Raw genomic sequence first — 43744 nt, forward strand, 5'->3', positions numbered from 1 at the left:
TATAAAGAATCAAAGGTGCCTGACTATTACACAGAGTTCCAGACTATCGAGTATAAGCCAGCTGTCATGAATCATGCAGCGACGCTGAAGCAGCTTTTGCAGCAGCCGACGATTGCCAGCAAGGAATGGGTGTATGATCAATATGATAGCATGGTTGGAGCCAGTACAGTCGTCGCACCTGGAAGTGATGCGGCTATCGTGCGTGTACGTGGAACTGAGAAAGCAATTGCGATGACGACAGATTGCAACTCCCGCTATATTTACTTGGATCCAGAAACTGGCGGCAAGATTGCTGTCGCAGAAGCAGCGCGTAATATCATCAGCTCTGGTGCGAAGCCACTTGCGTTGACAGACGGCTTGAACTTCGGAAACCCAGATAAACCGGAGAACTTCTGGCAGATGGAAAAAAGCGTCGATGGTATGGCCGCCGCATGTCTAGCTTTGGAAACTCCAGTTATCAGTGGTAACGTATCGCTTTACAATGAATCCAACCAGCAAGCGATTTTCCCGACACCGATTGTCGGAATGGTCGGTTTGGTTGAGAACCTGGCACATGTAACGACAAGCCAATTCAAGCAAGCTGGTGATGCTATTTATCTATTAGGCGAAACGAAGGCTGAATTCGGTGGAAGCGAATTGCAAAATGTGCTGGAAGGTCGTTACTTTGGCAAAGCACCTGCAATTGATCTTGATGTGGAAGCAAGCAATCAGCAAGCAGTACTAGCTGGCATCCAGCAAGGATTCATAGCATCTGCACATGATCTTGCAGAAGGCGGTCTTGCTGTTGCTTTGGCAGAAAGCTTGTTCGGCACAGAGCTTGGCGCTAAGGTAACAATCGACGGCGACGTAACAGCGGCGCTTTTCAGTGAATCACAGTCCCGCTTTCTTTTAACAGTTGCTCCAGAAAACCAGGTAGCTTTCGAAAAGGCAGTCCCGGAGGCAAAGCAAATCGGATCAGTGACGCAAGACGCGGAGCTTGTAATAGAGCAAGACGGACAGTCTATCATCTCAGAAGCAGTACCAACACTCGAAGCACTTTGGAAAGGAGCTATCCCATGCTTGCTGAAATCAAAGGCTTGAATGAGGAATGCGGCGTCTTTGCGATTTGGGGACATGAGAAAGCAGCAGAAGTGACGTACTACGGCCTTCACGCCCTGCAGCACCGCGGGCAAGAGGGCGCTGGTATCGTCACGACTGACCGGGAAAGCCTCCATTTGCACAAAGGCATCGGGCTGATCAACGAAGTGTTTTCCGAAGGACAGTTCAACAAGCTAAACGGCAATGCGGCAATCGGCCATGTCAGATATGCAACGGCTGGGGGCGGTGGTTATGAGAATGTACAGCCTTTGCTGTTCCGTTCCCAAAAAGACAGCTTGGCCATCGCGCATAATGGAAACCTCGTCAACGCATACGGATTGAAACAGCAGCTGGAAGCACAAGGCAGCATTTTGCAGACTTCCTCTGATACAGAGGTGATCGCCCACTTGATCAAACGCAGCGGCCAAATAGAATTGGAAGATGCGATCAAATCGGCGCTCAGCATGGTCAAAGGTGCTTACAGCCTGACGATCCTTACTGAAACACAGCTATTCGTTGCTGTTGATCCAAAGGGGTTGCGTCCATTGTCGCTCGGACGCCTTGGTGATGCATGGGTCGTTTCCTCTGAAACATGCGCTTTCGATGTGACAGGTGCAGAATACGTTCGTGAAGTGGAGCCTGGTGAATTAATCACGATCAGCGATGCTGGACTTCATACACAACGTTTTTCTTCCACGCTTGAAAGATCGCTTTGTTCGATGGAATATGTGTACTTCTCCCGTCCGGATTCTAATTTGAACGGCCAGAACGTCCATGCTTCCCGTAAAAGAATGGGAAAAGTGCTCGCACAGGAAGCGCCAATTGAAGCGGATGTTGTAACAGGTGTACCGGATTCAAGTATTTCAGCCGCTATCGGATTTTCCGAAGCCTCTGGCATTCCATATGAGCTTGGTTTGATCAAGAACCGTTATGTCGGCCGTACATTTATCCAGCCTTCCCAGGAGCTTCGTGAACAAGGCGTGAAGATGAAGTTGTCGGCCGTACGCGGGATTGTCGAAGGCAAACGCGTTGTCATGGTCGATGACTCCATCGTACGCGGGACGACGAGCAAACGGATTGTCCGGATGCTGAAGGAAGCTGGTGCAACGGAAGTGCATGTGCGTATCGCTTCTCCACCGATCCAAAATCCATGCTTCTACGGTATTGATACGTCGACAACATCTGAGTTGATTGCTGCCAACCACAGCATTGAGGAAATGCGTGAGCTGATTGAAGCAGATTCCCTGTCTTTCTTGACTGTCGAAGGTTTGGAAGATTGCATCGTCGGAGACAACGACACGATGACACATGGTATTTGCAAAGCATGCTTTACAGGAAACTATCCAACTGAAATCTATCCGGATACAGTACTTCCGGCGTACAAATGTTAGGAGGGCAAGCATGAGTGAACTTTACAAACAAGCTGGCGTGGATGTCGAAGCAGGCTATCGCGCAGTAGATTTGATGAAAAAACATATCAACCGTACGAACCGACCAGAAGTGATCGGCGGTGTGGGCGCGTTTGCCGGACTTTTCGATCTATCGTCCTTTTCTTACAAAGAGCCAGTGCTTGTTTCTGGAACGGATGGAGTAGGTACGAAACTGAAGCTTGCTTTTGATATGGATCAGCATGACACGGTCGGAATCGATCTTGTTGCCATGTGTGTAAATGATATCATCGCCCAAGGGGCACAAGCACTATTTTTCCTTGATTATATTGCTTGCGGCAAAAACGGACCGGAAAAAATCGAGCAGATCGTCAAAGGTATCGCGGATGGCTGTGTCGAAGCAGGTGCTGCTTTGATCGGCGGCGAGACTGCTGAAATGCCGGGTATGTACGGAGCGGATGAATATGACTTGGCGGGCTTTGTCGTCGGTATCGGGGAAAAAGCGAAGCTGATCAGCGGAGCCGATGTCAAAGCAGGAGATGCGATTATCGGAATCGCTTCAAGCGGTCTGCATTCGAATGGTTTTTCCTTAGTTCGCAGGTTGATTGACCAGCACGACCTCAGCCTGAATGAAGTGTATGCACCATTTGATCGTCCTTTGGGGGAAATCCTGCTTGAGCCGACCAAAATTTATGCTAAAGCAGTGCGTGCTATCCAAGAGAAAATCTACATCCATGGTATCTCCCATATTACCGGCGGCGGCTTCCATGAGAACCTGCCACGCGCAGTGCCTGAGCATCTAGGCATGCGGATCCAGACTGACAGCTGGGAATTGCCGGCTGTGTACGAATTCCTGATGGAAAAAGCACAGCTTGTTTTCGAGGATATGCTTGGTGTATTCAATACTGGTATCGGCATGGCGCTGATCGTTTCCCGAGATGATGCGGAACAGACGATTTCCATTCTTCAGGAAGTCGGGGAAAGTGCTTGGATCATCGGTGAAGTGACTGATAAATCTGGCGTGGAGTTTTCGGCATGATTCCGGCTGCCGTATTTGCTTCGGGCAGTGGCAGCAACGCAGAAGCAATCGTGGAGGAATCACATCTACCTTGCACGATTGAATTGCTCGTTTGTGATAAACCGGCAGCACCTGTTATTTCAAGGGCAAAACATTGGAATATAGAAGTTTTTGTCTGTGATCCAAAGACCTTTCCGAATAAACAAGCCTATGAGCAAGCTATTCTCACAAAGCTCAGAGAAAAGCAGATCGAGTGGATCTTTCTGGCAGGGTATATGCGTTTGATCGGACCGACACTGCTGGAAGCTTATCCGGAAAGGATACTGAACATCCATCCTTCTTTATTACCGGCTTTTGCCGGCAAGGATGCCATCGGACAAGCTTTGACAGCAGGTGTGAAAGTAAGTGGCGTGACCATCCATTTTGTTGACGCGGGGATGGATACCGGCAGCATCATCGCCCAGGAAGCAGTTCGGGTATTGGAAACAGATACTAATCAGACATTACATCAACGAATTCAAGCCATTGAGCATCGGCTTTATCCAGAAACAATTCGATACATACTTACAGAACGAGAAAGGAATGACTCAAATGCCACGAGCGTTGATCAGCGTATCAGATAAAACAGGAATCATCCCATTCGCCAAAGGTTTGGCTGCATTGGATTATGAAATCATCTCTACCGGAGGCACCCTGAAACAACTGCAGGAAGCAGGTATTCCGGCTGTGGCCGTGTCTGAGGTCACAAAATTCGATGAAATCATGGACGGACGTGTCAAAACACTGCACCCTGCCATCCACGGCGGCCTATTGGCTCGACGCGATGATGAAAGCCACATGCAGCAGCTGAAAGAACGCGATATCACACCAATCGATTTGGTGGCGGTGAATCTATATCCTTTCAAAAATACAATCGAAAAAACAGGCGTAACAGAAGCTGATGCGATCGAAAATATCGACATCGGCGGCCCGACCATGCTGCGTTCGGCTGCAAAGAACTTCGCTGGCGTAACGGTCCTTGTCGACCCGGATGATTATGATACGACATTGTCCGCTTTACAGCAGGGTGAACTTTCCTATGAAGCGAAACGTCGTCTGGCAGGAAAAGTATTCCGTCATACAGCAAACTATGATGCGATGATTGCGGCTTATTTCGCTGAATTAAATGAAGAGCAGGATACGGAAACAATGACGCTCACATATGAAAAAGTTCAATCTTTACGTTATGGAGAGAATCCGCATCAGAAAGCGGCATTCTACAAGGATGCAATCGTCAAAGGCGCTTCCATCGCAAATGCGAAGCAGCTGCATGGCAAAGAGCTTTCTTATAATAATATCCAGGATGCTAATGCTGCATTGGAGATCGTCATGGAATTCCAGGAGCCTGCTGCGGTAGCGGTCAAGCATATGAACCCTTGCGGCGTTGGCATTGGCGAAACTATCTCAAGTGCTTTCCATAAGGCATTCGAAGCAGACCCTACATCCATTTTCGGCGGCATTGTAGCTCTGAACCGTGAAGTAGACAGAGATACGGCATTGCAGCTGAAAGAAATTTTCTTGGAAATCGTCATCGCACCGGGCTTCACAGAAGAAGCAATGGCATTATTGACGGAGAAGAAAAATATCCGCCTATTGGAACTTGCAGCAGACAAGATTCAGCAGCCGAAAAAAGTCGTCAGCGTAAGCGGCGGATTGCTTGTGCAGGATTATGACATAGGCACTGTAACAGAAGCGGATTTGACCGTTGCGACAGACCGCAAGCCGACGGAAGAAGAGTTGAAGAACTTGTTGTTTGCCTGGAAAGTAGTGAAGCATGTGAAATCCAATGCAATCGTAGTTGCAAAAGATGACCAGACCATCGGTGTCGGTGCTGGTCAGATGAACAGGGTCGGAGCAGCAAAAATTGCCTTGGAACAAGCTGGTGAGAACGCAGCGGGAGCAGTGCTCGCATCGGATGCTTTCTTCCCGATGCCGGATACAGTCGAAGCAGCAGTTAAAGCGGGTGTGACGGCTATCATCCAGCCAGGCGGATCTAAGCGGGACGAAGATTCTGTAGCTGTATGCAATGCGCACAACATCGCCATGGTATACACGGATATGCGCCATTTCAAGCACTAATTGTCAGGGGGAGACATTGTGAAAGTTCTTGTGATAGGAAGCGGCGGGCGAGAGCATAGTATCGTCGCAAAGCTAGCTTCGAGTACCGAGGTAACAGCATTGTACGCAGCGCCAGGTAATGGCGGTATAGCCGATCTGGCACTTTGTGTACCGATTGATGTAACAGCTGTGGAGGATCTTGTCCATTTTGCGAAGGAAGAACAGATCGACTGGACGTTTGTCGGACCTGAGATTCCTTTGCTGGCAGGTGTCGTCAATGCATTCCAGCAGGAAGGATTGAATGTTTTCGGTCCGACAAAGGAAGCAGCTTTGATCGAAGGAAGCAAGGATTATGCCAAGCAGTTCATGCGCACACATGGTATACCGACTGCTGCAAGTGAAACTTTTTCCGATGCAGCGAAAGCCAAAGCTTATATTGTGGAAAAAGGTGGGCCAATCGTTGTCAAAGCGGATGGGCTTGCTGCTGGTAAAGGCGTTGTCGTTGCTCAGACAGTTGCAGAAGCACATGAAGCGATAGAAAGTATGCTGGTCGATAACCAGTTCGGCCAAGCGGGCAGCCTTGTTATTATCGAGGATTTCCTGGAAGGAAAGGAATTCTCCCTAATGGCTTTCGTTGATGGGGGAAATGTCTATCCGCTAGTGCCTGCTCGTGATCATAAGCGCGTTTACGATAATGACCAAGGCCCTAATACAGGCGGTATGGGTGCATATGCACCCATACCAGATCTACAGCAGCCAGTGATTGATGAAGCGATCGAACGTATTCTAAAGCCTGCTGCAGCTGGACTTGTTAATGAAGGCCGTTCTTTTACTGGTGTTTTGTACGCCGGTCTTATCGAAACAACCGACGGTCCAAAAGTAATCGAATTCAACGCCCGCTTTGGTGATCCTGAAACACAAGTCATCCTGCCGCTGTTGGAGAATGATTTACTGCAAGTGATGCAGGATGTTACCGCAGGCAACGATCCAAAGCTGAAGTGGAAAGATGCTTTTGCGACCGGGACGGTCATTGCTGCAAGCGGCTATCCTGGAAGCTATGACAAGCAGCTTCCACTCCCAGACTTATCACAGCTGCCGCATGATGTTTACTGCATTCACGCCGGGACAGAAAAAAAAGCAGACGGATATGTTTCCAACGGTGGGCGTATTCTGTTCATTGGTTCTGTACATCATAATCGAGCGGACGCGGTGGAAAGTGTCAAAAAAGGACTCAAGTTATTCAAAAATAATCCGGACTTCCATTATCGGACTGATATCGGGTTCGGGAAATAAAAGCGGAAGAAGAACTGGAATAAGGCCAGTTCTTCTTTTTTATTCCTCTTGTGATCCTTGTTTCTGGCGAAATTGGTTAATCAATGTCATGCTCGGGCAATATCGGACAATACCCTCAGCAATCTTGATTGCACCTGCCAATAACGCCAAATGGGCAATGAACTGCTTTGGTTTTGTGACGAGTGTAGCTGTTGCATACCCGACCATGCTGATGCCGGCAGCAATCCGAATCATCGCTTGGATCAGCCCCATATTTGGTTTCATTTTTGGCACCCCTTTCCTTTTGTCAGCTTAGTTTTTCCTGTTATAACAGGGGTTTATGCTAGTATAAAAATTCCAATGCGCGTCGTATTACGCAAAAGCCCTAAGATGATGTATGATAAAAGATAAGGTAAGAAGCACATCCGTGCGTATGGGAGGGAAGCTGCATGCAGCTTGACAAGCTCCGTGGTGAGCATTTAGATGAATTATTCAAAGCAATCCTTTCGTTGAAGGATATCGAGGAATGCTATCGTTTCTTCGATGATATTGCGACAATCAGCGAAATACAATCGCTTACACAGCGTCTTCAAGTAGCGAAGATGCTCCGTGATGGGGCTACATATCATAGCATCGTCCAGGAAACGAGTGCGTCCACCACAACGATTTCCCGGGTGAAACGCTGCCTCAATTATGGAAACGATGGCTATAACACGGTACTTGAACGTTTGGAAGAAAAAACAGAAGAATAAGGGAGCTGACATTGGATGGTGCGCTTTGGTGTGATCGGTACGAATTGGATAACGGAATCCTTTTTGAAAGCTGGAAAGAAAGTAAAGGACTTTGAACTGACAACCGTTTATTCTCGGAAAGCTGAGACGGCGGAGGAATTCGCCAAGAAGCACGGAGCGGTACATACGTTCACCGATATTGAACAAATGGCAGCAAGCGGTGATATTGATGCAGTTTATATCGCGAGTCCGAATGCCTTGCACGCGGGACAAGCGAAGATTTTCATGCAGCATGGCGTACATGTGTTATGTGAAAAGCCGCTGGCGTCCAATACAGCGGAAGTAAAAGATTTGATTGAAACAGCAAAGCATCATGATGTATTGCTGATGGAAGCCTTGAGATCGACATTGTTGCCGAATTTCCATGCGGTAAAAGAGCATTTGGACGAAATCGGAACGGTCCGGCGTTACGTGGCTCAGCTTTGCCAATATTCATCGCGTTATGATGCTTACCGGCAAGGCAACATCCTGAATGCCTTCAATCCGGAGCTCAGCAATGGGGCAACGATGGATATCGGTATTTATTGCATATATCCGCTAGTTGCTTTGTTTGGCAAACCAAAAGAGATAAAAGCAAGCGGAACTTTGCTGGAGTCAGGCGTCGACGGACAAGCTACTATCATACTGACATATGAAGAAATGGAAGCAATCGTCTACTATTCCAAAATCACCAGCTCGACGCTGCCTTCTGAAATACAAGGAGAAGATGCGACGATTCGCATCGACCATATCGGGCATTTTGAAGATGTCAAAATCCAGTACCATGACAGTACAGAGAAAACGATCAGCGGCCCGCAGGATAATGAGCATCCCATGTTCTATGAAGTAGAGGAATTTGTGAGCTTGATCCAATCGGGTAAACGGGAATCGGCTATCAATACGCATGAATTGGCGCTCAGTGTAGCGGAAATCATGGAAAAAGCAAGAATTCAGTTCGGCTTGATTTTCCCAGCTGACCGTATTCAATGATATGTAAAGCCTGGCATTCGATTGCCGGGCTTTCTTCGTTCGTAAAGTCTTCGTATTTTCCTCCCTGTTACCACTGAATTATCCAGTCGATTTTTGCTATAATGAACGTTATGGAAGCAAGTAATGGAGGATACGTACGTGTATAACATGAAAGAGTGGCAACATATATTCAAGCTCGACCCAGCAAAGGAAATCGGCGATGAAGAGCTGGAAAAGATTTGCGAATCCGGTACGGATGCCATCATCGTCGGCGGTACAGACGGTGTGACATTGGATGGTGTCCTTGATCTGCTGGCGCGAATACGCCGTCACACAGTTCCAGTCATTTTGGAAATCAGCACGATGGATTCGATCACTCCTGGTTTCGATTTTTATTATGTACCGATGGTGATGAACAGCAAGGACAAGCAATGGATCATGGGACTGCATCATGAAGCTGTCAAGGCCTATCGGGATATGATGCATTGGGACGAAATCATGATGGAGGGCTATTGCGTCATCAATCCTGAAGCGAAGGTTTTCACCCATACCCAATGTGAACTGCCGTCTGAAGACGATATTATCGCTTATGCCTATATGGCGGAGCATATGTACAAGCTCCCGATATTTTATTTGGAAAACAGCGGGGCATATGCAGATCCGGAACTTGTCGGCAAGGTGAAAAAGCAACTATCAAACACATTGCTATTTTATGGAGGCGGCATTGCTTCACCAGAGCAAGCATCCCAGATGAAGCAGTATGCTGACGTGATTATTGTCGGAAACAGCGTATATGATAATATAAAGGCTGCCCTGAAGACAGTGGAAGCAGTAAAAGGAAAGAAATGAAGGCGGTGCAAACATGAGCCGATTGGCGAATGATTTAATAAAGGCTTTGAATAAAGAACAGGCAGAAGCGGTGCAGCACACGGAAGGACCGCTCCTCATCATGGCAGGTGCAGGAAGCGGTAAGACGCGCGTGCTGACAAACAGGATTGCCTATTTACTAGGGGAGAAGGAAGTTTCGCCACGCAGCATCCTGGCGATCACATTCACGAATAAAGCTGCTCGTGAAATGCGGGAGCGTGTGCACAAACTAGTCGGGGAAGAAGGGTCCCAAATCTGGGTTTCCACTTTCCACTCCATGTGTGTGCGCATTTTACGGCGTGATATAGACAGAATAGGATATAATAGCAATTTTTCCATACTCGATACGAGCGATCAGCTATCTGTTATCAAACAAGCATTGAAACGGCTTAATCTGGATCCGAAACAGTATGATCCGCGCGCGATGCTCGGTGCTATCAGCTCGGCGAAAAACGAGCTGATCACACCAGAACAGTACAGCAAGGAAGCTGGCAGTGTGTATGAACGGAAAGTGGCCGAGGTATTCGATTTGTATCAGAAAACATTACGCCGCAATCAATCACTGGATTTCGATGACTTGATCATGCAGACGATCCAGCTGTTCGACCGTGTGCCGGAAGTGCTGCAATATTACCAGCGCCGATTTCAGTACATCCACGTGGATGAGTATCAGGATACGAACCACGCCCAATATCGTTTGGTGAACCAACTGGCATCCCGTTACAAAAACCTTTGTGTTGTTGGAGACTCCGATCAGTCCATCTACCGCTGGCGCGGAGCGGACATCACAAATATCCTGTCTTTTGAAAAGGACTATCCAAATGCGAAGGTCGTCATGCTTGAGCAGAACTATCGCTCGACAAAGACAATTCTGGATGCAGCTAACAAAGTAATTGGCAACAATACAGGACGTAAACCGAAGAATCTTTGGACAGATAATATCGATGGCTCGAAGCTTCGATATTACGAAGCAGCTACTGAGCGGGATGAGGCGCTATATGTAACAGAGAAAATCGAAGAAATGGTCATGATGGAGAAAAAACGGCATTATCGTGATATTGCGATCCTTTACCGGACAAATGCACAGTCCCGTTCCATCGAGGAAACGTTTGTAAAAGCAGGCGTGCCTTATCAGATGATCGGCGGCACGAAGTTCTATGATCGCAAGGAAATCAAGGACATGCTCGCATACTTGCGTCTGATAGCGAATCCGGATGATGACATCAGCTTCGAGCGGGTCGTCAACGAACCGAAGCGAGGCATCGGGAAGACGTCCATCGAAAAACTGCAAGCTTATGCAAATGAGCACGAGATTTCCTTGTTTGATACGCTTAAGGAAGTTGATTTCACTGGCGTAAGTGCGAAAGCTGCCAACGCTTTGAGTGAATTCGGAAAAATGATCAGCAACTGGAGCAAGCAGGTGGAATTCCTGACTGCAACGGACATGGTCGAGCAGGTACTGGAAGGTTCGGGCTATGAAGAAATGCTAAAAGCAGAACGAAGCATTGAATCACAAAGCCGTCTGGAGAACTTGGAAGAGTTCAAGACAGTAACGAAGAATTTTGAGCAGACGAGTGAAGACAAGTCCCTGCTTGCATTCTTGACGGATCTTGCACTGATTGCGGATATCGACTCCATGGACGATGACCCGTCCAGTGACGACAAAGTCATCCTTATGACACTGCATGGTGCCAAAGGACTCGAGTTTCCGGTTGTATTCCTGATCGGGATGGAAGAGAATGTGTTCCCGCACAGCCGTTCCCAGATGGATGAAACGGAGATGGAGGAAGAACGCCGTCTTGCGTATGTCGGCATCACCCGTGCAGAAGAGGAGCTATTCCTTACCAATGCCAAGATGCGGACATTGTTCGGCCGGACGAATATGAACCCGGTCAGCCGCTTTATTGGTGAAATCCCGAATGAGCTGCTGGAAGGCATGCAGGAAACCAAACAGAATCCATTCGGACTCCAAAGCCGTCGCCAATCGCCAAAACCACAGGAGCAAAAACGTGTGGTCCGCAAGCCGAAGCCTAAATCAGGAGCTGACGCGCTTGGATGGGGCCCTGGAGACAAGGCTGTCCATAAAAAATGGGGCGAAGGAACAGTAGTGAAGGTCAATGGAGAAGGAGAAGCGATGGAGCTTGATATCGCCTTCCCTGCACCAGTGGGCATCAAAAGGCTGCTTGCTTCATTCGCACCGATCACAAAAGCTTAACCGAGGTGGCAAGCATGAACAAAGAAGAAGCAATCCAAGAGCTTGCGGATTTACGCAAAAAGCTCAATCAATATAATTATGATTATCACGTACTCGATAATCCGCAGGTGTCCGATTATGAATACGATCAAACACTGAAGCGCCTGCTGGACATCGAAGCGGAATTCCCAGACCTGATCACAAGTGATTCACCGTCCCAGCGTGTCGGCGGCACGCCACTTGAAGCATTCAACAAGGTAGAGCATCGCGTACCGATGCTTTCCCTTGGCAATGCCTTCAACGAAGAGGATTTGCGAAGCTTTGACAAGCGGGTCCAAAATGGATTGGAAACAGATGATTACTCATATATTTGTGAACTGAAGATTGATGGCCTGGCGGTTTCACTACGTTATGAAAATGGAGCGTTCGTCCAAGGAGCGACACGTGGTGATGGTACAACAGGGGAAGACATTACCCAAAATCTACGGACAATCCGCAGCATCCCGCTTCGAATTGATTTAGCAGAAGCGATCGAGGTGCGCGGGGAGGCATATATGCCGCAGAAATCTTTTGCAGCACTTAACGCGCAAAAGGAAGAAAACGGCGAAGCCCCTTTTGCCAATCCTCGTAATGCAGCAGCAGGGTCATTGCGTCAGCTTGATCCGAAGATTGCTGCCAGTCGCAATCTGGACATCTTCTTATATGGTTCTGGCCAATGGGAAACGAGTAATTTGGATTCCCATAGCGGATTGCTCGATTACTTGGAGCAGTTGGGTTTCAAGACGAATAAGGAACGCCGCCGCTGCCGGACAATCGAGGAAGTGCTGGCATATGTCGAGGAATGGAGTGCCAAACGCCGGGAACTGAATTATGAAATCGACGGCATCGTCATCAAGGTGGACAAGCGGGAGCAGCAGGATGAACTTGGCTTTACTGCCCGTACACCGCGTTGGGCGATTGCGTACAAATTCCCGGCTGAGGAAGTGACGACGAAGCTTTATGATATCGAGCTGAATGTCGGACGTACTGGTGTCATCACGCCGACAGCACTGCTGGAGCCAGTCCGGGTGGCCGGCACAACAGTACAGCGGGCTACTTTGCATAATGAAGACCTGATCCGTGAAAAGGATATTCGGATCGGGGATACAGTTGTCATCAAAAAGGCTGGTGACATTATCCCGGAAGTCGTCCGTGTTGTGACGGATGCACGTACCGGAGGAGAGCAGGAATTCCATATGCCGGAGCACTGTCCGGAATGCGGCAGTGAAACGGTCCGCCTGGAAGAAGAAGTAGCGCTTCGCTGTATTAATCCGAATTGCCCGGCACAGCTTGTCGAAGGATTGATTCACTTTGTTTCCCGGAATGCCATGAACATTGATGGACTCGGGGAGAAGGTCATCATCCAGCTGTACCGCGCTGAACTGGTGCATACGATTGATGATCTGTATAAACTGGATCGTGATGCTTTACTGAATCTTGAACGAATGGGCGAGAAATCGGTAGATAACTTGCTGAAATCAATCGAAGCGTCCAAGGAAAATTCACTGGAGCGTTTGCTGTTCGGTTTGGGCATCCGTTTTGTCGGTGCCAAGGCGGCGAAAACATTGGCGCAAGCCTTTGAAACGATAGATAAATTGCAGCAGGCATCCGTGGAGGAGCTGGTCGCGATTGATGAAATCGGGGAAAAAATGGCCGACTCCATTTATCAGCATTTCCAAGAAGATAAAGTAACTCAGCTAATTGAAGAGCTGAAAGCTGTGGGCGTCAATATGACGTATAAAGGCATCAAGCCGCAGGAAGTAACAAGTGACAGCATTTTCAGCGGCAAAACCATCGTTTTGACCGGGAAAATGGAGGCTCTCACACGGCCGCAGGCAAAAGAGAAAATCGAAGCACTCGGCGGTATGGTCACAGGAAGTGTCAGCAAAAAAACAGATTTATTGATTGCCGGTGAGGATGCTGGTTCGAAATATGAAAAAGCAGAAAAGCTTGGCATTGAAATATGGGATGAAGCCCGTTTGATCGAAGCGTTACAGGAATAGAGAGGAGAAACACATGAAGAAATTAGCAGGTGTTCTGTCTATAGGAGCACTCGTATTGCTGGCAAGCTGCGGACCGTCTGGCGGTGGGGAAGAAGAAGTGAAGCAGGAAACGGCAGATGGCGGGGAAAAAACATCCGTCGTTTCCAGCTACAATTTCTCTGACGAAGAATACAAAGTATTGCTGCCTTATGAGAGCGGTAAATCAAAAGGTGTCGTCAACTATGAGACTAGTGCAGCTCGCGGCGTAATCATCAACCAGATTGCCAACCGTTTGGATATTGACGAAGTCGAAGAAGGGCTTCGCAACCATTCAAAGGATGTATTCAGTCCGGAAGATTATTACTTCCGTGAAGGACAAATGCTCGATAGTGATACGCTTTACAGCTGGATCGGACGATATGCCAAAGCCCAGGACTTGGGTAAGGCTGCAACAGCGGAAGCGAAAAAAGCGGAAAAAGCCAAAGAGCTTGGACTGAATCCGGAATTGAATGAGGAAAAAGCATCGGAAAAAGATTTCCGAGATAATCCGAAGTATCTATCCCATATCCTGGAGCAGGATTATATGGTCGAGGATGATAACGGGGACATCAAGCTGGGCGGAGTCTCCATTGCTCTTGCGATGAAATCGGAGTACCAGTTCACGACAGGCGGAAAAGGCCCATATCGCGAGGAAATTCCAGAGGATGAGATGCTTGCGCAGGCGAATGAAATGGCCAAGAAGATTGTCGAAAGAATGCGGGGAATGGACGGTTTGACTGAAGTTCCGATTCATATCGCCGTTTACCAGGAAGCTAAGAAAGAATCTGTCGTACCAGGTAACTTCGTTTCGGAGACAACAGTGGAAAAAGGCAGCAGTTCAGTCGGGGACTGGGATAAGATCGATGAAAAGAACGTTTTATTCCCTTCCGATACAGCAGCAGAAGATCACCCGGATGAAAGCCAATATATTTCCGCTTTCGAAACGAAGGTGTCAAGCTTCTTCCCGAATTACACAGGTATGATCGGAAGAGGATTCTATGAGAATGACGAGCTGAAAAAACTGACAATTGAAATCCCGATCCAGTTTGAAGGGAACGCTGAAGTGGTTGCGTTCACGCAATATGCTTACAGTCAAATCATGGACATCTTCCCGAACTACTACGACCTGGAAATCAACATCACCTCCAATGACAAGACAGAAGCAATCATTACGAGGGAGCAAGACGCAAAAGAACCCGAAGTCTACATCCTTAATTAAAGCAGCCATACAAAAAAAGACAGAAATTCACATTTCAAGACAAGACTAGGAAAGTATCGGCGGGAAATAGGTACAGAAGCATACTCTTTAATCCCTACTTTCCCAATATACTTAATGCCGGGATGTGTTAGAATAAAAGCAGGAACACATCCTGGCAATGGTCTTGGGCACAAGCTCTTACGCAGAAAGAAATAAACATGTTTCGAGGTGTAGCCCAAATGGAAATCGGCCCTTTAATTAAACTACATAGAATCAAGCAGAATATGACGCAAGAAGACCTGGCAGCGGGCATTGTTTCAGAATCCTATCTATCCAAAATCGAAAACCAGAAAACTGACGCCAGTCCGGAAGTCATCGCATTATTATGCGAAAGGCTCGATATTCAGCTCAATGCAGAAAACGAGGATATGATCAAGGAGAAGGCAGAAGAATGGTACGGCATGTTGTATGAAGTGCACAATGCCGACGAAAGAAGACAACGATTCGAGGAACTCCAAACACTGTTCAAAGCGAATAATTCTGATCATGAGATGTTGTTCGAAATTCAGAAGATAAGGTTTTTTTTGGTAGAAGGCAGAGTAAAGGAAGCGAGAGAACAGATTGAGCGTTTAGAACAAGTTCAGAACTCCTTTGATGGTTTACAATCATTTTATTGGAACAAGTTTGTTGGTAATTATTATCACATGGAACTCTCTGAATTTACTAAAGCGCTTAGATTTTACAAAGAAGCTGAGTCTACCATGGATAAATTAGATCTTCTAGATGATGAGAAGGCAGATCTCTTATATGTAATAAGTATTTTACACAGTAAGTTGGTTAATGATCTGAGTGCTTTAGAATACGCGAACAAGGCATTATCTATTTTTAGGAATAGTTATAAGTTTGTCCGTTGTGCTCAATGTCATATCATCTTAGGTATAGCGTACAGAAGATTGCACATGCTTGAGGAGGCAATCAAGCAATATAACCTTGCAAAACATCTAGGTGAAATTACTGACAATAACGATGTAATTCAACTAACAAATCATAACTTGGGTTACTTGCATTCCCGGGCAGGTAATTCTATTGAAGCAATTGCATTCTATAAGTCTGCTTTTAATCTTAGGAATGTGCCATTAAACTACAAATTAACCACCGTAACTTCTCTAATACGTGAGTATATCCTTTTAAAGGAGTACGCTGAAGCGCAAAACTATATAGTTCAAGCTGAACAGATCATGAATGAGAACTTAATAGGAAGTAAATTGGTTAAATTGGAGATAAAAGTTTTTAAAACGATTTTAAACCAAGATTACGTTCAATACGAAGATTTAGTTACAAATCACTTGATTCCTTTTTTGCTGGAGCAAGAAGATAAAGTGTATACAATAATTTATTCTAATATGATTGCAGCACATTATGAGGATATAAAGAAGTACAAAAATGCTGCTTATTACTATAAATTAGCAAGTAAGTCTTATGAAGACTTACTCAAAATATAAGGAGGATAAAAATGAAAAAAGTTATAATTGCTATTGCTGCTGTTGTTACACTTGGTGCGGGGCTTCTGTTGTCCTCTTCTAATGAGATTAATACAGCTGATAACCAACCAAGTGCATATACAATCATAAACCTACCTTTCTAAAATGTAGCTGCTGCTACATTTTTTCTTTTTCCAAGAAGGAGATTCCATTCTTTCGCCGAATATATACACCATGTACTATTTCCCTTAAGTAAGACCCTCAATCGCCGGCTTTATCTTCAGATAAGGCGGGCTTTTTCTTTTTATCGTGCTTGGCTTTGTTTGGCGGTCAAAAGGTGCTAAAATAGTTATATGTTATAGTCTGGTTGCTTTACGGCAGCTCCTTTTGCTATGATCATTTTTATATACATGTAAGGTGAATTCCGGAGGTGACAGTATGTCAGAGATTACGAAAGAACAGGTGTTGCATGTAGCGCATTTGGCGCGTCTTGCGATCACTGATGAAGAAGCGGAAAAGATGACGAAGGAACTTGATGCGATTATTGGGTATGCCGAGCTTTTGAATGAGCTTGATACGGATAATGTTGAGCCTACGACACACGTGCTTGATTTGAAGAATGTAATGCGTGAGGATGAACCGCGTAAGTGGATCGACCGGGAGGATGCATTGAAAAATGCACCGGATCAGAAAAATGGCCAGTTCCGTGTGCCGTCGATTTTGGACTGAGGAGGAAGATTATGTCTTTGTTTGATTATACATTGAAAGAACTGCAGGAAAAGCTACATAACAAAGAGATCACGGTAACGGATCTTGTGGATGCTTCCTATGCACGTATCAAGGAAGTGGACGATGAAGTGAAAGCTTTCTTGACGCTTGATGAAGAAAATGCACGTGCAGCTGCAAAAGAATTGGACGAGCAGGGCGGCGACAACCCGCTATTCGGTATTCCTATCGGTATCAAGGATAATATCGTAACAAAAGGTCTTCGTACAACTTGTGCGAGTAAGTTCCTAGATAACTTCACAGACCCGCTTTACGATGCAACAGTTGTATCCAAGCTGAAGGATAAGAAAACTGTCACAATCGGTAAATTGAATATGGATGAATTTGCGATGGGTTCTTCTAATGAGAACTCCGCTTACTTCACGACACGCAACCCTTGGAACACAGATTATGTTCCAGGCGGATCCAGTGGTGCGTCTGCAGCTGCTGTAGCTGCAGGGGAAGTCTTTTTCTCCTTGGGTTCCGATACAGGTGGTTCCATTCGTGAACCAGCAGCATTCTGCGGCGTTGTCGGATTGAAGCCTACATACGGTCTTGTTTCCCGTTTTGGTCTTGTTGCATTTGCATCTTCCCTTGACCAAATTGGTCCGATGACTCGTACGGTGGAAGATAACGCGCACTTGCTGCAAGCAATTGTAGGTCATGATGAAATGGATTCTACAAGTGCAGACGTGGAAATCCCGAACTACACAGAAGCTTTGAAACAAGATGTCAAAGGTTTGCGCATTGCCGTACCTTCCGAGTATCTTGGCGAAGGTGTTTCTGATGAAGTGCGTGAATCCATCAAAGCTGCATTGAAAGTATATGAAGATCTTGGCGCAACTTGGGAAGAAGTTTCCCTGCCGCATTCCCGTTATGCAGTAGCAGCTTACTACTTGCTATCTTCTTCGGAAGCATCTGCTAACTTAGCGCGTTTTGACGGCGTCCGTTATGGTGTTCGCTCTACGCAAGCGGAAAACATGATCGATGTATTCAAATATTCCCGCCGCGATGGTTTCGGCGAAGAAGTAAAACGCCGCATCATGCTTGGTACATTCGCGCTTAGCTCCGGCTATTATGATGCTTACTACAAAAAAGCTCAAAAAGCACGTACACTTATCAAAAACGACTTTGACAAAGTATTCGAAGACTATGATGTCATCGTTGGACCGACAACTCCGACTCCAGCTTTCAAAGTTGGCGAAAAAGTTGAGGATCCATTGACAATGTACGCAACTGATATCCTGACGATCCCTGTAAACCTTGCAGGCGTACCAGGAATCTCCCTGCCTTGCGGATTCTCAAGTGAAGGTCTTCCGATCGGTTTGCAGATCATCGGAAAGCACTTTGATGAGGCGACGATCTACCGCGCTGCTCATGCATTCGAGCAAGCGACAGATCACCACAAACAGAAACCGGCATTGGGAGGCGTAAAAGGATGAATTTTGAAACTATCATCGGACTCGAAGTACACGTGGAGCTGAAAACGAAATCCAAGATTTTTAGCCCGAGCCCAAATGCATTCGGTGCCGCACCAAATGAAAACACCAACCCAATCGACCTTGGGTACCCAGGTGTGCTTCCTGTTCTGAATAAAGAAGCAGTGAACTTTGCAATGAAAGCTGCGATGGCGCTTAACTGTGAAATCGCAACGCATACAAAATTCGACCGGAAGAACTACTTCTATCCGGATAACCCGAAAGCTTACCAGATCTCCCAATTCGATCAGCCGATCGGTGAGAATGGCTGGATTGAAATTGAAGTGGACGGTTATACAAAGAAAATCGGTATCACACGTATCCATATGGAAGAGGATGCTGGTAAATTGTCTCACACAGGCGACGGCTACTCCCTTGTCGACTACAACCGTCAAGGAACACCATTGATCGAAATCGTGTCTGAGCCAGATCTTCGTACACCGGCAGAAGCTTATGCTTACCTGGAGAAGCTACGTAACATCATCCAGTACACCGGTGTATCTGATGTGAAGATGGAAGAAGGCTCCCTGCGCTGTGACGCCAACATTTCCCTTCGTCCAATCGGACAAGAGAAATTTGGTACAAAAGCTGAGCTGAAGAACTTGAACAGCTTTGCCTTCGTTCAAAAAGGCTTGGAATTCGAAGAAAAACGCCAGCAGAAGGTCTTGCTTGCCGGAGGAGAGATTCTGCAAGAAACACGTCGTTATGATGAGTCTACCAAAGAGACAATCCTAATGCGTGTCAAAGAGGGATCTGACGATTACCGTTACTTCCCAGAGCCGGATCTTGTACCACTATACATCGACGATGCTTGGAAAGAACGCATCCGCGCATCAATCCCTGAGCTTCCGGATGCTCGTAAAGCACGCTACGTGAACGAGCTTGGCTTGCCGGCATACGACGCAATGGTGTTGACACTAAGCGTGGAAATGTCCGATTTCTTCGAGGCAACTTTGAAAGCTGGTGCGGATGCCAAAGCAGCTTCCAACTGGCTGATGGGTGAGGTTTCTGCTTACTTGAACAAGCAGCAGAAAGATCTTGCTGATATCGCTTTGACACCTGAGGGACTGGCGAAAATGATCACATTGATCGAAGACGGCACACTTTCCTCCAAGATGGCGAAGAAAGTATTCGCTGAGCTTGTCGAGAACGGTGGCGATCCGGAGCAAATCGTCAAAGATAAAGGCCTTGTCCAAATCTCCGATGAAGGCCAGCTGACTGAAATTATCTCGAGCATCCTTGATCAGAATGAACAATCTGTCGTGGACTTTAAGAACGGGAAAGACCGTGCACTCGGCTTCCTGGTCGGCCAAGTCATGAAACAGACGAAAGGTCAAGCCAACCCGCCGATGGTCAACAAAATCCTGATTGCGGAAATGAATAAACGGTAACTGCAAAAGTTCCTGCCTGATGGCAGGTTCTTTTTTATACATTGAAGTTTTTGATACCGCCTCCTAATTGATGATATGTTTGGTAGACTATTAAAAAAGGGGGACGGGCAAATGGAAATTCAGGCATTCCAGGAATGGGTGAAGGACTATTATGAAAAGAGAGGCTGGTCACAGCTGGATAGTTTTATTCGGATTGGCTTTCTTGCTGAAGAGACAGGAGAGGTAGCACGTGCCATACGAGCGATGGAAATTGGCAGGAATCGGCCGGATGAGACAGAGGTTTCTTACGCGGAGAAGAAGCAGGAATTGACAGAGGAACTTGGCGATGTACTCGGTAATATCATTGTTTTGGCTAACACCTATGATATTGCATTGGAGGATGTATTCCATGCACATCAACAGAAATTAGAGAAGAGATATGAAGCATAACGATAATCTGCCTAATCGTCATTTAAGGAAAGACGGCTTACTTAGAAATAAGGGATATGAGAATGAAGAATAAACTATTGCAGTGGTGGATTAGCATTCCGAGATATATTCGTGTTGGCTCCTTAGGTTTGCTTACTATATTCCTTCTTACCGCTGCTTTTATAAAAGGGTTGCAGGTTTTATTACATACAAGTGAGCTAGATTACAAACAAGTAATCATCGGTTTGATTTTTGCAATTGCTCTCACAGCTGGTTTCCGATTGAAAAAGAAGTAAGGGTATAAAACCAATTCAGTCAAATTAGCAGATGATTGCTAGTTACTGCGGAGAAGAAAGACAGTCCAAATATTGGCGGCGTTCAGAAAAGAGGTGAAATTATGCCATACTGCAGAATTGGAGACACAGAAATCTATTATGAAGAAGCGGGAGAAGGAACACCTATCATCATGATCCACGGCTATTCACCTGATCATCGCTTGATGAGCGGCTGTATGGAACCTATTTTCAAAAATAAAAAAGGGTGGCGCCGGATTTATCTGGATTTGCCGGGAATGGGAAAGACGAAACACTATCAACAGATAAGCAGTTCGGATGAGATGTTGGAAATGGTAGCTAACTTCATCCATACCATCATACCGCATCAAGTATATGCCGTTGCAGGCGAATCATATGGGGGCTATTTGACAAGAGGGCTGCTGGAACGGGAGCCTGAGAAAATACTCGGAGCTGCGTTAATTTGTCCGGTCATTAAACCAAACTTTAGCGAGAGGGACGTGGAGGAGCACATTGTGCGGCAGGAAGATAATGAACTCAAAGCCCGTCTTACTGCCGAGGAATGGGATGACTTCCGCTCAAATAACGTGATCCTCAACTCTTATACATGGGAACGATATAACAAGGAAATAGTGGGCGGCTGTGCAGTTAGTGATGCGGAGTTTCTGGATAAAGTAAAGCAGCGATACGCATTTTCATTCGATATAGACAAGTCTATTTTCCGTTCCCCTGCTGTTTTCCTGATGGGTAGACAAGATGATGTGGTTGGATATAAAGATGCATTGGACATCATGGAGTTATTCCCTGAAGGCTCCTTTGCTGTTCTTGATACAGCCGGACATAATTTACAGATTGAACAGCCGGCAATCTTTCAAGCTTCCATTACTGATTGGTTGAATCGAATGGAACACCAAGGGAAGTAAAGCATGAGCAGCAGTCTTTTGGGGCTTGGCAAAAAGAACAGGGAATTTCCTGAATCCGGATTAAAACAGGCTTGATTTTCCTATACTGATAGGAGATAAGCTTCCTGGAGCGGGCAAAGACCTTTTCAAAATAGGAAAAAAAAGCTATGATAAGACTTGGACAATGTGAACGTAAGGTTTGGTAGGAGGCAATACAGATGAAACGCGCACGGATCATTTATAATCCCACTTCAGGTAAAGAAGCGTTCAGGCGGGAACTCCCGGATGTATTAGAAATCTTTGAAAAGGCAGGCTATGAAACTTCGGCGCATGCGACCACATGTGAAGGAGATGCAACGGCAGCGGCACGCTTGGCGGTAGAGCGGGGCTATGATCTAGTCGTTGCATGCGGCGGGGATGGTACTGTCAACGAAGTCGTCTCAGGATTGGCTGAACAGCCAAACCGGCCGAAGCTCGGCATCATTCCGGTCGGTACGACGAATGATTTGGCTCGTGCACTATTCATTCCGCGCAATATCAAGCGTGCAGCGGAGATTATCGTAGAAGGCAGGACGCGCAAGCTCGATATCGGGAAGGTCAATGACCATTACTTCATGAATATCGCTGGCGGCGGGAAGCTGACGGAGCTTACATATGATGTACCAAGCAAAACGAAGACGATGCTCGGTCAGATGGCTTATTATTTGAAAGGCATCGAAATGCTGCCATCGCTTCGTCCTATCAAGGTCGAGATCGAGTATGACGGCAAATGGTTCGAGGATGAGATCATGTTATTCCTCGTATCCAACACGAACTCTGTCGGCGGTTTCGAAAAGCTGGCACCAGATGCACTTGTTAATGACGGCTTGTTTGATTTAGTCATCTTAAGAAAAACCAATATAGCGGAATTCATCCGCATCGCATCCTTGGCAATTCGAGGAGCACACTTGGACCATGATCTTATCTTCTATACAAGAGCGAATCGGATCAAGGTAAAGCCTGCTGATAAAATGCAGCTGAACATAGACGGTGAATACGGCGGACTGCTACCAGGCGAATTCGTCAATCTGCATCAGCATATTGAATACTATGTCACAGAGGAATTCATCCAGAAACAAGATAGCTTAGTTGACTAAGCTGTCTTGTTTCTTTTTTCGACATATTTCCCGGGCAATAGACCCGGATTTCTGATTTCCGCCACAATGTGTTACAATCTTGAAAGCAAAAACAAAAAGGACGATGAAAATGGCAAAATTAGCGCCACCAGTTGAAAAGAATCAAACAATCGAGCTGACTTTCGAAGACCTGACTCATGATGGGGATGGTGTCGGAAAAGTCGACGGCTATCCATTGTTTGTACCATATGCACTGCCAGGTGAGACAGCGCAAGTAAAAGTAATCAAGACGAAGAAGAACTTCGGCTTCGGAAAGCTTCTTGAAGTTACCAAACCGAGCCCAGCCCGTGTGGAACCGCCATGTGATGTTTATATCCAGTGCGGCGGCTGCCAGCTTCAGCATATGAGCTATCAGCTGCAGCTGGAGATGAAGCAGAAGCAAGTCCAGAATGCCATGAAGAAAATCGGCCATCTGGAGCATGTACCAGTCCATCCAGCACTGGGAATGGACGACCCTTGGCGTTACCGGAACAAAATCCAGATTCCGACTGCAGAACGGAACGGTGAGATGATCACTGGCTTCTATCGCAAACGCAGCCATGATATTATCGAAAACATGGAAACATGCGTCATCCAGGACGAAGTGAACGACCGGATGGTAGAGGCCGTTCGCCGAATCGCCAGCCGTCTTGGCATCCCAGCTTATAATGAAGAAACCCATCGCGGTGTCCTTCGCCACATCATGGTCCGAACTGGTCAGCAGACCAACGAAACCATGATTGTACTCGTCACTCGTACGAATGAACTGCCTTACGCGAAGGAGCTCGTTGCTGAGCTGCATGAGACATACCCGCAAATCAAATCGATTGTGCAGAACATCAACAAAGAACGCACAAACGTGATCCTTGGCCGCAAGACAAAGCTTCTATGGGGCGAAGAATACATTTACGATACAATCGGAGATATCAAATTTGCTATCTCGGCCCAATCCTTCTACCAAGTCAATCCGGCTCAAACGAAGGTATTGTATGATCAGGCATTGAAATATGCGAACTTAAGCGGCAATGAAACTGTCATCGACGCTTACTCTGGAATTGGAACAATCTCGCTATTCCTTGCGCAAAAAGCGAAGAAAGTCTACGGTGTCGAAATCGTACCGCAAGCAGTTTCCGATGCTAAAATGAATGCCAAGCTAAACTACATGGACAACGCCGAATTCTACGTTGGCAAAGCCGAAGAAGTCATGCCATGGTGGAAAGCCCAAGGCCTTAACCCAGACGTCATCGTCGTCGACCCACCACGCAAAGGCTGTGACGAAAATCTGCTTCAAGCCATGATCGACATGAAGCCAAAACGCATTGTGTACGTCAGCTGTAACCCAAGCACGCTTGCTCGCGATCTTCGCTTCCTGGAAGATGGCGGATTTGAGACAAAGCAAGTGCAGCCAGTTGATATGTTCCCTCAGACGGGTCATATTGAGTGTGTGGCGGAGATTGAGTTGAAGGTGTCTAACTAAAATAAACATTTCCCAGTAAAAATAAACTTTTCCTAATAAGACCCCGATTTCGGTAAAATAAACAATTCCGATTTCCGGGTCTTTTTTCTATTATCCCTTGCCCTTACTGACTTTTCTCGATATTCTCTTCCTTCTATTATTGGAGATCTTTATTTTAACTGAGGAAAAAAGGTGAAAAACAGGGTGGAAAACGTCCAATTTTGAACAGAAAAAGTGTGAAAATGGGGGTTCGGTAGGAAATCTTTATTTTAACTCTAATGGTGAAATGCGGGGTGGAGGGGTATTGTTCATTTGCTGATTAAGAGCATATATTAATTAAATTTATGGTATCATGGATACGAATATCCATGATATTTCCTTTTTTAGGGAGAATAAGTCTACTTAAATGGGTTGAAGCCCAGCTTTCAATTGAAAGTTGATTTTCTTATTTCACTCAAGGATGTGAAAATTTTGAAAACATTAAATCCATTCCTTTCAGTATTGTCTCCTTTTCTGACCTTAATAGGTGCTATAGTATTAAATTATTTTGCTACTTATGTGCCACAGGGTACTGACAATGTACCTTTAATTATGAATGCAATAATAGTATTCTGTCTTATAAATCCAGTAATCGGATTGGCATTTTCTTTTTTTATTAGTAAGAAAAAAGTTAAACGTTCTCTTATAGTAATTAACTCGGTTGTTACTGTATTGGTTGTCCCATATATGATATTTATAGCTGTATTTAGATTTGGGTTTGTATCATTTGTATAAATGATACAATCTCAAAATTACTTTTATTATAAGTTTTAAAATAAGCAGTTGGAGACAATGAAAACTCATTATTCAGCAAATGACGAGTAAAAGGTAATCATTAATACCCATGTTGTTGAAAAGGACCATGTACTGGACCCAAATCCTGAAGAAGAAAATCCTTTAAATTATGACGGAAATTATACGGAAAGGTAGCTTCTTTCCAGGTACATTCTTCAGGTATCTTTGAACAGTGAAGAGTGATCGAAAGGATAGGATTATGTATACCATAGGAAGGTTTTCTAAAATATGCAATATACCTGTTAAAACATTGCGGTATTATGATGATATTGACTTACTAAAACCCTCATATATAGACTATGAAACTAATTACCGCTATTATGATTATGACAAAATTGAAGCGATTAAAATAATAATCTTATTAAAGAATTTTCATATTCCATTAGCGGATATTAAGGAAATTATTGAGAGTGCGGACCATATACAGTGGAATAGTATAATTGGACAAAAAATTACTGAACTTGAAAAGCAAAAACAAAAAATCACTAAAGAAATAGAAGAAATGGAACAATTGAAAATAAAAATGGCAACTGGAGTTCCAATCACTCGAGGTCCGACTTTGTCTGATTGTTATTTTGAAAATAGAGAGGGTATATTGGTATATGCTCTTCGTAAAAAAGTTCAGGTCAAATTTATAGATACACTCGTGAAAGATTTATTCGACCAAGTTTATGCTTATAATCTCGTAGTTAATGGAAAACTTATGGCTATTTTCCATGATAGGGATTTGAAGGCGGATGTTGAATTGCTTATACTAGTAAAAAAATCGAATGATATAGTTGGCTGCAAAATATTAGCCAAAGGGAAATACGCTTGCATTACTGTTAAAGGTCCTTACACAGACTTAAAATCTGGATATGAAGTGCTGGAAAAGTGGGTAGCTGAAAATGGTCTAATTCAAAGAGGTAAAATGATGGAAGTATATGAAAATGGTCTTGTACCTATCAATTTGGATTTACGAAAATTACGGCCAAATTTAACCACGCATCCATCAGATTTTGTCACCAAAGTATGTGTGCCGATTTATTAATAAAGCTCTAATAGTTATAAAAACCGGGTAAACTCTCCATCTGCTGGAGGGTTTATTATTTTATTATAGATTTTGTTTAACGAGGAGGAAATGGATATGTATCATCCGAGATTAAAAGGGGATTCGTATGAGGCAGGTAAGCACTACGCGGAAATTCTTTATAAGAATGGATTCCGTTTTCCACATGTATCAAAAGAAAAATTAAACTATGGTAAATCTTGTATTCCGATATTAACAGAGTTTGATGCAGGTATTGTAAGGGAGATTCAAGGTTTTGCTGATGGATGTCATAGTTCTTTTGAAGAAGTAAGTTCGTTTCTATTAAGTATAGGGGTATTTGAGCAATCCGGACAATGCAGTATTTTTGCAGCATTTAATGGCAGTGAAGTCATTATTGGACGGAATTACGATATGCTCTATAGTCTGAAAAATATTACAGAGTCGTCCTTAGTTTGTTTTGAAGGTAAAAATAAATATCTAGGTCACTCCGATTGTTTTATTGGAAAAGTGGATGGCATTAACGAGCACGGTCTATTTGTAGGTATTACAGCAGTACCTCATGAAGGATTGAAACCAGGTTTAAACTTTTATTTTGCATGTAAACATATTTTAGAAAATTGTAGGAATGTTGGAGAAGGACTTGAAGTATTGAAAAGATTTCCGAGTTCGGTTGCGAATAATTATTTATTAGCTGATCCATCAGGAAGTATGGCGGTGGTAGAAGTGACACCAAATACCTATAAAGTTCGTCTGCCCGATAACAATTATATTCATTGTACGAATCATCATCTGGGGGCATCTGTTGTGGAAAACTGGAATTGGAGCAAATCCAAAGATCGTTTTGAAACGTTGGATAGAGTTATTGCTGAAAATGTTAATAAAATGAACCAATCAATTGGTCAATCTATCATGTCGGAAACGAAGGGACATGTCTGTTTAAAATTAAGAGAACATCAATTTGGAACACTTTTTTCGGTAGTAGCAAACTTAAATACATTAGAAATAACAAGAGCTGAAGGACAGCCGAATAAAGCAAAATATATATCAGATAGGAGATTGATAGATGCAATTATAAAAGAAAGGAAACAAGGTATTGATCAATAGAGTGACAGGGAGGATTTTGAAAATGAAATCAGTGCCTATTAAGCTAAGGCAATCAGTATATCCGTAATGGGTATATTGATTGCTTTTGTAAATGATTAAACAGTTAATAACCAAATTATGGGCTGTACGCTAATATTATGAAAAGTGGAGCGGAATGCATAAATATTTGGAGATTATTTCCGTCGCTTTGTTTTTATTAAGCATTTTTATAGTGTTTGTAAATACAGGTAACACACCAGCCTATATCCCACTATTTTTCTTTCTGTTATGCGTATCACTTACCATAATAACAGCAATATTTAGCCCTAAAAAATGGAGAATAGCCTTGCTTAGTGTGTACGGAATGATAAGTTGGGTATTTATAGTGATGGTATTTCTTATCTTTTGATTTTCGCTTAAGAAAGTATTAAATATGGGCAACATTAAAAACTTGGAAAGCTCTTTAAAATGGGGTTCCCAAGTTTTTAATATATTCAGATCAGTATTGTATATATTTCGATACAAGGCCTTGTTCCCCGTACTTCGTTCAATTTTCCGACTGGAGGCGTATGTACCTCATTGTGTAATTTGTGTTTTATTTTCCTTGTACGTAATTTTGTCGACTCTCAAGATAGCCACAATCAAGCTCGTTACCTCATCATCTCTCGCTGTGTCTTTCTTTTCGCTTCATCATAAAATGTACTTTTCCGGCTAATAGCATTTTCATTGAACTATCCTCATACCTATAAAGGCATATTTGCTCAAGACTAAAGGATTGTTTTTATGAAATCATTATACAGCTACTGGGAATGATTGGATGAATTTTGTATAATTTTTTATGGGCTACAGCAATAATCCAAACCTTATGGAGGTAACGCTGCGTGAAATTTAAATTTGCGATCTTTCTGATACTAACAACATTGATTATAGGAGGATGCAGTATGAGTAATGGAAAAGAGTCTCTCTCACCTTCTGAGATGGATCCAAAAGACTTGCCGGATGTACCGGCATTTCAAGATGAATATACAAGAGCATATATGCAATCTACTGAACAAGTTAAAGACGGTTACTACCCTTTGATTTCAAAGACAAATGGATTCACTCTTCATTTCCCTGAAGATATGGTTATTGATGATACGAGTAACGCACAACCAGATAATCATTATGAATCTCTTATATTCCATTATGAAAATAATGATATAGCAGTAATGGATGAATACATTATTCATTACCTTAGCCCTGTATCTGACATTGAATGGAGTAAAGACTATATGAATAGAAGAGCTGGAGAGGAACTGAATTTCAAAAAATTAGAAGCGGTTTATGAGAATCAATACATTGAAATAGCGGAAATAAAACCAAATGACTCCACATTGACACTAGCAGCGCTTATTTGGAATGATAATGAGCAGCAAACGCAAATATTTACAGATATTATTTGCAGAAAAGATATCGACAAAGATAAATGTACTTCTTTGCAAGATGAAGAACAGGAAAAAGTAATAGAAGTATTTAAATCAATAAAATTAATAAATAATTAAGTCATGTGAATCGGTGAATCTTAGCGCATATCAGCGCAATACCATAATTTGTAGAAATCTACTACACAAATAGTAGGTTTATTTTACTTCAAAACAATCCAAACCATTAGTCACCTTCGTAAGTTACAATATTGCTCCTGAAAATAGAAGTGAGACCATTGTAATTCAATATCTTGGTGAATCGATTAAAGATAGAACAGCATTTATTAATATGCGAATTAATTATTACAGTTCTTATTTAAGCATAGCAAGGAACAGATGGTGAAGAGTTCAGATAGGGTGATGGAATTTAGCGAAATTGAATCTTTTCACGAGAACCAGCTTTTGGAGATAGCGGAGTATGGTGACGAAGCGCTTCTAGTTTTAGCGCCGATCATTTGGTCAGATGATGGAAATCCATACAACGGTTAACTGTAAAGAAAACGTAGAAGAGGATATATGCATACAATCAAAAGAAGAGCAAAAACAAAAAACAATCGTAATGCAGAAATCAATTCTGTTAACGTGATACTTCTCGATAAATCCGGTGTTGCTGAAAAAAAGTATGTAGGAGGGAGATTTGTATGATTTTTAAAATAGTATCGGCTTATTTGTAGTAAAAGGATGGATGGAATTCTACGCCTAAAGAAGTGTTTTTGGAAAATTAATCTAAACAACTGGGATTTAATAACTCACTTTTGTATACTTTTAGGGACTATAGCTATCCATTATTGGAGGTAAAGCTAGATGAGACTGAAAATGGTAATCGTACTAATCTTAATGACATTAATTGTAGGAGGGTGCGGAATGAATAACGAAAGTAATCCGGTGTCTCCATCTGAAATGAATGCAAATGAACTGCCAGATGTGCCGGCGTTTAAGGATGAATTTACTCGTGACTTTTTGCAGTCCGCAGAACCGGTCAAAGATGAATTTTATCCATTTGTATCAGGTTCAGGCAGTTTTACTATGAATTTTCCTCAAGACATGAAGGTAAATAAAAGGAGTTATGAAATAGGCTCTGAGAATGAAAGTGAGTTTATTAACATTTCGCACACTGATGAACAGAAAGATGGCTTTATCAATCAGAAAATCAGCTATATAAGTTTTATGTCCAATCCTGAAAATGGAAGAGAGCGTATGAGAAGCAGTTCTAAAAGAGAATTGGACTTCAAAGAGATAGAAACCGAGCATACGGGCCAAAAGTTGGAGATATCTGAATATGAAAGCGATCCTTTTAGTGTAGTAGCTGCATTTATATGGAACGACAATAATCAAGGTATAACCATATTCAGCCATATTGATTGTAAAGAGGACTTAACTAAGGAACAATGCTCAACAGCAAAGTCTTCTGAAAAAGAAACAATCATGGAAATGCTGAAATCAATAGAATTCACAGGGAAAGAAAGTGAGTGATTGTATTGAGTATGGAACTTTTAGAGTCTCCAGAAATTAAAGCGCGATTGATTGATATTGAATACGGAGATTTGAAGCCACAGGAATTAGAAAATAGACTAAAACAATTGTATTTAGAGGAAACTGGAGAGCTGTTTGAAGGTGAAATAGATATTTTTCATTCCTCAGAAACAAAAAATGAGACTATAACTAGTTCCAATTATGATGGGACAGCTATTCATATTAGTAATGACGGTCATGAGGAAATGTATGTTATCTCTCAGGGTACTCAAGGTGGAGATGATTGGCTGTATAACCTCAAATCAATGCTGGCAGGTCAAACAGCTCAGCAGGCTGAAGCAACAAATGAATTTGTAATGGAGGCAAAACAGCATTTAGAAGTAGATGAAGATACAAAAACATACGGATTATCACATTCGTTGGGTCATAACAACAATACGGTATCTTACCTTGCTTTCGGAACATTTGATGAAGTGTTTAGTATTAATGGAGCACAGCCTAATTATTACGAGCTATTTAAAGTAGATATCCCTTTTTATGAGGCTGTTAGAAAAGAATTTGCTATAAGAGAAGATATGGATGTTTATGATATTGAACCGCAGAAGTTAAATGACTTCGCAATGCAATACTATCAAGATAAATCAGATAACATCCACCAAATCATCTCAAAAGACGATCCGCTTTACGCAGCAAGCGCGGTTCGCGGCTTCTTTACATTAGGCAATGTGACGATGATGGATACCAATCCTGATACACCAGGTCTTCGTGAATTGATGGAAGATATCCCCGATGATGTAGTAAAGAATTTTCAGGATCTGGCAATTGATTTTGCTATAGGGTCTGAGAAGGGTGGTACAAACGGTGGGGTTGAAGCATTAATAGGAGTGGATTTAAAGGAATTCGAGGGTATCGACGGTTTCTGGAGCGGGGCAGGCTTTTATTTCACTCATTCATCAGAAATAGATACTATGATTAGATCCTTAGAAGAAAAGGTCCCTACCCTTTTGGATAAGTTAACGCCCATAACAGAAAATTCGGAGGAAATCTTCGACAGCTTATATGAAGCAGAATATATCACGAAAGAACAGAAAGATGTCATGATAGAGGAGATAGCCATAATCGAACAAGAACTGCATGAAATAAACGAGACTATCGGAAGAAATGTAAATATCCGTGATTCAGGAAACCCCAACGCTATATTCGGCGGAGACATAGGGGCTGGATTAAGAATTTATTTTGATCATGTGAAAGCTATCATGGAGAGTGTTGATCGAATAAAAGAAAGCGGTATTCTGGACAATCTGAGTGCCATTACAGACAGCCACAGCATCTCTGAATTGCTTTCTGTCATGTCAGAAGGCAAGAAAGGCTACTTAGGCACCGATATGGTGTACACTGCAACAAAAGGCGATGGCGACCCTATCAAAGTTAATATCTCCGCGGCACTCCGCATGTACCGAGAAACTCTCCCCATCCTAGAAGAAAAGGAAACAAAGATCCGAAATTTTGAACAGTCAATAAAAGAAGAATTAGATGACTCTTACAAGGATGAAAAACGAAAAGTTCAGGACGAGATCGATCGTATGGAATCCAGCCCTGGTAGTTACCGAGATTTACTAGCCAAGCATGGACACTTACCCGCATTCAATAAAGAGATGAAATCCATCAAAGTACATGAAGTCTTCTACCCATTGGAGAATAATGATTTTGATGAAGAAATCCATGAACTGAAGAAATCTGTTGAAAGCGGCAAGCTATATATTGAAAAGTACCGTAAGGCCATCGAGGATTTATTTGATGAAGAAGATAACGTATCCAAACTGTTTGATTTCTCAAGGAGGTTCTAAATGGGACAGCAAAGGACTTTCCAAGCTACGGAACAGCTAATACATAATAGGGACCATTCCGATAAGAAGAAGGTTTTGAAGACTCCTATTGATGGGATTAGGGAAAATGACAAGGATTTCTATTCTTATGTAAATAAAATAATCATTAGTGAAGATCAAAAAGGAAAAATCATTGATGCAATGAAGAAAGAAACGAAAGACCGAATGAAACATGATGAGGTAATCTGTGAGAATATTACAAAGAAAGTAAATAAAGCAGTGAATACATTCAATGAGCAAGTGACAGAAATGAAGGAGCAGCGAATATCGGTTACCTATGAAGATCACAATATGGAATGAAGAAGGGACTAGCCATGTATACTAGTTCCTTCTTGTTGTTTTGATATTTACAAATCAAACACATCTCCATCACCGTTGAGACCACGATACACAAATTCTTCTCACTTAATGTGATCTGCTTTGTTAGTAATGAATTTATGCTAAGGGATCTGCAAAATGTTATTGATTTTTTAAACTCATTGACAGTGGATATAATCGAGATAAATTTCTAGGAGGAATACCAAAATGCTAAACGACGTCAAAAATAATTTGATTGTATCTTGTCAAGCTTTACCGGAAGAACCATTGCACAGCTCATTTATCATGTCCAAGATGGCATTGGCTGCAAAGCAAGGAGGAGCAAAAGGTATACGTGCAAATTCTAAAGAAGACATTATTGAAATAAAAAAAGAAGTGAACTTGCCAGTCGTTGGAATAATTAAGCGTGATTATGAAGGTTCATCGGTATATATCACACCAACTTATCAAGAAATAGATGAGCTGCTGGAAAGCGGTTGTGAGATGATTGCCATGGATGCCACAGAAAGAAGAAGGCCTGAAAATATCGAGCTAATTAAATTAGTCAAGTACGTTCGAGAAAAAGACCCAACCATACAATTGATGGCCGATATTGCTACCCTTGAGGACGCTATACAAGCTAATCAGCTTGGTTTTGATTGTGTTTCGACGACATTGTATGGCTATACAGAGGACACAAGTAACAAAAAGCTTTACGATAATGATTTCGAATTTTTAAAAAGAATTATCGAAAATGTCAGTATTCCTGTAATAGCTGAAGGGAATATACTGACCCCAGAAATGGCCAAACGGTGCTTATATATTGGTGCATATGCTGTGGTGGTTGGCGGTGCGATAACAAGACCGCAGCAGATAACCGAACGATTCAGTGAAGAGATACAACTAGGTTAGTAGATTTGTAAGTAGATGTTCTATATTTTTGAATGGATAAATGCAGGGTAGATTCACCAGGATTCTGCCCTGTTTTTTACTTCATCATCCGTAGTCAGGAATAATGCAATATAAATGAATTTGATTTATATGGTAAAATATTCAAAGAGTATTAGATATAAAAAATAATACAGTTATTTAAGAGAGAAAAATAAGGAAGAAAGGGAGTATTGTATTGATGAATAGTAAGAGAAAACTGTTAATAGGAATGTGTACAACTGGATTACTTCTATTGGCTGCTTGCGGAAACGCCTCTGACGAATCGACTGCTGCTTCTGATAACGATGTTCAAGATAAGAATATAACCCAAAATAAAAATGCTGATTCTACAAATGCGGATTCATCAGAAAATGATTTACGTGCTGACACCGATGAAAAAGGTGATAGCAACACAAACACCGACACGGAAGATAAAGGAAATAACGACACATATACCGATGCAAATAATACAAGTAGTAACGATGCAAATGAGAAAGTAAATAATGACTCTAATAGCGATAAGAAAGAAGACGATGCTTCAACTGGTAGTACAGCAAGTCTGAAGGAAGAATATCTCGATAAATTAAATGCAGCTAGTACGGAAACGGAAGAATCAAGGAACAACCCAGCTGATTCCTCTACATATGCTATGAAGAATGTTGAAGGAAATAATTATACCGTTTGGGATGGATTGTTGAATGAAATTTATCAAGTCTTAGAGAATCAGCTTACTGCAGAGGATATGGAGCACTTAAGACAAGAACAGCAAAAATGGATAGATTATCGTGATAATAGTGCAAAAGAGGCGTCACTAAAGTATGAAGGCGGTACAATGGAAAACTTGGAATATACGAGTGTGCTGGTGAATCTCACCGAAGATAGGTGCTTTGAATTAGTTGAAAACTATATGAAATAATGTTTTTTTAAGGTGAGGGAGTAATCGTGGAAATTAAATGAAAGGATGATTCGTTGAAGTACCTTTCTAAGGGAAACTGGTCATACTATATTGCCGTTTTGACAGTGGTTTTAACGGTTTTGATAAGGTATATATTTGAAATATATATCGATGATCTTCATCCTGTAGTTATTGTCATGATTGCTTTAGTTCTTATAACGCTTCCAATCTTCGGGATAATCTATGCGTTTTATATAAAGCGTATGTGGTTAAGGATAGTAATGTTAGCTATGCATCTCTTGATTGGATGTTTTGCAATACGGTTGAGTTTTTTGGGTATTTACTTTCTACTTTTAGTTTATTTATGGATAATGTTTTGAGTATATCTTACATCTTTTAATATGGACCTAATAAACAGTGTGATGGAATACTTTTCAATGCACTGTTTATTTGATGATAATAAAAATGGAATGTTCATAATTTACTGTCGTTTGATAAAGCGTGTTCAAGCATGCTATAAGTGTAAAAGAGAGTTATATGATAAGATTTTAAATTGGTATAGATAATGAAAGGAATTTTTTATATGATAGATAATTTCTGGCGTGATTTACCACGACCGTTTTTTGTGCTGGCGCCAATGGAAGATGTGACGGATGTTGTGTTTCGTCATGTGGTAAGTGAAGCGGGCAGACCTGATGTGTTTTTTACCGAGTTTACAAACTCGGAGAGCTATTGCCATCCAGATGGGAAGGATAGCGTTCGCGGCCGTTTGACGTTCACAGAAGATGAACAGCCAATGGTGGCCCATATATGGGGAGACAAGCCTGAAAACTTCCGTCAAATGAGTATTGGGATGGCGGAACAAGGATTTAAGGGTGTGGATATCAATATGGGCTGTCCTGTACCGAATGTAGCTGGCAATGGAAAGGGAAGCGGTCTTATCTGCCGTCCCGAGGTTGCTGCAGAATTGATCCAAGCTGCAAAAGCAGGGGGATTGCCTGTTAGCGTGAAGACAAGACTTGGTTACACGGACATAGATGAATGGCGCGATTGGCTGACACATGTATTGAAGCAGGATATTGCCAATCTTTCCATCCACCTGCGTACCAGAGCGGAAATGAGCAAGGTGGATGCGCATTGGGAACTGATTCCGGAAATCAAGAAACTTCGTGATGAGATAGCACCGGATACGCTTCTAACGATAAATGGGGATATCCCCGATCGTGAAACTGGCTTGAAGCTTGCTGAACAATATGGTGTGGATGGGATTATGATCGGGCGCGGTATTTTTACCAATCCATTTGCTTTTGAAAAGGAACCGACAGAGCATACTAGTAAGGAACTGCTTGATCTTTTAAGGCTGCATTTGGATCTGCATGATCAATATTCCAAAACAGAAGCCCGTGCGTACAAACCTCTTCCACGCTTCTTTAAAATTTATCTCCGTGGATTCCGAGGGGCAAGTGATTTAAGAAATCAATGCATGAACACAAAATCAACAGATGAAGTGCGTGCACTACTCGATGACTTTGAGAAGAAGTATCTTGCTGGAGCAGCGGAATAGAGGTTTTCCAATTCACTTAAGACGGATTGCAAAATTGAACCGATAAAAGAAAGAAGCCTGGAACACTTACGTTTCAGGCCTTTTCGTATTAGATGATATCCAATACGAAAGTGATGGTTGAAGAACGGAATGGAGGTAGCGTAAAGTGATTTCTGCCGGAGTAAACTACAAATAAGCAAGATAGTTGCTCCTTGTGTCCTATGTTAACATTTCCTTCCTTCATTCATATACTACATCCAGGTTACAATACGTAAAGGATGGGATAATCATGCTCTTTGTGGGGCTGATCCTCTTGGTCATTGCTGTAAGCTTGGACAGTTTTGGTGTAGGGGTTACTTATGGTATGAGGCGGATTCGCATTCCTTTTTTACCGCTATTAATCATCATGTTATGTTCTGGACTTATGGTTTTGATTTCCATGACCATTGGGAGTTTATTAAGTTCTTTTATTTCGATCGATTTTGCAGAAATAATCGGAAGCCTCATTTTAGTTTCAATCGGGTTATTCAGTCTGTTTCATGTTCTCCGATCTAATAATAATGGTTCCGTTGAAGAAAACGTAATAACACATAATAAACAAGAAGAAAAAGAATGGAAGATTGAAATAAAGAAATTAGGTTTGTTCATAACGATACTTAAGAAACCACAACGGGCGGACTTGGACCGCTCAGGTACAATTTCGGCAAAAGAAGCCCTGTTACTAGGTTTTGCCCTTGCTTTGGATGCATTTGGCGCTGGAATAGGAGCAGCTATGCTCGGTGGGTATTCACCATTTGTAACTGCAACGTTGGTCGCAATAATGAGCGGACTTTTTATTTTTTTGGGTATTAAATCGGGTTATATCTTAGCAAAAATAAAATGGATGCATCGATTGGCATTTTTACCACCATGCCTATTGATAGCCCTTGGGCTATTCAAGATTCTATAAGGAATGAAATACATGGATTCATTGCTCAAGAATCCCATGTGTGACTGAGCGTAAAATGTTAAATGATGATCAAGAGAAAGTTCTCGCGAATAGGGTGCCTTTTTCCCCATCAGCTTTTAAGTATCGCCACCTCCATCAAAGAAGGCACCCTGCAGAGAATTACGCTATTATGAGGTTCAAATCCATCTATTATGATCTGTCCCTTGCTTCAAATTCAACACTCCTTAAGGCATTCCATTTTGCTGGTTCTGCTTGAAAAACTGTGTGTCATAATCCGTGTTATCAAAATATCATTTAACTACGTACCTCAATTTTTGTTATTAACTAGTCTCTCCTAATGGCAAATTATGGTGTTATAATGGTAAACGAGCGACGTATAGGGAAGTACGATTAGTTGCTTAAATAAACGAGGGAAACATTGTCATATTATAGTACAGCATCAATGGTAATTATTTATGTAATGGGGATGTCCTTACTCCTCATGGATGCATTGCCCTTCCAGCCCCTGGGTGGATGATTGTATTTCCGCTTATAGGGTTAATATATGCATTTTCATAAAAGGATTGTGGCTGAGAGTAGCTATGATGATCCTAAATGTTGTAATAGGGTTCATCACTGTTCCTTTGGGTACAATGGCAATCCTATTTAACTTCTTTACAGGTTTTGATTAACTGAGATTATTTATTGTATGTTGTATCTTGTTCGCGAAGGTACAGTAAATATTGTAACGTGATCAGTTATCCGATCTCTTATCCTTAATCCTTTCAATCAGCAACACGGATGCAATGATTATAACCAAAATGTCCACCAAACCGAACGAATTGAAAAATGCGTCACCAAATGTTTGACCATTACTTAGTCTATAAATAAACGAACCTAATGAGAATAGTGCAAAATAAACAAACATGTAAGACAATCGTCCAGATGCCAACCAGACTATGACCCCTAGAATGATTACACCCAAGATAAGCCATCCACTGGCAGTCATGAAATCACCTCTCTTTTATTTACCCATATATATTTTCCACTAAAAACATCGGAGTAGTCAAAAAACGATGCTTTTACGTCGTTGTTGTGACAGCCATTGTAATAGATTTATTGAATTATTGGAAGATAATGAGGATAGAGATGAACTTAAAATCTTGCAGACGTGGATCAGCGTATTTCCAATAAGCATCCTCTGAAAATAAGAAATGGAAAAAATCGCGGCACTTGTTTCCCTTCCTTTATTTACTCACTTTAATTGTGTCACCTTATATAACATCCAAACAATACAGCAAGAATATGCCCGATGCTAAACTTGTACTTAAGATGGTAGGTGTTTTATAAATGCTGATTCTCATATGTGGTATTGGTCACTTAATGGGTAGTCTCATGCTTAAGTTGTCTGATCCAGGGAGCATCAACAGGATGGCAGGCTACAGAACGAAACGATCCATGAAAAATGAAGCTTTATGGAATTTCGGGCAATCATACGCTGCGAAGTTGCTTGTGTTGGTGGGGGTAGTGAACATTATCATTGGAGGGATGGTGTTAGTATTTTTCCCCTACGACAATGAGTTATATATATTTGTTGAATTGGTATGGGTCATTTTTTCATTGATATTCGTGTATTGTTTGACTGAATGGAAATTAAAGCGGTTAGATGAAAAATGACAAACCCAAGTGATTCGTTCTTTGAAGCTCTCTACGCTATCTTTAAGCAATGGACGTAGAGTGGCCCTTGCTCCAGGGATGTATATAGTTCTTTACATAATGAACAAATAGTTGAATCGAAAAAGTTTGCCCGACGTAGGAATAATATACCTTAACCGATGGCCTGGAGGTGTACAATTGATAAAAAGTAAAAAAATGTTATGGACGTCACTTGTTCTTTTCATTGTTACTACAGCAATGACCATTCCTTTTCCGCATAAAAATCCTTTGGGTGAGACGGTTGTAGCGATGTTTCAATTCCCGATTCGAACTGTTCATGGATTGCATTATATGGGAATCACTGCATTAATCTTATTTATTGCAAGTTTATTTTTCTTGACAAGATCATTGGAAAAGTATCATGTGCGAGCAGTTTTGCTTGCGATAGTTATCGCAGTTTTCCTCCCTTCCATGATTGTGGAATTTTATCAAAAGACGCTGGCAACGGGAGTTGACGCTGTTTATTATGATGAAGAATGGAGTAATTGTGATTTCGAAATGGTTGACGGTTCAACATTGAGCGGAGAATGTGAACTTCCTTTTGAAAATTATAGTAGTGATGATGTGGAATTTTCCGTTGAGTTTTATGAGAAATACGATTTCGAAGATGATACACCGATGGTTTCGCTCCTAAATGATAAAGCGCCTCATAAGGTCAGCTTGATGGGGAAAGAGAGAAAACTGGTAAAAATAAAAACTAGAATCGATGTTTCCGAGATGGAGAACCACATAGAAGGTGGAAGTGCATCAGGTGTAAATATCATTATTAAGTCGGGTGAGAAGATGAGGAAGTTATGAAATGACTCGAGTATTATATGGAGGTTTAATGGATGTTAAAAGCACTTCATATTAGTTTAGCGCTTATTGTGGTCTGTCTTTCTGTTTATGGTTTCATGACGGGCAATCAAGAGATTTCTTATTATATGTTGTTATTTATGGGATTGATGTGTCTAGTGATGGGGATTTCTCAATATAAAGAGAAACGTAAATCTATGGCTGTCATTCTGTTTGTTACTTCGTTTTTTGTCCTATTCGTTTCTATATATACTGCTTAAATTTTCCGAAGAAATGATGCTTTTAATCGATGAAAAAGCAGTACTGCAGGAGTATAAGCAGTTAAAACAATAAAATTTGCGTGTGATGCCCTGCATAGAAAGACTTCTGACTTTCTAAATAGTGAATTGGAGGTATTCAAGTTGAGGACTCTAAAGAAAGGCGATAAGATTGGTGTCTTTTCTCCTTCTTCACCAGCTTCCGTTTCGGCGGAGCAACGATATAAGCGAGGGAAATCATTTCTTGAACAAAAAGGGTTTCAGATTGTGGAAGGGTGTCTGACGGGGAAAAGTGAGATTTATCGGTCGGGCAGTCCCAAGGAAAGAGCGCAAGAATTGAATCAATTACTCCGGGATCCCTCCATAACGATGATCATGGCAATGATTGGCGGTACGAATTCAAATAGTATGCTTCCTTACATTGATTATGAAGCATTTAAGAATGACCCAAAATTAGTAGTGGGATACTCGGATGCAACAGCAGTTTTGATGGCCTTATATACCAAAACGAATATACCTACTTACTATGGACCAGCCCTAGTTGCTTCTTTTGGGGAATTTGAGCCTTTAGTGAATGATACATATGCTTATTTTGAGAAGTATTTTTGTGAACAACCTGTAACACCATATGTAATCCCAATGCCAAGCTATTGGTCGGATGAAGTGGTAAATTGGCTGGAGTACAGTAAAGAAAAGACTTTATATGATAATAAGTGGATCGGTGTAAATGAAGGGATGGCTGAAGGACGTTTGGTCGGTGGAAATAATAATGCGATGTATGGATTCATTGGCACACCGTATTTTCCACAGTTTGAACAGGGAGACATTTTATTGATTGAAGATACTGCAAAAAATGCTGCGGTAGTGGAGAAGAATATAGCAATGCTTAAGCTTCATGGCGTTTTTGACAAGGTCTCCGGAATCATTCTAGGAAAGCATGAGCAGTATGATGATCTGGGAACGGGCAAACAATCTTTAGATATATTGCTGGAACAATTGGATGGTAAGCAAATCCCGATTTTAGCCGAATTCGACTGTTGTCATACGCATCCGATGATTCCTTTGGCGATTGGGAAAAAAGTACGCATTGATACAAAGAGAAAGGAAGTTACTTGTTTGGAAAAATGGCTGTAAGGTAAAAGGCTGCTTTTAGTTTCTTTTAAAATTTATTCTGTTGTCTTACAAAGCGATTCTCTGCTTGCAGCTTCTCCAAGCAGGATTTATCATCCCTCACTAGCACTATATTTGTTCCAGCTGTGACAGGAATTTTTTATTGATGAAGGAATAAGCATACAAAATGGATTTTAAATTAGTCATAGAGAACAGGTTAACGGAATTTTTGTGTAAAACTTAGTTTGCTGCTTATTTTATTATATATTTATCCCATTTCGTATCTATATTTTGTTGTTATGTTTAGTGAAGAAACATAACAACAAAATATGCGGAGGTACAGATATGGACAATTGGATGACGATAAGATTTTATGTTTTGGCTTCAAGTTTTCTGTTTTTAACAGGATGTGCTACTGATTTAACCACAGATGCCGAAGCCGATATATCCAATGCTTCTGAAACTGCTGAAGTCTCAGAAATAGGGAATGGGCAAGGAGGACCTGAAGGGGAAGGTATGCAAATGCAATCCGAACCAAAGGATTCTATTATAGATATCGTAGAAGAATCGGCAGAAAATAATGCCACGGAGAGTAAGAGTAAGGCGGAGCTTGCTGCTGCCTTTTTAGATACGCTGTCAGATGACGAGAAGGAACAAGTGAGCTATGATTTCACGGAAGAAAATGCAGCACACTGGACTAATTTGCCTGCTAACTCACAAAATCGCAATGGGGTTGCTTTAGGTGATTTGTCGGAGGAGAGTGTGGGAGCTGCTTTAGCGCTTGCCAAAGCTTCCTTAAGTGAGCAGGGCTACGAGACGATGATCAACATCATACGTGCAGATGAGTTTTTGACAACGGATACAGGACGGACGGAATGGGGTTCAGGATTATACTATATCGCAATTTTAGGCGAGCCATCCGATAAAGATACCTGGATGTTACAAATCAGCGGACACCACTTGGCTGAAAATATTGTGTTCCATGGGGAAGAGGTCAGTGCAACACCGCAATTCACAGGGACAGAGCCACGAACCTTTGAGTTGAATGGAACATTGTACGCTCCAATCGAAACCCGAAGAAAAGGGATGTATTCCATCATTGAATCACTTGATGAAGAACAACTTGCTGAAGCAGAAATTGATCAAACATTCAGTGATGTTGTTGTAGGAGCGGACAGCGATGGCGAGTTCCCGGAAGAAAGCGAAGGAATTCTTTATACAGACCTTAACGAAGAGCAGCAGGAACTGGTGAAGACAGCTATTAAAGCTTGGGTAGGAGATGCGGATGAGGATACAGCCCAGGAATTATTGGAAGTATACTTATCTGACGATGCGCTTGCCACAACATATATTGGCTGGTCCGGATCAACTGATTATAATGACATTGGTTCTTATGTAAGGATCGATGGACCTCGCCTATGGCTTGAAATTGCTTCTCAACAAGGGGTAGGCTACAATAGTGATGATAATGCTGAAGCACATTTCCATACGGTGTGGCGTGACAAATTAGCTGATTATGGCGGAGCGTTTTCGGAATAACAGTTTGAATAAGCATTTTAAAAGCGTTAGTCCTGATTTTCAGGTCTAACGCTTTTCTGAATTAATTTCTTTCATCTTCAAACAACTTTTTCTTATCCCATTTCCCCCACTTATAATAGGAAAAAGAAAAGGCGCTGCTGAGGATAAAACTGATGCCCATGCCTAAAGCAATGCCATTTTGTCCGATAAGAGAAGAACAAATATATGTCAGTGGATATCGCAGCAGCCAAAAAGATAGGATGTTTAGAATCAGTACTTGATACATGGCGCCTGAGCTTCGGACAATCCCATTTAAAATAAAGTTAAGCCCGATGAATGGATAGAAGAAGGCAATAATCATCAAATAGTCAGTACCGAATGAAACAGCTTCTTTTTCCTCGATAAACAAGCTGGTCAGGGGTTTTGCAAGAATAAAGACAAGGACGGCAATCACAAGCATTATTGCAAAGTTGTACAAAGCTCCGTACTTGGCGATTTCTTTTACCCGGTCCCAGCGGCCGATACCGATATTTTGTCCTGCCATACTATTGACGGCAGTACCCAGTGCCATGGCAGGCAAGGTGATCAGGCTGTCGATTCTCTGGGAAGCACCGAATCCTGCGACGGCCGCTCCGCCGAAGGAATTGACGACGCTCATGATTGCTGTCACGCCAGCGTATATGACCATCATTTGCAACCCGGACGGAATGCCAAGCTTCAAAATAAGCCATACTTGCTCTTTCGTAGGCAAGAAGGGCACTGACAATGGAGCAAGCTTATGACGGAGTGTGTACCAAATACCCAAAAGGAAAGCGACAGCTTGCGATAAAACAGTGGCATACGCTGCTCCTTGGATGCCCCACCCAAAGCCTGAAATGAATAATGGATCCAGGATCGTATTCAACATAACGGCGATAAAAACAAACCTCAACGGTGTTTTACTATCTCCCAAAGCCCTTAATACTGTGCCGATAAAGTTGTATCCCATCAAAAATAAAATTCCAAGGAAGTTGACCTGCAAATAAACCTTTGCCTCATCGATCATAGCGGCAGGCGTATTGAGCATGACGACAATTTGACGGGAGAAGAGCAGACCGATGATACCGACAACTATAGATAAAGAACCAAGTACGACAACAAAGGCGTTTAAGTAGTCCCTTAACCCTTTTTCGTCACCTCTTCCTCTTTGCTGGGACAAAACGGTCAAGGTGGTATTATTGATTCCGATGATGAATGCCAATATCGTTAATAAAACGGTGGAGGAGACGGTTACCGCGCCAAGTGCATTCGAGCCGAGAAGATTCCCGACCCATAAACTGTCGATGAATTGATAAGAAACTTGCAGCAAGTTCGTAAGCATGATAGGACCGGCAAATGTGATGAGCTGCTGCATGATCCGGCCCTTTGTGAAATCCTGTTGCACCAAGGTGATTGACACTCCCTATCTATATATGATGCTCAAGTGAGCATCATACTGTTCCTTATGCATCCTTATGGAATACATATCATCCAATCAGAAGATGAACACTATGTTAGGTTATAACATAGAAAAGAAAACCGCACAAATAGGAGCTTAACGCTATTATTGCGGTTTCTTAATGAGATTTATTTATTTGTTTTGAAGAGGATGCTGTTGTGGTAATTTTTTTATGTTCTCAATTGTCAATATAAGCTAGACAAAACAGCATCATCCAGGTGACTCAAAAATACTTCCAATGGTGTTTGATAGTTCAACGACTTTCTCGGAA

The 43744-nt window shown here is 42.4% G+C and carries 41 protein-coding genes (1 of these 41 running past the window's edge); 39 read left to right on the forward strand and 2 right to left on the reverse strand.

The genetic code is table 11. The features are described 5' to 3' along the window. The 6 genes in view from purL to purD are tightly spaced (at most 18 nt apart) and all read left to right on the forward strand, a layout consistent with a single transcriptional unit that may run on beyond the window. A protein-coding gene (gene purL, locus BLQ53_RS10870; RefSeq protein WP_093727336.1) for a phosphoribosylformylglycinamidine synthase subunit PurL crosses the window boundary here: on the forward strand, positions 1-1080 show its final stretch. The gene continues 1143 nt to the left of window position 1, outside the view; only the last 1080 of its 2223 coding nucleotides appear in the window; its start codon lies beyond the left edge, outside the window; it ends in the stop codon at positions 1078-1080. Beyond that, positions 1056-2468, forward strand: a complete 1413-nt coding sequence (gene purF, locus BLQ53_RS10875; protein WP_093727337.1) for an amidophosphoribosyltransferase — start codon at positions 1056-1058, stop codon at positions 2466-2468. Before purL ends, purF begins: the two co-directional genes overlap by 25 nt. A 10-nt stretch (positions 2469-2478) precedes the next feature. Further along, a complete protein-coding gene (gene purM / locus BLQ53_RS10880) occupies positions 2479-3504 on the forward strand; it encodes a phosphoribosylformylglycinamidine cyclo-ligase (RefSeq protein WP_093727338.1) in 1026 nt (341 codons plus the stop codon). Beyond that, the gene (purN, locus tag BLQ53_RS10885) at positions 3501-4106 is read left to right on the forward strand and encodes a phosphoribosylglycinamide formyltransferase (RefSeq protein ID WP_093727339.1); all 606 of its coding nucleotides are present in this window, start codon (positions 3501-3503) and stop codon (positions 4104-4106) included. The genes purM and purN overlap by 4 nt, the downstream gene beginning before the upstream one ends. After that, entirely contained in the window at positions 4075-5601 is a 1527-nt protein-coding gene (gene purH / locus BLQ53_RS10890; protein WP_244499329.1) for a bifunctional phosphoribosylaminoimidazolecarboxamide formyltransferase/IMP cyclohydrolase, read from the forward strand. Before purN ends, purH begins: the two co-directional genes overlap by 32 nt. Before the next feature lie 18 nt (positions 5602-5619). After that, complete coding sequence (purD, locus tag BLQ53_RS10895; RefSeq protein WP_093727341.1) at positions 5620-6873, forward strand: phosphoribosylamine--glycine ligase; 1254 nt, start codon at positions 5620-5622, stop codon at positions 6871-6873. A gap of 39 nt (positions 6874-6912) precedes the next feature. Here the strand turns inward: purD and BLQ53_RS10900 are convergent, their stop codons facing one another. Continuing rightward, on the reverse strand, positions 6913-7137 hold the full coding sequence (locus BLQ53_RS10900; RefSeq protein WP_093727342.1) for a YgaP family membrane protein: 225 nt from the start codon (positions 7135-7137) through the stop codon (positions 6913-6915). Between the two features lie 164 nt (positions 7138-7301). On the opposite strand from BLQ53_RS10900, the gene BLQ53_RS10905 reads away from it, so the two are divergent. The 33 genes from BLQ53_RS10905 to BLQ53_RS11070 all read left to right on the forward strand — a co-directional run bounded on the left by BLQ53_RS10905 (position 7302) and on the right by BLQ53_RS11070 (position 42017). Further along, on the forward strand, positions 7302-7604 hold the full coding sequence (locus BLQ53_RS10905) for a YerC/YecD family TrpR-related protein (protein ID WP_093727343.1): 303 nt from the start codon (positions 7302-7304) through the stop codon (positions 7602-7604). Positions 7605-7619: 15 nt separating this feature from the next. Continuing rightward, positions 7620-8612: a Gfo/Idh/MocA family protein gene (locus BLQ53_RS10910; RefSeq protein ID WP_093727344.1), complete on the forward strand. Its 993-nt coding sequence runs from the start codon at positions 7620-7622 to the stop codon at positions 8610-8612. 147 nt (positions 8613-8759) lie between these two features. Continuing rightward, positions 8760-9440, forward strand: a complete 681-nt coding sequence (gene pcrB / locus BLQ53_RS10915; RefSeq protein ID WP_425288301.1) for a heptaprenylglyceryl phosphate synthase — start codon at positions 8760-8762, stop codon at positions 9438-9440. Between the two features lie 13 nt (positions 9441-9453). Then, complete coding sequence (pcrA, locus tag BLQ53_RS10920) at positions 9454-11673, forward strand: DNA helicase PcrA (protein WP_093727346.1); 2220 nt, start codon at positions 9454-9456, stop codon at positions 11671-11673. Between the two features lie 14 nt (positions 11674-11687). Beyond that, a complete protein-coding gene (gene ligA / locus BLQ53_RS10925) occupies positions 11688-13694 on the forward strand; it encodes an NAD-dependent DNA ligase LigA (protein WP_093727347.1) in 2007 nt (668 codons plus the stop codon). A gap of 13 nt (positions 13695-13707) precedes the next feature. Further along, positions 13708-14931 (forward strand): CamS family sex pheromone protein, encoded by a 1224-nt coding sequence (locus BLQ53_RS10930; protein ID WP_093727348.1) that lies wholly within the window; start codon positions 13708-13710, stop codon positions 14929-14931. Positions 14932-15149: 218 nt separating this feature from the next. Beyond that, positions 15150-16412, forward strand: a complete 1263-nt coding sequence (locus BLQ53_RS10935) for a helix-turn-helix domain-containing protein (protein WP_170829663.1) — start codon at positions 15150-15152, stop codon at positions 16410-16412. An 11-nt stretch (positions 16413-16423) separates the two neighbouring features. Next, positions 16424-16555, forward strand: coding sequence for a hypothetical protein (locus BLQ53_RS19310; RefSeq protein WP_280137067.1), 132 nt, complete (start codon positions 16424-16426; stop codon positions 16553-16555). A 274-nt stretch (positions 16556-16829) separates the two neighbouring features. After that, complete coding sequence (gene gatC, locus BLQ53_RS10940; RefSeq protein WP_093727350.1) at positions 16830-17120, forward strand: Asp-tRNA(Asn)/Glu-tRNA(Gln) amidotransferase subunit GatC; 291 nt, start codon at positions 16830-16832, stop codon at positions 17118-17120. An 11-nt stretch (positions 17121-17131) separates the two neighbouring features. Beyond that, complete coding sequence (gene gatA, locus BLQ53_RS10945; RefSeq protein ID WP_038558547.1) at positions 17132-18598, forward strand: Asp-tRNA(Asn)/Glu-tRNA(Gln) amidotransferase subunit GatA; 1467 nt, start codon at positions 17132-17134, stop codon at positions 18596-18598. Beyond that, positions 18595-20025 (forward strand): Asp-tRNA(Asn)/Glu-tRNA(Gln) amidotransferase subunit GatB, encoded by a 1431-nt coding sequence (gene gatB / locus BLQ53_RS10950; RefSeq protein WP_093727351.1) that lies wholly within the window; start codon positions 18595-18597, stop codon positions 20023-20025. The genes gatA and gatB overlap by 4 nt, the downstream gene beginning before the upstream one ends. Positions 20026-20136: 111 nt before the next feature. Continuing rightward, on the forward strand, positions 20137-20454 hold the full coding sequence (locus BLQ53_RS10955) for a MazG nucleotide pyrophosphohydrolase domain-containing protein (RefSeq protein WP_093727352.1): 318 nt from the start codon (positions 20137-20139) through the stop codon (positions 20452-20454). Positions 20455-20516: 62 nt separating this feature from the next. After that, on the forward strand, positions 20517-20729 hold the full coding sequence (locus BLQ53_RS10960) for a hypothetical protein (RefSeq protein ID WP_093727353.1): 213 nt from the start codon (positions 20517-20519) through the stop codon (positions 20727-20729). A gap of 101 nt (positions 20730-20830) precedes the next feature. Then, positions 20831-21649, forward strand: coding sequence for an alpha/beta fold hydrolase (locus BLQ53_RS10965; RefSeq protein ID WP_093727354.1), 819 nt, complete (start codon positions 20831-20833; stop codon positions 21647-21649). A 197-nt stretch (positions 21650-21846) separates the two neighbouring features. Then, positions 21847-22764, forward strand: coding sequence for a diacylglycerol kinase (locus tag BLQ53_RS10970; protein WP_093727355.1), 918 nt, complete (start codon positions 21847-21849; stop codon positions 22762-22764). Positions 22765-22873: 109 nt separating this feature from the next. Continuing rightward, positions 22874-24259, forward strand: a complete 1386-nt coding sequence (gene rlmD / locus BLQ53_RS10975; RefSeq protein ID WP_093727356.1) for a 23S rRNA (uracil(1939)-C(5))-methyltransferase RlmD — start codon at positions 22874-22876, stop codon at positions 24257-24259. A gap of 450 nt (positions 24260-24709) precedes the next feature. Continuing rightward, positions 24710-25012 carry a hypothetical protein gene (locus BLQ53_RS10980; protein ID WP_093727357.1) on the forward strand — a complete coding sequence of 101 codons (303 nt, stop codon included), beginning with the start codon at positions 24710-24712 and terminating at the stop codon, positions 25010-25012. Between the two features lie 259 nt (positions 25013-25271). Then, positions 25272-26102: a MerR family transcriptional regulator gene (locus BLQ53_RS10985; RefSeq protein WP_093727358.1), complete on the forward strand. Its 831-nt coding sequence runs from the start codon at positions 25272-25274 to the stop codon at positions 26100-26102. Positions 26103-26198: 96 nt separating this feature from the next. Beyond that, positions 26199-27206: a C45 family autoproteolytic acyltransferase/hydrolase gene (locus BLQ53_RS10990; protein WP_093727359.1), complete on the forward strand. Its 1008-nt coding sequence runs from the start codon at positions 26199-26201 to the stop codon at positions 27204-27206. Between the two features lie 920 nt (positions 27207-28126). Next, positions 28127-28726, forward strand: coding sequence for a hypothetical protein (locus BLQ53_RS11000; protein WP_093727361.1), 600 nt, complete (start codon positions 28127-28129; stop codon positions 28724-28726). A gap of 279 nt (positions 28727-29005) precedes the next feature. Further along, positions 29006-29137, forward strand: coding sequence for a hypothetical protein (locus BLQ53_RS19315; protein WP_280137068.1), 132 nt, complete (start codon positions 29006-29008; stop codon positions 29135-29137). 375 nt (positions 29138-29512) lie between these two features. After that, positions 29513-30121: a hypothetical protein gene (locus BLQ53_RS11005; RefSeq protein WP_093727362.1), complete on the forward strand. Its 609-nt coding sequence runs from the start codon at positions 29513-29515 to the stop codon at positions 30119-30121. Beyond that, positions 30118-31968, forward strand: coding sequence for a DUF6792 domain-containing protein (locus BLQ53_RS11010; protein WP_244499330.1), 1851 nt, complete (start codon positions 30118-30120; stop codon positions 31966-31968). The genes BLQ53_RS11005 and BLQ53_RS11010 overlap by 4 nt, the downstream gene beginning before the upstream one ends. Further along, positions 31969-32307 carry a hypothetical protein gene (locus BLQ53_RS11015; RefSeq protein WP_093727363.1) on the forward strand — a complete coding sequence of 113 codons (339 nt, stop codon included), beginning with the start codon at positions 31969-31971 and terminating at the stop codon, positions 32305-32307. 225 nt (positions 32308-32532) lie between these two features. Then, positions 32533-33216 (forward strand): N-acetylmannosamine-6-phosphate 2-epimerase, encoded by a 684-nt coding sequence (locus BLQ53_RS11020; RefSeq protein ID WP_093727364.1) that lies wholly within the window; start codon positions 32533-32535, stop codon positions 33214-33216. Between the two features lie 217 nt (positions 33217-33433). Next, on the forward strand, positions 33434-34150 hold the full coding sequence (locus BLQ53_RS11025) for a lysozyme inhibitor LprI family protein (RefSeq protein WP_093727365.1): 717 nt from the start codon (positions 33434-33436) through the stop codon (positions 34148-34150). A gap of 562 nt (positions 34151-34712) precedes the next feature. Continuing rightward, complete coding sequence (locus tag BLQ53_RS11035; RefSeq protein WP_093727367.1) at positions 34713-35693, forward strand: tRNA dihydrouridine synthase; 981 nt, start codon at positions 34713-34715, stop codon at positions 35691-35693. 268 nt (positions 35694-35961) lie between these two features. Further along, positions 35962-36621: a sporulation membrane protein YtaF gene (ytaF, locus tag BLQ53_RS11040; protein WP_425288297.1), complete on the forward strand. Its 660-nt coding sequence runs from the start codon at positions 35962-35964 to the stop codon at positions 36619-36621. Positions 36622-38031: 1410 nt separating this feature from the next. Continuing rightward, a complete protein-coding gene (locus BLQ53_RS19450; RefSeq protein ID WP_170829664.1) occupies positions 38032-38277 on the forward strand; it encodes an SdpI family protein in 246 nt (81 codons plus the stop codon). Between the two features lie 177 nt (positions 38278-38454). Then, a complete protein-coding gene (locus BLQ53_RS11055; RefSeq protein WP_093727370.1) occupies positions 38455-39114 on the forward strand; it encodes a hypothetical protein in 660 nt (219 codons plus the stop codon). Between the two features lie 32 nt (positions 39115-39146). Beyond that, positions 39147-39371: a YczI family protein gene (locus BLQ53_RS11060; RefSeq protein ID WP_093727371.1), complete on the forward strand. Its 225-nt coding sequence runs from the start codon at positions 39147-39149 to the stop codon at positions 39369-39371. Between the two features lie 141 nt (positions 39372-39512). After that, on the forward strand, positions 39513-40502 hold the full coding sequence (locus BLQ53_RS11065; protein ID WP_093727372.1) for a S66 family peptidase: 990 nt from the start codon (positions 39513-39515) through the stop codon (positions 40500-40502). Positions 40503-40823: 321 nt separating this feature from the next. Continuing rightward, positions 40824-42017 (forward strand): DUF3500 domain-containing protein, encoded by a 1194-nt coding sequence (locus BLQ53_RS11070; protein ID WP_093727373.1) that lies wholly within the window; start codon positions 40824-40826, stop codon positions 42015-42017. Between the two features lie 61 nt (positions 42018-42078). Here BLQ53_RS11070 and BLQ53_RS11075 read toward each other — a convergent pair whose 3' ends face one another. Beyond that, entirely contained in the window at positions 42079-43422 is a 1344-nt protein-coding gene (locus BLQ53_RS11075; protein ID WP_244499331.1) for an MATE family efflux transporter, read from the reverse strand. Between the last annotated feature and the right edge of the window lie 322 nt (positions 43423-43744).

Origin of the sequence: Terribacillus halophilus (genome assembly GCF_900101385.1) — a bacterium.
Taxonomy (GTDB): Bacteria; Bacillota; Bacilli; order Bacillales; family Amphibacillaceae; genus Terribacillus; species Terribacillus halophilus.

Bases quoted from the DNA above. Each gene is read 5' to 3' on its own strand.
- BLQ53_RS10905 (WP_093727343.1), top strand. From the start codon at position 7,302: ATGCAGCTTGACAAGCTCCGTGGTGAGCATTTAGATGAATTATTCAAA.
- gatA (WP_038558547.1), top strand. From the start codon at position 17,132: ATGTCTTTGTTTGATTATACATTGAAAGAACTGCAGGAAAAGCTACAT.
- BLQ53_RS11060 (WP_093727371.1), top strand. From the start codon at position 39,147: ATGTTAAAAGCACTTCATATTAGTTTAGCGCTTATTGTGGTCTGTCTT.
- BLQ53_RS10990 (WP_093727359.1), top strand. From the start codon at position 26,199: ATGTATCATCCGAGATTAAAAGGGGATTCGTATGAGGCAGGTAAGCAC.
- BLQ53_RS11015 (WP_093727363.1), top strand. From the start codon at position 31,969: ATGGGACAGCAAAGGACTTTCCAAGCTACGGAACAGCTAATACATAAT.
- BLQ53_RS11000 (WP_093727361.1), top strand. From the start codon at position 28,127: ATGAGTAATGGAAAAGAGTCTCTCTCACCTTCTGAGATGGATCCAAAA.
- BLQ53_RS11025 (WP_093727365.1), top strand. From the start codon at position 33,434: ATGAATAGTAAGAGAAAACTGTTAATAGGAATGTGTACAACTGGATTA.
- gatB (WP_093727351.1), top strand. From the start codon at position 18,595: ATGAATTTTGAAACTATCATCGGACTCGAAGTACACGTGGAGCTGAAA.
- pcrB (WP_425288301.1), top strand. From the start codon at position 8,760: ATGAAAGAGTGGCAACATATATTCAAGCTCGACCCAGCAAAGGAAATC.
- BLQ53_RS11035 (WP_093727367.1), top strand. From the start codon at position 34,713: ATGATAGATAATTTCTGGCGTGATTTACCACGACCGTTTTTTGTGCTG.
- BLQ53_RS10930 (WP_093727348.1), top strand. From the start codon at position 13,708: ATGAAGAAATTAGCAGGTGTTCTGTCTATAGGAGCACTCGTATTGCTG.
- gatC (WP_093727350.1), top strand. From the start codon at position 16,830: ATGTCAGAGATTACGAAAGAACAGGTGTTGCATGTAGCGCATTTGGCG.
- BLQ53_RS10970 (WP_093727355.1), top strand. From the start codon at position 21,847: ATGAAACGCGCACGGATCATTTATAATCCCACTTCAGGTAAAGAAGCG.
- BLQ53_RS11020 (WP_093727364.1), top strand. From the start codon at position 32,533: ATGCTAAACGACGTCAAAAATAATTTGATTGTATCTTGTCAAGCTTTA.
- purM (WP_093727338.1), top strand. From the start codon at position 2,479: ATGAGTGAACTTTACAAACAAGCTGGCGTGGATGTCGAAGCAGGCTAT.
- BLQ53_RS10935 (WP_170829663.1), top strand. From the start codon at position 15,150: ATGGAAATCGGCCCTTTAATTAAACTACATAGAATCAAGCAGAATATG.
- BLQ53_RS10965 (WP_093727354.1), top strand. From the start codon at position 20,831: ATGCCATACTGCAGAATTGGAGACACAGAAATCTATTATGAAGAAGCG.
- BLQ53_RS10985 (WP_093727358.1), top strand. From the start codon at position 25,272: ATGTATACCATAGGAAGGTTTTCTAAAATATGCAATATACCTGTTAAA.
- BLQ53_RS11070 (WP_093727373.1), top strand. From the start codon at position 40,824: ATGGACAATTGGATGACGATAAGATTTTATGTTTTGGCTTCAAGTTTT.
- pcrA (WP_093727346.1), top strand. From the start codon at position 9,454: ATGAGCCGATTGGCGAATGATTTAATAAAGGCTTTGAATAAAGAACAG.
- purF (WP_093727337.1), top strand. From the start codon at position 1,056: ATGCTTGCTGAAATCAAAGGCTTGAATGAGGAATGCGGCGTCTTTGCG.
- ligA (WP_093727347.1), top strand. From the start codon at position 11,688: ATGAACAAAGAAGAAGCAATCCAAGAGCTTGCGGATTTACGCAAAAAG.
- ytaF (WP_425288297.1), top strand. From the start codon at position 35,962: ATGCTCTTTGTGGGGCTGATCCTCTTGGTCATTGCTGTAAGCTTGGAC.
- BLQ53_RS19310 (WP_280137067.1), top strand. From the start codon at position 16,424: ATGAAAAAAGTTATAATTGCTATTGCTGCTGTTGTTACACTTGGTGCG.
- BLQ53_RS11005 (WP_093727362.1), top strand. From the start codon at position 29,513: ATGAATAACGAAAGTAATCCGGTGTCTCCATCTGAAATGAATGCAAAT.
- BLQ53_RS10955 (WP_093727352.1), top strand. From the start codon at position 20,137: ATGGAAATTCAGGCATTCCAGGAATGGGTGAAGGACTATTATGAAAAG.
- BLQ53_RS10960 (WP_093727353.1), top strand. From the start codon at position 20,517: ATGAAGAATAAACTATTGCAGTGGTGGATTAGCATTCCGAGATATATT.
- BLQ53_RS10910 (WP_093727344.1), top strand. From the start codon at position 7,620: ATGGTGCGCTTTGGTGTGATCGGTACGAATTGGATAACGGAATCCTTT.
- purN (WP_093727339.1), top strand. From the start codon at position 3,501: ATGATTCCGGCTGCCGTATTTGCTTCGGGCAGTGGCAGCAACGCAGAA.
- purH (WP_244499329.1), top strand. From the start codon at position 4,075: ATGCCACGAGCGTTGATCAGCGTATCAGATAAAACAGGAATCATCCCA.
- rlmD (WP_093727356.1), top strand. From the start codon at position 22,874: ATGGCAAAATTAGCGCCACCAGTTGAAAAGAATCAAACAATCGAGCTG.
- BLQ53_RS10900 (WP_093727342.1), bottom strand. From the start codon at position 7,137: ATGAAACCAAATATGGGGCTGATCCAAGCGATGATTCGGATTGCTGCC.
- BLQ53_RS19450 (WP_170829664.1), top strand. From the start codon at position 38,032: ATGGCAGGCTACAGAACGAAACGATCCATGAAAAATGAAGCTTTATGG.